The sequence below is a fragment of the Stenotrophomonas sp. CFBP 13718 genome, from assembly GCF_014842145.1.
Taxonomy (GTDB): domain Bacteria; phylum Pseudomonadota; class Gammaproteobacteria; order Xanthomonadales; family Xanthomonadaceae; genus Stenotrophomonas.
This window is the reverse complement of record NZ_JACYVC010000009.1, coordinates 1-57,671: the sequence shown is the minus strand read 5'-3', so window position 1 is coordinate 57,671 and position 57,671 is coordinate 1. Positions and strand designations below refer to the sequence as shown.

47 protein-coding genes (1 of these 47 running past the window's edge) are annotated in these 57,671 nt (G+C 65.8%); 7 read left to right on the top strand and 40 right to left on the bottom strand.

Features of this window, described 5'->3' with window-relative positions; all coding sequences use genetic code 11:
* Both IFT58_RS14200 and IFT58_RS14195 read left to right on the top strand, forming a co-directional pair.
* A protein-coding gene (locus tag IFT58_RS14200) for a response regulator transcription factor (RefSeq protein ID WP_188325461.1) crosses the window boundary here: on the top strand, positions 1-665 show its 3' portion. It extends 1 nt beyond the left edge of the window; 665 of the gene's 666 nt are visible here — the last part of the coding sequence; the start codon is cut by the window's left edge — 2 of its three bases fall inside, at positions 1-2; it ends in the stop codon at positions 663-665.
* A gap of 337 nt (positions 666-1,002) precedes the next feature.
* Complete coding sequence (locus tag IFT58_RS14195; protein WP_192082755.1) at positions 1,003-1,578, top strand: manganese efflux pump MntP family protein; 576 nt, start codon at positions 1,003-1,005, stop codon at positions 1,576-1,578.
* 24 nt (positions 1,579-1,602) lie between these two features.
* Here IFT58_RS14195 and IFT58_RS14190 read toward each other — a convergent pair whose 3' ends face one another.
* The 36 genes from IFT58_RS14190 to glyQ form a co-directional block, all read right to left on the bottom strand.
* Complete coding sequence (locus tag IFT58_RS14190; protein WP_192082756.1) at positions 1,603-2,466, bottom strand: hypothetical protein; 864 nt, start codon at positions 2,464-2,466, stop codon at positions 1,603-1,605.
* 94 nt (positions 2,467-2,560) lie between these two features.
* On the bottom strand, positions 2,561-6,007 hold the full coding sequence (locus tag IFT58_RS14185; RefSeq protein WP_192082791.1) for a PAS domain-containing hybrid sensor histidine kinase/response regulator: 3,447 nt from the start codon (positions 6,005-6,007) through the stop codon (positions 2,561-2,563).
* A 118-nt stretch (positions 6,008-6,125) separates the two neighbouring features.
* On the bottom strand, positions 6,126-8,276 hold the full coding sequence (locus IFT58_RS14180) for a S46 family peptidase (protein WP_192095644.1): 2,151 nt from the start codon (positions 8,274-8,276) through the stop codon (positions 6,126-6,128).
* A 64-nt stretch (positions 8,277-8,340) separates the two neighbouring features.
* Positions 8,341-8,724, bottom strand: coding sequence for a hypothetical protein (locus IFT58_RS14175; RefSeq protein WP_192095642.1), 384 nt, complete (start codon positions 8,722-8,724; stop codon positions 8,341-8,343).
* A gap of 87 nt (positions 8,725-8,811) precedes the next feature.
* A complete protein-coding gene (locus IFT58_RS14170) occupies positions 8,812-15,879 on the bottom strand; it encodes a hypothetical protein (protein WP_192095640.1) in 7,068 nt (2,355 codons plus the stop codon).
* Between the two features lie 265 nt (positions 15,880-16,144).
* Positions 16,145-19,987 carry a translocation/assembly module TamB domain-containing protein gene (locus tag IFT58_RS14165; RefSeq protein ID WP_192095638.1) on the bottom strand — a complete coding sequence of 1,281 codons (3,843 nt, stop codon included), beginning with the start codon at positions 19,985-19,987 and terminating at the stop codon, positions 16,145-16,147.
* Positions 19,984-21,768, bottom strand: a complete 1,785-nt coding sequence (locus tag IFT58_RS14160) for an autotransporter assembly complex family protein (RefSeq protein WP_192095636.1) — start codon at positions 21,766-21,768, stop codon at positions 19,984-19,986. The genes IFT58_RS14165 and IFT58_RS14160 overlap by 4 nt, the downstream gene beginning before the upstream one ends.
* Positions 21,769-21,849: 81 nt before the next feature.
* On the bottom strand, positions 21,850-22,140 hold the full coding sequence (locus IFT58_RS14155; protein WP_192095634.1) for a hypothetical protein: 291 nt from the start codon (positions 22,138-22,140) through the stop codon (positions 21,850-21,852).
* Positions 22,137-22,835 carry a hypothetical protein gene (locus IFT58_RS14150; protein WP_192095632.1) on the bottom strand — a complete coding sequence of 233 codons (699 nt, stop codon included), beginning with the start codon at positions 22,833-22,835 and terminating at the stop codon, positions 22,137-22,139. The genes IFT58_RS14155 and IFT58_RS14150 overlap by 4 nt, the downstream gene beginning before the upstream one ends.
* Positions 22,816-23,370: a hypothetical protein gene (locus IFT58_RS14145; RefSeq protein WP_192095630.1), complete on the bottom strand. Its 555-nt coding sequence runs from the start codon at positions 23,368-23,370 to the stop codon at positions 22,816-22,818. The genes IFT58_RS14150 and IFT58_RS14145 overlap by 20 nt, the downstream gene beginning before the upstream one ends.
* The gene (gene sctJ, locus IFT58_RS14140) at positions 23,354-24,142 is read right to left on the bottom strand and encodes a type III secretion inner membrane ring lipoprotein SctJ (RefSeq protein WP_192095628.1); all 789 of its coding nucleotides are present in this window, start codon (positions 24,140-24,142) and stop codon (positions 23,354-23,356) included. The genes IFT58_RS14145 and sctJ overlap by 17 nt, the downstream gene beginning before the upstream one ends.
* Positions 24,143-24,145: 3 nt before the next feature.
* Entirely contained in the window at positions 24,146-24,424 is a 279-nt protein-coding gene (locus tag IFT58_RS14135) for a hypothetical protein (protein ID WP_192095626.1), read from the bottom strand.
* Positions 24,425-24,476: 52 nt separating this feature from the next.
* Entirely contained in the window at positions 24,477-24,791 is a 315-nt protein-coding gene (locus IFT58_RS14130; protein WP_192095624.1) for an EscF/YscF/HrpA family type III secretion system needle major subunit, read from the bottom strand.
* A gap of 28 nt (positions 24,792-24,819) precedes the next feature.
* The gene (locus IFT58_RS14125; RefSeq protein ID WP_192095622.1) at positions 24,820-26,007 is read right to left on the bottom strand and encodes a PrgH/EprH family type III secretion apparatus protein; all 1,188 of its coding nucleotides are present in this window, start codon (positions 26,005-26,007) and stop codon (positions 24,820-24,822) included.
* 112 nt (positions 26,008-26,119) lie between these two features.
* Entirely contained in the window at positions 26,120-26,590 is a 471-nt protein-coding gene (locus IFT58_RS14120) for a lytic transglycosylase domain-containing protein (RefSeq protein WP_342029566.1), read from the bottom strand.
* A 101-nt stretch (positions 26,591-26,691) separates the two neighbouring features.
* Complete coding sequence (locus IFT58_RS14115; RefSeq protein ID WP_192082770.1) at positions 26,692-26,949, bottom strand: acyl carrier protein; 258 nt, start codon at positions 26,947-26,949, stop codon at positions 26,692-26,694.
* Entirely contained in the window at positions 26,936-28,687 is a 1,752-nt protein-coding gene (locus tag IFT58_RS14110) for a hypothetical protein (protein ID WP_192095618.1), read from the bottom strand. Before IFT58_RS14110 ends, IFT58_RS14115 begins: the two co-directional genes overlap by 14 nt.
* A 13-nt stretch (positions 28,688-28,700) precedes the next feature.
* The gene (locus IFT58_RS14105) at positions 28,701-29,708 is read right to left on the bottom strand and encodes an IpaD/SipD/SspD family type III secretion system needle tip protein (RefSeq protein ID WP_192095616.1); all 1,008 of its coding nucleotides are present in this window, start codon (positions 29,706-29,708) and stop codon (positions 28,701-28,703) included.
* Between the two features lie 67 nt (positions 29,709-29,775).
* Positions 29,776-31,026 carry a hypothetical protein gene (locus tag IFT58_RS14100; RefSeq protein ID WP_192095613.1) on the bottom strand — a complete coding sequence of 417 codons (1,251 nt, stop codon included), beginning with the start codon at positions 31,024-31,026 and terminating at the stop codon, positions 29,776-29,778.
* 39 nt (positions 31,027-31,065) lie between these two features.
* Complete coding sequence (gene sctE / locus IFT58_RS14095; RefSeq protein WP_192095611.1) at positions 31,066-32,781, bottom strand: type III secretion system translocon subunit SctE; 1,716 nt, start codon at positions 32,779-32,781, stop codon at positions 31,066-31,068.
* A 130-nt stretch (positions 32,782-32,911) separates the two neighbouring features.
* Entirely contained in the window at positions 32,912-33,445 is a 534-nt protein-coding gene (locus tag IFT58_RS14090; protein ID WP_249405713.1) for a SycD/LcrH family type III secretion system chaperone, read from the bottom strand.
* Positions 33,446-33,475: 30 nt separating this feature from the next.
* A complete protein-coding gene (locus IFT58_RS14085) occupies positions 33,476-34,558 on the bottom strand; it encodes an EscU/YscU/HrcU family type III secretion system export apparatus switch protein (protein WP_192095609.1) in 1,083 nt (360 codons plus the stop codon).
* The gene (gene sctT / locus IFT58_RS14080; protein ID WP_188325481.1) at positions 34,555-35,349 is read right to left on the bottom strand and encodes a type III secretion system export apparatus subunit SctT; all 795 of its coding nucleotides are present in this window, start codon (positions 35,347-35,349) and stop codon (positions 34,555-34,557) included. The genes IFT58_RS14085 and sctT overlap by 4 nt, the downstream gene beginning before the upstream one ends.
* Positions 35,350-35,354: 5 nt before the next feature.
* A complete protein-coding gene (sctS, locus tag IFT58_RS14075) occupies positions 35,355-35,612 on the bottom strand; it encodes a type III secretion system export apparatus subunit SctS (RefSeq protein WP_188325482.1) in 258 nt (85 codons plus the stop codon).
* A gap of 43 nt (positions 35,613-35,655) precedes the next feature.
* Complete coding sequence (locus tag IFT58_RS14070; RefSeq protein ID WP_274603068.1) at positions 35,656-36,330, bottom strand: EscR/YscR/HrcR family type III secretion system export apparatus protein; 675 nt, start codon at positions 36,328-36,330, stop codon at positions 35,656-35,658.
* A complete protein-coding gene (locus tag IFT58_RS14065; RefSeq protein WP_192095607.1) occupies positions 36,327-37,259 on the bottom strand; it encodes a FliM/FliN family flagellar motor switch protein in 933 nt (310 codons plus the stop codon). Before IFT58_RS14065 ends, IFT58_RS14070 begins: the two co-directional genes overlap by 4 nt.
* Positions 37,256-37,708: a hypothetical protein gene (locus tag IFT58_RS14060; protein ID WP_192082777.1), complete on the bottom strand. Its 453-nt coding sequence runs from the start codon at positions 37,706-37,708 to the stop codon at positions 37,256-37,258. Before IFT58_RS14060 ends, IFT58_RS14065 begins: the two co-directional genes overlap by 4 nt.
* Before the next feature lie 662 nt (positions 37,709-38,370).
* Entirely contained in the window at positions 38,371-38,838 is a 468-nt protein-coding gene (locus tag IFT58_RS14055; RefSeq protein WP_192095603.1) for a hypothetical protein, read from the bottom strand.
* Positions 38,822-40,114: a FliI/YscN family ATPase gene (locus IFT58_RS14050; RefSeq protein WP_192095601.1), complete on the bottom strand. Its 1,293-nt coding sequence runs from the start codon at positions 40,112-40,114 to the stop codon at positions 38,822-38,824. Before IFT58_RS14050 ends, IFT58_RS14055 begins: the two co-directional genes overlap by 17 nt.
* Positions 40,111-40,494, bottom strand: a complete 384-nt coding sequence (locus IFT58_RS14045) for a hypothetical protein (RefSeq protein ID WP_192082780.1) — start codon at positions 40,492-40,494, stop codon at positions 40,111-40,113. Before IFT58_RS14045 ends, IFT58_RS14050 begins: the two co-directional genes overlap by 4 nt.
* Entirely contained in the window at positions 40,491-42,575 is a 2,085-nt protein-coding gene (locus IFT58_RS14040; protein ID WP_192095599.1) for an EscV/YscV/HrcV family type III secretion system export apparatus protein, read from the bottom strand. The genes IFT58_RS14045 and IFT58_RS14040 overlap by 4 nt, the downstream gene beginning before the upstream one ends.
* Positions 42,575-43,708, bottom strand: a complete 1,134-nt coding sequence (gene sctW / locus IFT58_RS14035; RefSeq protein WP_192095597.1) for a type III secretion system gatekeeper subunit SctW — start codon at positions 43,706-43,708, stop codon at positions 42,575-42,577. The genes IFT58_RS14040 and sctW overlap by 1 nt, the downstream gene beginning before the upstream one ends.
* On the bottom strand, positions 43,695-45,413 hold the full coding sequence (gene sctC, locus IFT58_RS18830; protein ID WP_192095595.1) for a type III secretion system outer membrane ring subunit SctC: 1,719 nt from the start codon (positions 45,411-45,413) through the stop codon (positions 43,695-43,697). The genes sctW and sctC overlap by 14 nt, the downstream gene beginning before the upstream one ends.
* Positions 45,410-46,168: a helix-turn-helix domain-containing protein gene (locus IFT58_RS14025; protein ID WP_192082784.1), complete on the bottom strand. Its 759-nt coding sequence runs from the start codon at positions 46,166-46,168 to the stop codon at positions 45,410-45,412. The genes sctC and IFT58_RS14025 overlap by 4 nt, the downstream gene beginning before the upstream one ends.
* Before the next feature lie 139 nt (positions 46,169-46,307).
* Positions 46,308-48,377, bottom strand: coding sequence for a glycine--tRNA ligase subunit beta (gene glyS / locus IFT58_RS14020; RefSeq protein WP_192082785.1), 2,070 nt, complete (start codon positions 48,375-48,377; stop codon positions 46,308-46,310).
* A gap of 69 nt (positions 48,378-48,446) precedes the next feature.
* Positions 48,447-49,361, bottom strand: a complete 915-nt coding sequence (gene glyQ, locus IFT58_RS14015) for a glycine--tRNA ligase subunit alpha (protein WP_188325493.1) — start codon at positions 49,359-49,361, stop codon at positions 48,447-48,449.
* 130 nt (positions 49,362-49,491) lie between these two features.
* On the opposite strand from glyQ, the gene IFT58_RS14010 reads away from it, so the two are divergent.
* Genes IFT58_RS14010 through IFT58_RS14000 form a run of 3 tightly spaced genes read left to right on the top strand, consistent with a single transcriptional unit; the run spans position 49,492 to position 52,990 of the window.
* The gene (locus IFT58_RS14010) at positions 49,492-51,321 is read left to right on the top strand and encodes a GspE/PulE family protein (RefSeq protein WP_192082786.1); all 1,830 of its coding nucleotides are present in this window, start codon (positions 49,492-49,494) and stop codon (positions 51,319-51,321) included.
* Positions 51,293-52,039, top strand: a complete 747-nt coding sequence (locus IFT58_RS14005) for a glutamine amidotransferase (protein ID WP_192095593.1) — start codon at positions 51,293-51,295, stop codon at positions 52,037-52,039. The genes IFT58_RS14010 and IFT58_RS14005 overlap by 29 nt, the downstream gene beginning before the upstream one ends.
* A 51-nt stretch (positions 52,040-52,090) precedes the next feature.
* Complete coding sequence (locus IFT58_RS14000) at positions 52,091-52,990, top strand: BPSS1780 family membrane protein (RefSeq protein WP_192095591.1); 900 nt, start codon at positions 52,091-52,093, stop codon at positions 52,988-52,990.
* A 99-nt stretch (positions 52,991-53,089) separates the two neighbouring features.
* On the opposite strand, the gene tatC is transcribed toward IFT58_RS14000, so the two are convergent.
* The 4 genes from tatC to IFT58_RS13980 all read right to left on the bottom strand — a co-directional run bounded on the left by tatC (position 53,090) and on the right by IFT58_RS13980 (position 55,549).
* A complete protein-coding gene (tatC, locus tag IFT58_RS13995) occupies positions 53,090-53,836 on the bottom strand; it encodes a twin-arginine translocase subunit TatC (protein ID WP_188325497.1) in 747 nt (248 codons plus the stop codon).
* Positions 53,833-54,330 carry a Sec-independent protein translocase protein TatB gene (gene tatB, locus IFT58_RS18825; protein WP_342029565.1) on the bottom strand — a complete coding sequence of 166 codons (498 nt, stop codon included), beginning with the start codon at positions 54,328-54,330 and terminating at the stop codon, positions 53,833-53,835. Before tatB ends, tatC begins: the two co-directional genes overlap by 4 nt.
* A 15-nt stretch (positions 54,331-54,345) precedes the next feature.
* Entirely contained in the window at positions 54,346-54,576 is a 231-nt protein-coding gene (gene tatA / locus IFT58_RS13985) for a Sec-independent protein translocase subunit TatA (RefSeq protein ID WP_188325498.1), read from the bottom strand.
* Positions 54,577-54,655: 79 nt separating this feature from the next.
* A complete protein-coding gene (locus tag IFT58_RS13980; protein ID WP_192082788.1) occupies positions 54,656-55,549 on the bottom strand; it encodes a YSC84-related protein in 894 nt (297 codons plus the stop codon).
* 163 nt (positions 55,550-55,712) lie between these two features.
* Between IFT58_RS13980 and hemH the strand changes: the two genes are divergently transcribed.
* Complete coding sequence (gene hemH / locus IFT58_RS13975) at positions 55,713-56,675, top strand: ferrochelatase (protein WP_192082789.1); 963 nt, start codon at positions 55,713-55,715, stop codon at positions 56,673-56,675.
* A 47-nt stretch (positions 56,676-56,722) separates the two neighbouring features.
* A complete protein-coding gene (locus tag IFT58_RS13970) occupies positions 56,723-57,511 on the top strand; it encodes an alpha/beta hydrolase (protein ID WP_197974638.1) in 789 nt (262 codons plus the stop codon).
* Positions 57,512-57,671 lie beyond the last annotated feature (160 nt).

The window sequence follows — 57,671 nt, the reverse complement described above, 5'->3', positions numbered from 1 at the left end:
TGACCACCCTTTTGATTGCCGATGACCATCCGCTGTTCCGCGAAGCACTGCGCGGCGCCGTGCAGCGTGTCATTCCCGGCGTACAACTGTTCGAGGCCGACAGCGTGGAAGCACTGTATGCCTTGGCCGACCAGCACAACGATGCCGACCTGGTCCTGATGGATCTCAACATGCCCGGCGCTCAGGGTTTCAATGCGCTGGTGCATATGCGGTCGCTGCACCCGCACCTGCCCGTGGTGGTGGTGTCGGCACGCGAGGAACCGACCGTGATGCGGCGCGCACTGGACCACGGCGCATTTGGTTTCATTCCAAAATCCGCAGATTCGGACACCATCGGCCATGCGCTGGGGATGATCCTGGACGGCGAGACCTGGGCGCCGCCGGAAGCGCATAACGTGCCGCCCACCGGACGCGAAGAGCGCGAAGTCGGCCAGCGCCTGCGCGAGCTGACCCCGCAGCAGTTCCGCGTGCTGCAGATGTTGGGTGCCGGACGGCTGAACAAGCAGATCGCGTATGACCTCACGGTCTCCGAAGCCACGATCAAGGCCCACGTCACCGCCATCCTGCGCAAGCTGGGCGTCACCAACCGGACCCAAGCGGTGTTGATGGCAGGCAAGCTGGCCATCGATGACCAGCAGATCGTGTTGCCGCCGGAAGAAGAGTGAGCGGTTGAGGAGCGGCCGCTGCGCTCGCCGAGCATGGCTCGGCGCTACCGTGATGCCGCGTCCCGCTGCGCAATATAGCCGCAGCTATGAAACCCAGCTTTACCTGCGCAATCACGCGCTGACGCCTCCTGCTGCAGCGCCGGTGCTAAGCTTCGCGTCCCCTTGGGGAGTAGCCGGTTTCCTGCTGCAGGAAACGCCCGTATCAACATGCTCGGCCAATGCGCCGTGGTGCGGGCAACCATCATGGTTGGCGAGACCAGCGGTCCGCGTGCGCAACGACAGGTTGGGCGCGAGCGCGGGCCGTGCGTCCGTCTTCGCCTGACCTGTCGTGAACCTCATGTCCCCTCTTTCGATCCTCCTGATCGGCTTCGCCATGTCCACCGATGCCTTCGCTGCCGCCATCGGCAAGGGCGCCGCCATGCGCAAACCGGTGTTCCGCGATGCACTGCGTGCGGGCCTGATCTTTGGCGTCATCGAAGCCATCACCCCGGTGATCGGCTGGCTGATCGGCCGCGTCGCGCTGGACTACGTGGAGGCCTATGACCACTGGATCGCGTTCGGCCTGCTGTCTGCGCTCGGTCTGCACATGGTCGTGGCCGGCCTGCGGCCCGAAGACGAGTCCGAAGACGAAGATCCCTCGCGCCACCAAGGGTTCTGGCATCTGGCCGTGACCGGTTTTGCCACCAGCATCGACGCGATGGCGGTCGGCATCGGGCTTGCCTTCATGGATGTGCATATCGGTGTCATGGCGCTGGTCATCGGCCTGTGCACGCTGACCATGGTCACTGCGGGCATCATGCTCGGCCGGGTGCTGGGCAGCCTGATCGGCAAGCGTGCGGAAATCATCGGCGGCGTGATCCTGATGATCATCGGCAGCACGATTCTGTACGAGCACCTGAGCGGGGCGGCATGAAGCAGCCGTCGGTACGGCGTCGCCTCACTCCCACCATCCCCGGGGTCGGTCGCGGTTGGTGCAGCGCCGGCGGACAGTGACCGGCGGCTCGGCGGAGGGCTGGTAACAGTCGGCCAGGGTCCGGTGGTGCGGGGTGTCAGCTGCTTCAACGCCGCCCGATCCGACAGCGTGCGGATCCAGGTCGGCCGGCACGGCCGCGCCTGCTCCACGCAACGTGCCACTGAGGTACACACAGCGGTCGTCTTTGAACAACGGCACCGGCGATACGTGATGCTCCAGGAAGGCCTTCATCGTGTCATATGAGATACGGTCGACCGCCGCAATGTAGTACCGGCCGTGCTCCGGCTGCAGCACCAGCAGCGGTCCGTGTCCGATGCACTCGGCACGACAGAAGTCGGCGATGCGTTCAAGCGCCTCGTCATCACAGTGCAGAGCGCGCTCGGCGCAGTAGGCGCGGAAGTGAGCCGTCATCTGCGCTGCCAGGACCTCAATGCACGTGTAGACATGCCGCAACCGCTTGTCGTCGGAGGCGGTGATGCGCTCGCGCTGCAACCATGCGCGCATCTTCGGGTAGCGGTTCAGCGTCTGCCACTGATGCTGCTGGCTGGCCTCGATGGTCGCCTGGTCCAGTGAGAACTGATGGGATATCACGCCCATCGCCGCCCCCACCACGGCATCGCCCAACAACTGGGCGCTGCCTTGGCACATCCATGACATGCCGGCACCCAGCGCACCCCCGACGGCGGCCGCCAGCACCGGCGCTGCAGGTGATTGGACCGGCAGGTTGAGCACCACGTGCAGTGCGCTCCCCAGCGCGCAACCGGCGTCGCGGACGCGCACCAGCGCGACAGACGGGACAGCGTGGGAAACAGGAGGAACAGTCAGCATGAAGCATCACCTGCGGGGAGGGGATGCTCTGGATACCGTGCCGGCACAGCGCCCGCCACCAGCCAGCGCGCATCGCGTCGAACGGCAGGGGACGTCAGTCGCGCGGCGTCGCGTAGGCGGCCAGGAAGGCGCGCAGCGACGCAGGTTTGATCGGCTTGGTCAGCAGGCGATAACCCCGATCACGCGCCATCCGCTTCAGCTCATCGCGTCCATCGGCCGTCAGCAGCGCACCAGGCAGGTCACTGCCGGCGGCCTCGCGCAGTGCCACCAGCGTATCCAGCCCGTCCAAGCGGTCATGCAGGTGGTAATCCACCAGCATCACGTCCGGACGCTCGGCCACCTTCTGCAGCGCCTGGTCCACCGTGCTCGCCGTGATCACCTGCACCTGCCACCGTCCCAGCAGCGCGCGCATGCCGTCGAGGATCTCTTCGTCGTTGTCCACGCACAGCACGCGCATGCCCGCCAGCGAGTCGGCACGCACGGCCGGGATCGCCGCGGCCGCAGCGTCCAGCTCGCCCATCCCGTGCGTCGCGGCCACACGGGGCAGGGTGATGGAGAACATCGAGCCGCTGCCCACGCGGCTGCGCGCATTCAAGCGATGGTCCAGCAGGCGGGAGATGCGCTGGCAGATCGACAGCCCCAGCCCAAGCCCCTGTTCACCCCAGTCGAACGGCTGCTGGTAGCGATGGAACTCATCGAAGATCTGCTGCATGTGATGTTCAGGGATGCCTGGGCCTGTATCCCACACCTGCAGCTCGATCTCGTCGCCGCGGTGGCGCACCGCCAACACGATCCTGCCCTTGCGGGTGTAGCGCAGCGCGTTGGCGAGGAAGTTCTGCATGACCCGGCGCAGCAGGCGACGATCACTGCGCACCCAGGCCGGCCGCGCGAACAGGTCCAGGCGCAGGCCCCTCCCTGCAGCGACCGGAGAATACTGGGCAGCCAACTCACGCATCAAGGCACTGGCGTCGAAGTCGCTGATCACCGGATGCAGCCCACCGGCATCCAGCCGCGACACATCCAGCAGCCCGTCCAGCAGTTCCTCCGCCGCGCGCAGCGATGCATCCACGCGCTCGGCCAGATGACGCTGTTCTTCGTTGTTGTGGTGGCTCTCGCGCAGCGCCGACGCAAACAGCCGGGCCGCATTCAGCGGCTGCAACACGTCGTGGCTGATCGCTGCCAGGAAGCGCGTCTTCGACTGCTGCGCTGCTTCTGCGGCGTTGGATCGCTCCGCGACACGCTGCTCCAGCGTCTCGTTGGCCTCCAACAGCGCTTTTTCCGCGTGCTTGTAATCGGTGATGTCGTTGTAGCTGGTGACATAGCCGCCGCCGGGCAAGGCCTGGCCCCGCATCTCGATCACCTTGCCGTCGCTGCGGGTACGTTCGAACACGTGAGGTGAACCGGCCCGCATGTAGCGGATGCGGCGACTGATCTGCTGCTCGATATCGCCCTCGCCCAGCTCTCCACGTTCGGCGTTGTACCGGATCAGGTCAGCGACCGGACGACCCACATACAGCATGCCATCGGGGTAGCCGAACATATCCTGATAACGCCGGTTCCACGCGGTCAGGCGCATGTCCGGGTCGACCACGCTGACCCCGGCGCTGATGTTCTCCAGCGTGGTGGACAGGATCTCCCGATTGAAGCGGAGCTCCTGGCCGGCTTCATCCAGCACCGCCACGACTTCGCCCAGGTCCATGCCGGAGCCACGCAGCAGGCTGGTCAGCAACAGGCGTGCGGAGGCCGCGCCGATGGAGGCGGCCAGCAGGCGTTCGGTAAACTGCACCCACGGTCGATCGGCAGGCACCTGGGTCTGCAGCTCGCGGCCCAGCGACTGCGCCTGCTCGAAGAAGGATCGCCGCGCATGGCGCTCGCCCACCACGCGCGATGCCAGCGCCAGCAGATCGCCCACATGTACGTGACCCGGCCATCCGCTGGCCACCGAGGGGCGCTGCGCGTAAGGATCCAGAAAGGGCGCCGCACGCAGGCGCTCATCCACGCTCGGCCGCCAACGCGCCGATACCAGCATCATCGTGCCCGCGTTGACCAGCAGCGACCAGAACGTGCCGTGGGTCAGGGGATCCCACCCGTTCATGCCGAACAACTGCTGCGGACGCAGCCACGCCACCCCGAAAGGACCTTCCGCCAGCCAGCCGGTATCCAGCCATCCCGCTTGGGTCAGTGCAGGCAGCAGCAGGGTGTAGACCCATGTGGCGAAGCCGAGCACGATGCCGGTCTCGACGCCCCGGCGGCTGGCGCCGCGCCAGTACAAGCCACCGATCAGCCCCGGCGCGAACTGGGCGACAGCGGCGAACGCCATCAGACCGTAGGAGGCCAGGGAATTGTCGTTACCGCTGCTGCGGTAGTAGCTGTACGCGATCAGCGCCAGCAGCAGGATGGCGAGGCGGCGTATCCACAGGACCCGCGAGGCGACGTCGGCCGCTTCACCGGTATCGCCACTGCGCCGCAGTAGTACCGGCATCACCAGATCGTTGCTGATCATCGTCGCCAGCGCGATCGAGGACACGATGACCATGCCGGTGGCCGCCGAAAAGCCGCCGATGTACGCGATCAACGCCAGGACGTTGCGCCCTTCGTGCAGCGGTAGTGCCAGCACCATCGCATCGTCGGCTACCGAGCCGCCGGTGCCGAACAGGGTCACGCCCGCAGTGGCGATGGGAATCACCATGGCCGAGATCACCACCAGGTAGCCACCGAACATCCAGCGCGCGCGACGCACGTCGCGTACATCGCCGCACTCCACCACGGCCACGTGGAACTGGCGTGGCAGACAGACGATGGCCAGGAAACTGAGCAGGGTCTGCGAGATGAAGCCAACCGGCGGCAGCGAGGTGAACAGGGTGTGCGCCGACTCGACCACCGCGTTGGTGCGTTCGCTCAGCCATACATAGGCGAAGATGCCGAGCGCCACCATCGCCAGCAGCTTGATCACCGATTCCAGCGCGATGGCCAGCATCATGCCGTGGTGATGTTCGGTGGCGTCCACCTGGCGCGTGCCGAACAGGGTGGCGAACAGGGCCATCAACAGGGCCACGTAAAGCGCGGGGTCACTGAAGTAGCCCGTCGGCCCGCTGTCGCCGGTAAGCACCTGCAGGCTCATCGCCACGGCTTTGTACTGCAGCGCCAGGTAAGGGACCACGCCGATCAGCGCGATGATCGCGACCAAGGCGGCCAGACGGCGCGAGCGACCGAACCGCGACGAGATGAAGTCGGCGATGGAGACGACGTTCTGGCTGCGCGCCACCAGCGCCAGGCGCTCGATGATGCGCCAGCCGAACAGCATCATCAGCAACGGACCGATGTAGATCGACAGATAGCCAAAGCCGCTTCGGACCGCGGTCCCTACCGCGCCATAGAAGGTCCACGACGAGCAGTACACCGCCAGCGCCAGGCTGTACACCACCGGCCGCAGCCACGGGCGGTCCGGGTACAGCGGGCGTCGGTCACCCCACCACGCCACGCCGAACAGCAGCGCAGCATAGGCAACCGAGACCAGCAGCAGGATCCAGCTCGACACCAGGGGCTCGTCGTCCAGCGGAGAAGTGCCGCCCAGTGTAGAGCGTTACGCGGCCATCGTCCGATGGACAGCGGCGCGCTCGAGGATCGCCGTGGTACAGGGCATCACGGCCATCACCCGCTCACCCCTCGGCCGGCACGCCCATTTCCTGCAGCAGCGCCGGTGCCGGGTAGACCTTGGCCAGCAGCCAGCGCAGGTAGCGCATGTCCACGTGCACGGCGCGCTTGTAGCGCGGGTCGAACCACCAGCTGGCGCTGACCGACTCCCAGTTGCTGTCGAAGTTGAGCCCGATCAGCTCACCCTTGGCATTGAGCACCGGTGAGCCGGAATTGCCGCCGGTGGTATCCAGGTTGGTCAGGAAGTTGACCGTCTGCGTGCCCAGCGCCGGATCGGCAGTGCCAGCGAAATCTCCCTTGGCGATGGCGGCCAGCAGCGGCTTGGGTGCATCGAACGGATACGTATTGGTGTTCTTTTCCACGATCCCGGCCACGGTGGTCACCGGATCGAAATGCACACCGTCGCGGGGGCTCAGCGATTCCACCTTGCCATAGCTGATGCGCAGCGTGCGGTTGGCATCGGGATACACCGCCCTGCCCTGTTTCGCCCGCCATGCGAACAAGGCCTGCATGTAGGCCGGGCGCAGGCGCAACTGCTCACCTTCGCGCGCCTTGTTCTGGTCTTCCAGCCGCAGCTGCGCGGTCACCAGCGGTACGGCCAGCGCGAGCAGCGGATCTGCCGCCAGTGGCTTGCCCTCGCGCGCGGCGGCAAAGCGCGACAAACGCTCGCCCTCCTCACCCAGTGCCGTGCGCGCGTATACCGCTTCAAGCGCCTTGGCCAATGCCTCTGGCGTGCGCCCGAAGGCAGCGTCGAATTCCGGTACGCGCTGTGCATCGGGCATCTGCTGGTAGCGACCCAGCAGATGCGCCAGCAGCGCCTTTTCCACGCCCGGCACGTAGCGGCGCTGGACCTGCTTGAGCACCCCTTCGATCAACGCCTGGTCGCGCTGTTGGTAGCCGGTCTCGCGCAGTGCGTCGGGCTTGGCCGATTCGATCCGCAGACGTTCCAGCAGCAACGCCGAGCGCAACAGTTGACTCTGCGCGGTCAGTTGATCGAGCAGCAGGTTGCGCTCACCGACCGCCGCGCCCTGCGACAGCGTGGTCAGCAGGGCGCGGATGTCGGTGTTGTACTTCGTATCGGTACTGGCCAGCATCGCCTGCTCATCGGCAGCACGCTGCGCCTTGGCATCGCTGCGCAGCAGGCCTTCCAGTTCACCCGCTGCCCGCTTGCGGTTGTTCTTCAGCGACTGCAACTGTGCCGCATAGCGCGTACGCGCCTGAGCATCGTCCGCGGTGGCCGCCTCGATGGTGTCGATCATCTGCTGGAACAGCGCGACGCGGCGCGGCAGCACGCTGTCGATCTGGCTGGCGAACTCCGCCGCCGTGCGGTGCCGGTAGGTGATGCCCGGATAACCGGCCAGCATGGCGAAATCACCGGCCTTGGGGCCATCTACCGACATCGTCAGATGAGCCGGGGGCTGATAGGGCACGTTGTCCGGGCTGTAAGGCGCCGGCTTGCCGTCCTTGCCGACATAGGCGCGCAGCAGCGTGAAATCACCCGTATGCCGCGGCCACATGAAGTTGTCGATTTCATCGCCGTAGTTGCCGATGGCGCGCGGCGGCGCGTAGACCAGGCGCACGTCGCTGAGTTCCAGCTGCGAGATCCGGTAGAAATCAGTGCCGTAGTACATGTCCGCCACCGAGCAGCGCACGCTGCCCGCGCGCTCGCAGTCGGCCACGATCTGCTTGCTCGCTGCATCCACCGCATCGAAGTAGGCACGGCCGGTCTTGCCCTTCGCCTGGGCCAGCACCTGGTCGGTGACCTTGTCGAAGCCCACGGTGACCAGCACCCGGAAATCCGGGTTCGACGGCCGTTCGTCCGTACGTCCCTTGGCAATGAACCCTTCGCCGATCAGGTCGTGGTCCGGTGTGCTGTTGTACTGGATCACGCCCATCGCCACGTGGTGGTTGGTCAGCAGCAGGCCGTCGGGGGATACGAAGGAACCGGTGCCGCCACCTGCACGCACCACCGCGCTGAGCGGTGGTGCGGTGACGTTGGCCAGGTCCTGCGGGTCACCCTTGAACCCTGCCGCTTTCAGTGGCTTGGACAGCGTCGGCAGCTGCGTCGGCATCCACATTCCTTCGTCGGCGTGGGCTGCCGCGGCCAGGCTCAGGCCAAGCGCCAGAGAGGCAGGGAGGGATTTCCGAATGGGCATGGCAACGTCCGGTGATGCGGGTCAGCGCACGACCTTAGCGTGCGCGGCTTAACCGGGCAACGTCTCACGGGTCATGCGGTGGGTCCTCGTCCTGCACACCGCCGATGATCACCGTACGTGTTCCCTCTATCTCTTCCACCCGGATGCAGAAGTAATCTCCCTGCCAGTGCACCACGCTCGCCAGCTCGTAGTCGAGGGTGCCATCCTGATACTCACGCAGGCGGACGGTCTGGGCTGCCGGTGCAAGCGTCCAGCGGTCTCCCCCCTGCTCGACCAGCAGCGGCGTCCCGTCGGTGACGCCTGGTAGCTGCTCCATGCCGTCCGGCCGCAACTCGATCACATCGAACATCGCTGCGGTAAGCTTCGTACGGTTGTCCTCCCATTTCGATGCGGCATCCGCATCGAGGTCGGCCGGCACGTCGATTTCATGGAGAGAATGTGGCGTCATGGCAACGGCCTGATCAGAAGGGGCACGCGGTCGCGTGGTGTGCACAATCGGTTCTATGTTCATGGAAAGTCCTTTGATTGGATAGGGTCACGCTGCGTGGAACCAGGTCGGCGGGCGTGTGTGTTCAGGTATTTCGCCGTTAGTGGTGCGATCACCTGAAGCGACTTTGATATCGACGTTGGGAAGCATGCGCGCGGCCTCGCGCAGCAGCCGCTGGCAGTTGCGGTCACACGGCGGCATATCGCTGAATGCGATGATGCTGCCGCGCACGGTGGTATCAAGTCCGCCATTGCGCATGGCATTGATCATCTGCGCCAACTCCTGCAATGCCTGCACTTCGGTACAGCGCGTCGCACGGGTGCGGTAGTAGGCGTCGCCAAGCTTCAGCGTGTTCACCGTCGCCGGATCGAAGCCCTCTTTGATCAGTTGCCGGCGCAGCTGCGCCAGGCTCTCTGCCTGGGCGACGGCCGACATCGGCGCGGCGCGGCCGAGGATCGGATCCTCCCCAAAACGATGCAGCGTTACACCGTTCCTGTCATACCGCTGGCCGGTGGTCGGTTTGACGTAGTCCCGCCCGAAGGGAAACTCATCCCTGCGCACGCCATCGAATGCCGCGTCGCGCGCCATGTAGTCGCTGTCTCGCGGCAGGCCCTGCCGGGGTTCCGGACCGACGCCGCGATACGTGGCGGGCACCACCACCTTCAGCGCCTTGACCTCAGTGGCGGCGAAGCCGAAAACACCGGACAGGGTTCCGTGGGAGACGTAGGCCTTCTCATAGGCGATGGGCTTCCCACCGACCCGGATGTCCACCTTGAAGGTCATGATGTTGGAGCGCTTCAGCGCGGCCTCCCGTGCCTCGGCCAGACCGAGATCGCCGAGCTTGCCCGACCCGGCGATCACCGTGCTCACTTCTCGCTTGGCGGCACTACGTAGGGCCGTCGCACGGTCACGCAGCGTATCCCACTGCGCGCTTATCGCTTTATTCGGCTTGCTCGCGCTCACCACACAGGGGCTGCGCTTGCTGATCCGCCCCGAACCACAGGCATCGGCGCCTCCCGCTACCGGACTGTGAGATCGCCCGGAGGGCGCGTGCTGCAACGGGGTGCGCGCCAGCTCGGCAATGACCGTGTCACGCAGCGTTTCGGCGGTATGCAGCCGGCTTCGCCGGTCGGCACCGCTGAGCGCGTGGATCGCATCCTGCCAGGTCAGCCAGCTGCGCCCGTCGCCGCCGTCCAGGGTCACGCCATCCACATCGAAGGTCAGCGCGCGCTGCAGGAACGGGGTCTCGATATGCAGCTGTGGGCGCGCATCCGCCGTCGCGCCGGCACGCAGCACATGCCCTCTGAACGCTGCGGCCAGGCTCGGCAACAGCGCCTGCAGGCCCTCGCTGGTCACGATGCGTCCCCTTACGACCTCACGGCGCGCGTCACGTTGCCGGGTCTCCGCGCGCACGTCGTCGGCCCGATCCTGCAGCGCATCGACAGCCGGTCGCGACGGCATCTCGTCGCCATAAACCGGATACCGCTGCAGCAGCACCCGGGCCTCCAGGTCGTCCATGCCGGTCTGCTGGGTCAGCTGGGAGACCGCCTGCGGGGTCGGTTCGTACTGGCGCAGTGCGCGCTCCCACTGCGCACCGACGGCGTCGCGCTGCGCCGCCACCGTCGCCGCCAGACGCTGGCGCAATGCCCGCTGCAGCTGTGCCGGTGTGGCCTGTGCATCCAGTCCCAGTACAGGCCGCAGATTCTGCGGTCCAGCCGCTTCGATCAACGCCGCCAACGAAGGCAGTTCGTCATCGACATCGACATCGAAGGCCATCATCGCATCGGCGCCACGGCCGACCCGGATCACGTCCTGGCCACGATTCCGCACGTTCAGATCGATACGATGGCCCCCGCTCAACTGCGCGTCGGCAACGAAGGCGCACAGCAGCGCCAGGCGGCCATGCGTTGCATCGTCGATCGCCACCTCACCCCTGGCCACCCTGTCCAGAAATGCCTGGCGCGCGGCGACGCGCAGATCGTGTCGCAGCGCCGGGTCCAGCCCGCTGCCCCGGTAAGCACCGTGCACGGCAGCCAGGTCATCGAGCTGCCTGTCAGGGATCCAGCGGCCGCCCGGCGCGTCATCGCGCAGGTCCGCGCGGGGTCCCACCGCGGAACGCCGGCCGCCTGCGGCCAAGCCACCTGCAGGTCGATGCACGATCACCCAGCGCCCTGCCTGGCGGGCCAGCGGCAGCTGCGGCTGGATCTGGCCATCAGGTGCCTTGATATAGCGTCCACCATCCAGCTCGGGTCGCGTTTCCGATTCGTACCAGCGGCCGCCTATGCGTACGAACTGCCGCTGGTCGACGTCGTACACGCCGGTTCCCTGCGTGGACATGCGCTCCAGCTGCGCGTCGGTGAGGTCGCTGGAAAAGAACGTCACGGATGTGTCGTCCAGCACCCTGCCGACTTCGATCCTCCAGCGCTGCGTGGCGGGAACCCACACCACGCGACCGCCGGAAGGCTCACCCAGGATCGGGTCGACAATCGCCACCGGAGCGTGCTCGATGTCCGCTGTCGACGGCGCCACCCGCACCCTGCCGCCGTCAGTGTCCCGGAAGGATGCCGATCCTGCAGCGGCTCGCAGGAGGCTGCCGCGTGTGCCATGCGGCAGCCGCGGATCATGCAGCACCCTGCCGGGACGCGCTGGACCCGGCGGCCCGTGACCCGCGACATCGATGATGTCCATCAGCGCAGCGGCCCACGCACCCGTGCGCTGTGCCGAGGTCATGGCAGGGTTGTTGACCACGCGTCCGGCGCTGATGCCGGCCCGCACCATCGCACTGAGCAGCTGCAGGCGCGCTGGCAGAAAATTCTCGGCCACCTCGAAGGCCGCCATGGCACACGTCCAGGCATCCTTCAACCGCTGTTCGCCGGTGGAGGTACTGAGGGCATCGGCTTCCACCTGCAGGTGTTTCCATGCACGGGTGTAGTGCGCTTGGACCGGATCGTCCCCTTCGTCCTTGGATACGCGGCCCTCCACGCGCGACAGGTGTCCGCTTTCAAGCGCGCCACGCAGCACCGGGCTCCGCAGTCGTCCGCGCAGCAGCGTGTTGACGCCCGGGTCCGCCAGCCACGTCCGCAGCGCCCGTTGATCGGTGAACACCAGAAACGGATCCGGCAGCAGGCCCGGCACATAGATCTCGGCGGTACGGTCCGCCGATAACGCAAGCGTGCCGGCGACAACCTCCTGCTCGCCCGGCAGCGCGACCGAGTCAGCGAAGGACCCGTAGCTGGCGCCCAGGCCTGATGCGGCCCGGCGAAGCTGCAGGCCGCCCACCGACAACGGTGAGCTGCGTCCGTCGTGGTCGACAACGCGTCGGTCCGGATCAGCCAGCCATTGCGCGAACAGCCGCGGCGGCGCACCACGGCCTGAAACACGCTGCAGCGCCAGATCAAGCCGCAGCCGCGCCGGCAGGGCGTGGCGGAACGCCTGCAGCCGCGCACGCCCGGTGCCGCCCGGATGCGCGGGATCGAACTGCTCCTGCAGATGGGCCTGATAGGCGCTGGCCACGTCGACGCGCCGGACCAGCGTACGCACCGTCGTTGCATCCAGGCCGGGGATCGCCGTACCGTCGCTGCGACTCACCCGTGCGGCGGCACGGTAATCGATGTCGAACAACGCGACGTTGCGGATGGACAGTTCGGTAAGGCTGAGATCCATCTCACTGACGGTGGCCAGGCCGGCCCCTTCGCGCCGTATGAACGCCGCGTCGATCTCGGCGTCGGGCAGTTGGCCGTTGTCCGGGGACAACGTGGATACGGTCCAGCGCACGCGGATGTCATCGGGATCCAGATCGATGCCCTGCTGCTGCAGTGCATCGCGCAGCACGCTGTTGGCATGCAGGGCGAGCTGTTGGCTGGTGCGGTATTCCAGCGGAGGCACGGCCCCGCCCAGCGCCACCTCCTGCTGCAGCGCCTGCAGGTAGCGTGGCCATGCCCGCACCACCTCCATCACCAGGCCGGGGCGCTGCAGCGGCGTCTGCAACAGGCCCAGCGTGGCCAGCTGGCTGATGATCCGGTCGGTGGGTGCCGGTCCGGCCAACGCGACGTCGAGCGTTTCACTGATCGCGGGCTGCGGCTGCATTCGATCCCGCTGATAGCGGCAGATCTGGCGATGGCCTTCAATAAGCTCGTCCACCACGGCCACAGCCAGCCCGCCCGGCTTGCGGGCAGGAAAGCCGAAGGCAACGGCCATGTCGCCACCGTCTGTGGGCTGCAGGTGGTCCAGCGGCATCTGCGCGAACAGCGTTTTCAGCCCATGCCCGCTGAGGTGCTGCAGGATCTGCGGCAGATGTGCGGGCTCGCATTCGATGATGCCCTCGGTGGGCAACATCAACAGGACCGGCTGGCCGCTCTGCAGCGGTGATGCGTCAGCGTCGCTGGCACTCACCACGACGGCGCCGGGAATCTGCCGGGGCGCCTGTCCGCCGATCTGCAGGGTCACCGCGAAGCGCCCCACCGCTGGCAAGGCCGCTGCCCGAACCCTGCCGCCGTCATCAAGCGCACGAATCAGCAGGTCCGCTGCTTCTTTGCTGAGCGTCTGCTGTGCCTGCCTGAGATCGTGCGTCGCGGCCATGCGGCGGGTCCACTGTGCCACCAGCCAGTCGCGTGCGCTGAGGCCACGCGCATCGAACCCGCGGTCCAACGGCTGGCGCAGCGCGTGTTCGAACGTGTTGTCTGCGCCAGCAGGAAGGGAAGCAAGCACCTGCTGCATATCGCTACGCAGCACGTGTTCGTGCAGACGCATTGCGTCAAGCGCCGCGGGTGATGCGTCCTTTGCCTGCACAGGGGCCGGCGGATACAGCGCCAGCAGGTCGCCCAGGCCCTGTTGAGGAGTGAGGCAGACGTCGCCCGCGTCCTGTGCGGCGTGGCACGCCTGGACATAGGCCGCCACGGTGGCATCGACCACCTGCGCGGACAGGCGACAGGGCGGCAGGAGGCTGTAGGTAAAGCGGGGCATGTGCGCCGCCCCGTCGCTGGCGGACGTGGCGCCGGGATGGGCTGACCAGCGCTGCAACTGCGCCTGCACGGCTGCGCTGTCGGCACACTCGGTGATCGGCTGGCCGGGCACCAGCAGCAGTGGCCCAGCCGCCTCCGACACGGTGCCCGCGGTGCCGCGCACCACCACGCGTGCACCGGGCAGCACCTGCAGATCGTCGCCTTCGTTCGCCTGCGCGATGGCGTACTGTTCCACGCCCGCGCTGGTGGCCCACGCCCTGCCCTCGTCGGGCATGGTTTCCATCAGCAGCAGGTCTTCGACGAGCCGCTCGGCCTCTCGGCTGAGGTGCTTGTCGGCGAACATCAGGCCGCGCTGGTGGTAGAGCTGGGCGCGCCACAGGTCGGCCAGCAGCTGGCCGACCGTGCGCTCATTCGCATCGAACTGCGGCGACAGCCGCATCCCGAGCTGGCGATGGTAGTGCGCCTGTTCGCGCCCTGCATCGGCATCCTGCAGGCCGGCCAGAACGGCATGGATACGGTCGCTGGCCTCACGCGCGCCCGCTTCGTGGTGGGCGCGCACCAGGCCACTCGGCGCGCGCAGCGGAGCCGCCCACGCCGCGCCGGCGAAGCCATCGCCGCCAGTGCCCTCGCCAACCGGTGCCGGCAGGGTCAGCGCCCCGGAGCGCAGCACGGGCGCGGTGCCGATCGCTTCCTCGTGCAGGCCGAAGAAACCGGCGGGCAGCGGGTGCGGGTCGGCGGCAGTGTCGGCTGTCGGCTCCCATGCCCCAACTGGCAAAACCTGCAGTTGCCGCATCGTATCGTTCTGCGGCGGGGGTGAACGCTCTGCAGGTGCGAAGACGTTGCCAATGCGCCGGATGGCAGAGGCGACCACGGACATGAGGGGCCACGGCGCGACGCGGGCGTCATGCGCTGCTGCGCTGGCCGTGCCGGGCGCCGGCACAGTGAACAAGAGCTCCGCCACACGGGGATCGACATCCGGGACGATGGGCGGCGCGGTGGCGGCGGCTTGCGGAGGTGCCGATGCCAGGAAGCGCACATGCTCGCCCAGCCACTCGGACAACTGCGTGCACAGGCCCTGCGGTGCGTCGGGCGAGCCAACCCAGGTGCCGATGACATGACGCATCGCCTGCAACGGGCGTTCGTTGGCGTGCTCCGGCTCCAGCAGGCGACGCTGATCCAGCTGACGTTGCTGGGTGTCCATCACGGTGCGAAGCACCGTGTCATCGTCGAGGCCACGGGCCAGCGCCTCGTCCAGCTGCTGCTTGATCGCCGAGTAGCCCACGATATCCTGCCGCCGTGCGTCCGACGCGCGCGGAGCAGCACCCTCACCCACAAACAGCGCGGCAAGCCGACGATGCCACTGCGCTGCCGTGCGCGCATGCTGTGCAAGTCCGAGCACGTTGCGCGCATCGCCGCCCTGCACGGCAGGTACCGGCGAGGCGCGTTCATACAGCGTCCACAGCACGGCGGCCAGCGACACCAGTGCCAGCGTTGTCGGCCGCGCAGGCGACAGCGTATCGCTTACCTCCTGCACGCTTTCATGCAGGTGCCACAGCTCGTCCGCCACGCAGTGTGGCAATGCGCGGATGATGGCATCGATCTGCTCGATTCCGCGCAGCGAAGGCAGCAGCGTATCCAGCGGCAACAGCTGCAATGCGCTGACGGCAGCGCGCCAGGAGCCCTCGGATAGGCGCGGCAGTACCGTCGTGGCCAATTGCGCCGCTACCATGGCCAAGCGCGCTTGGGATCCGTACAGCGTGCTGGCCGCAGCGCTCAATGCAGTCCACGGCACACCGCCCAGCATCGCACCGGCGACATGATGAGCAAGCGGTGGATCGAAGCCACCGTTGTCGGCGCGCTCGCGCAGCGCAGCGCGCAGGCGCTCGCGCAGAGCCGGCAGCGCGTCGGGTTGCGCGTCCTGGCAGGCACGCCGTACCACCTCGAGAAAATCCGGGTACGGAAAGCCATCGGCATTGACCGACCGCTCGTACAGCAGCGGGATGAGGTCGGCTTCAGGCGTGCCCCGCAACAGGTGTTCAAGCCACAGCAGGCCGTCGTACGGGTTCGCTGTGGCGGGGCGTACGCGAGCGGCGGGCGCCTGCTCACTGCGCGCGTTGCCGACAGCGCAGGGCAGCGCGGCATCGGCAGCAGACATCTGAAAGGGACGCGCAGGAACCGCAGCGCCTGCAGCTGACACGCGTGCAGGCAAGGAACAATCAAGGGACATCGGGTGGACCAGGGGAGGGAAGGGGGCGGATAGTCCGCGCCGCCGATCTTCACCCGGGCCGTTGCTCTAGCTGTTTCACGAATGATGCATTTCCGACTCGCGTGCGGCCGCCGGAAAGCTGCAGTTCACACTGTTCCGCCAGCCCACACAGGGGTGCGCTGGCGGGTTCGGTGACGCCCGTGATGTCAGGGCGTCACTTTTCCTTGCGCCAGTTCAGCGACCCGCGGTTCTCCACGGTGCTCGACTCGACTTCCACATCGAAACCGCGGCTGAGCAGGTATTTCAGCGTCAGCACCGAACCGCTGCCGACCAGCGAAACGCCGTAGCCGACATACAGTTTGGGCGAAATGAACTTGCCCACGCCAATCACCGATCCGCCCAGTGCACGCGACTGGCTGACACCGGCGTCGTCCAGTCCCAACTTGGCACCGAGCTGCGAAGCCAGCAGGCCACTGCCGGCCGACAGCGCCGCCGAGGCCGCGTTGACCTGCTGGGTCTGGTCACTGGTCGCGCCGGTCAGGCTGCGGCCCAGCACCAGGTAACCCAGTGCTTCGGACTGCGACATGGCCGGGCTGGACCACACATCGGCGCGCGGCTGCATCGCCCGTCCGGTGACATCGATACCGGCCGTGACGTCACCGATCCGGCGTTCGGCACGCAGGTTGATGCGCGGGTCCGAAACCGGGTTGTAGTTCCAGGTCAACTGACCGCGGGTGATGGTCAGGTCCTGGCCGTAGGCCTTGTAACGCCCACTCACTTCCAGGCCGCCGTTGGCGGTCATTTCGCGACCCGGCTTGGCCCATACCTGCATCTTGCCGGCCAGCGCGCCCTTCAGGCCGAAGCCCGCCATCTTGACGTTGTCGCCAAGGCTGACGGTGAGGTCCATGTCCAGCGGCGAGGTCGCCGTTTCTTCCGGATCCACCGGGTCCAGCACCACCACGTCACTGGATACCGACGTGCCGCGATCAAGGCGCTCCAGGTCGATGTCCGCTTCCGGCACCAGCACTTCGCCCTTGAGCTGCATCGTCGTGCCGGCCAAGGTGAAATCAAGGTTCGGGTTGGCCACCACGCGCAGTTCGCTGGTGTTGGACAGCAACACGTTCTCACCGTGGATATGCAACTGCAGCGGCTGCGCGTCGCCGAACCACGACAGACCGCCGTCGACGTACAGCGTGCCCTTCCCTGAGTTCGCCTGCGCGGTGATCTTCGCCGAGCCATCCGGCTGTGCGCTGAAGCTGCCCTTGCCCTGCTCGAAGGTCAGGCCCAGTGCCGGGAACTCGCCCTTGAAATCGCTGAGCGTGGCTTCGCCACCGAGTGCCGGCTGGCTGCGCGTACCGCGCAGGCTGACGTGGCCTTCGATCAGACCGGTCGGTCGCACGATGTCCGGCGAGAACAGCTCCAACCAGTACAACCGTGCCATGTTGAGGTACAGCTCGCCATTCAAGGGTGCGGCCGCATCCCAGCCGGTCTGCACTTTGGCGTTGACGAAGCCGTTGCCCTGGAAGCCCATGCCCAGGAAGCCGTCGATGCCGGCCGGAGTCATGTCCAGCTTCACCGAAAACTGGTCGTACTTCACCAGCTCGCCGCGCGCGTTGTCGCCCAGGCGCACGCCACCTTCGGGCGAGCGCACGTCCACCTTGCCTTCCCACGCGTTGCCACGCGGGCGGATCTGCGCATCCATCGTCACTTCGCCACGCAGATAGATGCGACGGCCCGACGTCGGCGGCAACCACGGTTGCACCAGGGTCAGCGGCAATGCGTCGCCGCGCAGCACCAGGCCTTCGCGGGGCCAGTTGGCGCGGGCGCACAGGCCACCGCCTGCAGCGGCGCTCAGGCAGGCCTCGCTCAGGGTGAAATCCGCCCCCTTCACGCTGAAGTCCGCCGGACCCCGCAGCGCCCACGGGTCGCCCTTGACCGGCGCAATGCGCAGGGTGGCCAGCTGGCCACGCCATTGCTCACCCTGCTGGCGCACGCTGCCCTGCAGGTCCATCGCGCCCATGTCGTTGCGCGCCTGCGCCGCCACGCGCAGGTTGCTGACGCTGCCCTGCGCATCCACGTTGAGGCTGTCCAGCAGCATCCCGACGTTGACGTTGCGGCCTTGCAACGCAAGTGTTCCGTTATCGCCACTCCACGGCAGGCGGCCCTTCAGGCTGATCGATTCGGCGGCATATCCGTCCCAGTGCAGGTTGCTTCCCACCAGGTCGGCCGTGATATCCGGCGCATCGCGGCGCCCGCTCACCTGCACCTGTCCACGGAGGCCCCCATCGGCACCCGGCAGCAGATCGCTCAACTGCAGCGGTTCGAAGCGCGCGTCGATGTCCAGTCGATCGCCGACCTTCCCCGACGCGGTGACCCGGCTTGCCCCGAGCGCCAGTTTCAGCTGGCCTTCGCCCTGTGCGCCCTGCATGGCGAACTTGCCTTGGGCATCCAGCGCGCGTTTGCGCAGCGTGCCCTTCAACGACGGCAGGTCCACCGTCGCCTCGATCACCCCGGCCGTGTCCGGCGGCGCATTGGCCGGCACCGCCTGCTGGCGGCCGGTGCTGGCCAGGTTGCCTGACAGGCGGCCATCCCAGCCCGGTGCGAAGTAGCCCGGGTCGAAGTCCTTCAGCGTTGCCTTGGCATCCCACTGCAACTGCGGTGCCCAGGCGACGTTGCCTGCCACGTCCAGCGTGCCGCCCGGCGTGCGCGCCTGCAGCTGCTCGATGCGCGCCGCATTTTCATTGCCTCGTACATCGAACTGGAGCGCGGCCTTCTGACCGTCACGCTCGACATCGGCACGACCTATCGCCGCCCACGCCTGCAACGTGCCGGCCAGACCCAGCCGCGCTTCTTTCAGGGTCACCGGCACCGCCGGGCTGTCGGCCGTGTTGGGGTCTGCCGCGGGCGTATAGGTGAGGTCCTGCGCCACGACGGAGAAGTTGATTTTCTCGTTGCCCTGCTCGCGGAAGTCCGCGCTGCCGGTCAGGCGCGCTTCGCCACCGAACGCCTTCACCACCAACGGTGCGACGTTCAGTACCTGGTCTTCCAGCTGCACCTTCGACGGCGCCAGCTCGACCACCTGATCCCCCATCCGCGCCGTACCCTGCAGGTCGGCGTTGCCGCCCTTGCCCGTGGCTTTCACGTCCAGGGTCAGCGGTTCAATGGTAGAAGCCGCCAATGCCGGACCCAGCAGACGCAGATCCAGTTCGTCGGTGCGGGCCGTGGCGCTCCACGTGGGGTCGGTGCGACCGTCGAAGACCAGCATCGCCCGCAAGGGCTTGGGAGCCCGTCCGGCGATGGCGACTTCCATGTGACCCAGGTCGCCGCGCGCCACCAGCCCGAGACTGGCCGGCGTGCGACCGCGGGGGGCCGGCAGGATCGCCGTGGCACTCAGGTCGGTGTCGTAGTCCTTGGCCGGATGGTAGTAACCATTGATGCGGAAATTGCCCATGTCGCTGTCGACCAGCAACTGGTTTGCCTTGAACTCGCCGTTGGCGATCTCGATGCCGCCACCGATGCGGCTGATGTCGATGGTCGGCTCACCGCCGGTCGTGACGCGCAGTCCGTTCACTTGGATGACATCGGCCTGGATGGCCAGTGGCATCTCGATCTGCGGCAGCGACCCCGGCCAGGACGGCAGCTCGAACGGTTCGTCGCTCTTGGCCAGATTCAGCGTCGCGTTGTCCAGCTCCAACCGGTCCAGCAGCAGCTTGCGTCCCAGCAGCGGACGCAGGTCCGGTTCAAGGCGTGCGCGATCGGCATGGAAGTGGATGTCGTTGTAGCGAAAATCCACGTTGTGCAGGGTCAGCGGCCCGGCCAGCGGGCCCTCGGCCTTGTCCCAGGTGAAACTGGACCCGGCAGGCAAGCGCGCGATCACCTGCGCCAACAGTACATCGCGGCCGGCCACGGTCTGCAGCAGCCAATACACGGCCAGCAGGGCGACCAGCACCAGTCCCAGCACGCCCACGCCGGACCATGCCCAGAAGCGGCGACGGCGATAGAAACGCCGATGTACGGGGCGTTGCGGGCTGGCAGGAGTCGGGGTTGGCGTGCTCACAGATCCGCTCCGATGTTCAGGTAGATCTGGAAGTTCGAATCCGGATCATTCAGGCCATGGGCGATGTCCACCCGTACCGGTCCGACCGGCGACTTCCAGCGCACGCCGAAGCCCACGCCGGTATGCAGATCGATGGTGTTGTCGAACGCGCTGCCGGTGTCGACGAACACCGCGCCGCCCCACGGGCCATCGTTGAAATAATGCTCGTACTCGGCCGAACCGACCACCAGGTTCTTCGCACCCAGCGCAAAGCGGTCCGGGCGCGGTGTGCGCGGACCGACTTCCCGGTAGGCATAACCGCGGATGCTGCGGTCGCCACCGGCGAAATAGCGCAGGCTGGGCGGCATCGCGACCAGATCGCTGGTCCACGTCGTGCCGCCTTCACCGCGCAGGATCAGCCGGTTGGTCTCACCCAACGGTACGTACCAGCGCAGCACCATGTTCGCCTGCACGAAGCTGGTATCCGATCCGGCGCCTTCCACGCCGCCACGCACGGTGGCACTGCCGCTGATGCCGCTTCGCGGGAACAGGCGGTCATCGACGTTTACATAGTCGGCGGCGATCTGCGGATACACCAGCGTCGAATACTGGTACACCGCATTGGTGAACTCGGTGCCCGAGGCATAGCCCCAGCGTTCGCGCAGTGCGTTGATCGACGCGGTCGCCGTCCAGAACTCGTTGATCTGGCCACTGCGGCTGCCGATCAGCTTGAGGTTGCGCAGGTCGATGTAATCGGTCTGCTCGTCATACGCGCTGGCGGCGAAGGTGTACCAGCCATCCAGCCAGCGGAACGCAGGGATGCGGTAGCTGGTGGTCAGGCTCTTGCGCTTCTGGGCATAGTCCAGCTGCGTGTTCATCTTGTGCCCGCGGCTGTTGAGCCACCGACGCTCCAGACCGCCGCGCACACCGGCGCCGCTCTCGCTGCCATAGCTCAGACCGGTGGTATAGATGCTGCGCTTGGCCCGGGTCAGGTTGACGTCCACGGGCACATTGCCGTTCTCGTCTGCTTCTTCCGGCTTGGGCTGGATATCGATGGTGCTGAAGTAATCCAGCTTGGTCAGCGACTCGCGCAGCCGATCCAGCTTGCCTTCGTGGAAATAGCTGCCTTCTTCCCAGTACACCAGCGGATCGAACAGCTTGTCGACGAAGTAGTTCTGGTTGAAGGTGATCGGCCCCATGTTGTAGCGGCGCCCACTGTCCCAGGCCAGATCGATGTCGGCCGCATCTTCGGCACGGGTCACCTGCACCTGATGCTGGGTGTAGTCGGCGTCGAAGTAACCGCGCTCGGCCAGTCGCCGGGTCACCTTGATCTTGCTGGCTTCGTACAGCGTGTGTTCGAACGCGTCGCCCTTCCGCGGCTTGAATGCGTCAAGGTCGTCCTGCAGGTAACGGTCATACATCGCCGGACCCGTGATCTCGATGTGCTCCTTGCGTACCCGTACCGGTTCGCCCTTGGTCACGTTGATCACCACGCGCAGGGTTTCACCCTCACGTGGTGCTTCCACCGTGATCGTCGGGTTGTAGAACCCGAACGGCTCGAGGGCTTCGCGGGTCTGCCGTTCCGCCTGGGACAACAAGTACTCCAGGCGTGACTCGCCCTGGACTTTGCCGATCGTGTCGTAAAGCGACAGCGAGACCTCGATGTTCTCGATGATCTCGGCGTCGTCGCCCTTGTCCAGGCCGCGGATGTCTACCTTTTCGATGGTGCCCCGCGCATGCGCCAACGGGCTGGCCAGCAAGGCGAGGCAGAACAGAGGAAGGGCGATTTTCGATGGCTGCATCGCCACAGCATAGCGGGGGTCGATGAGATCGGGAATGAAGGCTGCGCGATGTCCCCCGCGCCGGTGTTGCCGCGAGGACGGTCAGATATCGATGCTGAGCGGTGGGATACCGGTTTCCTCCTCGTCGCCGTACATCATCGTTTCGACGAACATCCGCTTGGCCCAGGCGCGCACCAGCTCCGGCATGGGGTCTGCTATGGGCTCGGGCAGTGGAATGAGGGCGTCTTCTGCGGCCGTATCCAGCTCCGGTTCGGATGTCGCGGGGGTCCGCGCCCCCGTCTGGAGTCGTAGGCGTTCGGTCAGGGGCATGGGTATGCCCGATTCCCGCAGCTTGGCCGAAGCGGGCGCCATTGCAGTGCTGATGGTGTTCATTGCGTCTCCTTGATACGGGCCAGGCCCTGTGTCTGTGCGGCGATGTCCAGCGTGTCCAGCAGGCGGGCGCTGTAGTGGGCCGCCGACGCGTTCAGCCGGTCCTGCACGCCGGGCAGGGCACGGCTGAGCGCAAGCTCGACGTCCTCCAGCAGGCTGCCCTGCAGGTCCAGTTCCCATGCCAGCGCGCCCAGTTCCAGCAGGGGCAATTGGCGATCTGCCGGGCGGATATCGAGCGCGTGCAGCCGCGGGTCTGCACGCAGCGCCGCCATCAGGGCATCGTGGTGCTGCGGAACATGCAGCACCGGTCGCAGGCCGGCGCCTACTTGGGTCATCCGGTGCAGGAAGGCGCTGCATATCGGCTCCATCACCGCATCCGGCGCCGCATTCATGGCCTGCAGACTGGTGTGGACATGGTCACGGACGGCGTTCGCCAGCGTCACGTGGGCCTGTTGCATGCCCTCGATCACGCCCTGCACCGCGCCCAGCGCATGCAGCACACCGTCGCGGTAGCCTTCAAAGGCCGCCGCCGCACGCAGTTCGGCCACCTCCAGCCGTGCCTGTTCGCGCTCACGGGTGATCTGCCTGCGCGCGAAGGCCTGCACCCGGGCAAGTTCGCTCGCCTGCTGCAGGCTGGAGGCCTGGATGACGCCGTCCACGGCGCGGTCCAGCAAGGTTTCAGGATAGGTCGGCAGCATGGGTCCAGGCACTCAGGAAGCAGGTCATGTCGAAGGAAACGGGGTGCGCGGTGACCGCCGCCGGAAGCGCCGGCAGCCCGGCGAACCACAACGCCATCCGCGCGTGCAGCCACGCGGGCAGCGGATCGTGCAGTCCCTCCTGCAGCTGTCTGCCGCCCCAGGCGAGCAACTGCTCCGGTGTCGGCGGCTGCGGCCAAGGTGTAGCGGCGTCGGCGAATCCGAGACGCAGAAACGCATGCAGCGGCGGTGGCTGGCTGGGCAGCCACCGCGCTCCCAGCACATGTCGGCGATGCCGGGCACAGGCCAGCAGCCACGCTGTCGCGGGCAGCCGTTGCCAGCCCCGGATCAGCCGCGACGCCAACGCTGACGGCGCGTCCGCATCCGGCGGTGCGTCGGGCAGTTGCCGGGTCTGGCAGATCCACGCGTTCGCTGCGCTGCGTTGCACCGGGTTCAACGTGCCCTGCCACGTGGCCCAGGGTCGAAAGTAGGACACTGGATCGTGCAGGATCTGCAACCGCTCAGGCTGGGTCTGCATTGACCTGCGCCCCCCGTCGGCGGCGGAGGTGGTCGCGCATGCGTGTGGCACGCGGATCGCCGCGCCGCAGCAGCCACCAGCCTCCACCCGCCAGCACCGCAAGCAAGGCCAACGGCACCAGCAGCAGCGTCCAGACCGACGTGGATTCATCCGCCGGCGTCACCGCCAGGCTGCGTGGCTCGGCGGCTGGGGTCAGCACCACCGATACGTCGTCGTACGCCACATCGACGAAGGCATTGCGCAGAAATCGTTTGGCGGTGGCCAGCAGGACCTGCTGATCCATGTCGCGCGAGTGCGCCAGCACGGCCGCGACATGCATGGCCGGCGGCCGGCGCTGCTGCAGGCTGCCCTCGGTGGGCCCGGCGTCATAGCTCACGTGCACGCGCGCGCTTTTCACCCCAAGCAGGGTGGTCAGTGATTCCTCCAGCCGCTGCTCGATGGCCGACAACAGCCGCGCCCGCTCGGCCAGCGGCGTGCTGACCATCGCATCGGCAGGAAACAGCGATGCGATCTGCATACGCGGCGCAGAAGGCAGGCCTTTCAGCTGCACCAGATCGATGGCTTCGGCAAGGTCCGCCGCCCCTACCCGCACGGTGAAGCCGGCCTTGCCCTGCAGGCGCTTCTCCGCCGGAATGTTGTGGTGAAGCAGCGCGGCCACTACCTCGTTGGCCTGACGTTCGTCCAGGGCCTGCAGCAGTTCGGAACGTGCACAGCCAGCAAGCAGCAGGCATAGCAGCACGATCACCACCCTGCGCGTCGGGTAACGGGTCATGAATCAGCTCTTCACCAACGTTTCGATGCCCTTGGTCGCATGGCTGACAAGCGCCGAGCTGAGCGCCAGCTGCTTGATGTAGTCCTCTTGGCGCACCTGATGTGCATAAAGGAGCGCCGGGTCACTTGCCACTGCCGGATTATTGGCTGAAGCAAGAAGGGCGTCGCGTTCCTTGCCGGCCCACACATAAGCCTGACTGAAGCGACTGGAAAGCGGAACGGCCGAGCCGTCCACTGCAGCGCCGCCGGACACAGCGGCGGATAGGGGGAAAATATTGAACATGGTGGATTCCTTGTGAGAGAGAACGGCCCGCGCCACACGCGGGCCATGACACTCAGGCCAGGTTGCGGATGACCGATTTGCTCTGGTCACTCAGGCTCTTGGTCGAATTCGACTGCAGCATCCGGTACATGTTGTATTCCGACAGCGCAGCCTGATAACTGGCCAGCATTGCCGGGTCGCTGGCATTGCCCTCCTTCCCCAGCTCTTCCAATATTTTTGACATCTTGGCTTTCAGGTCTTTCACGCCGTCGTCGTACATCGCGGAATGATTCGACATCCAGCCTTTCCAGTCTGCTGCGTTGCCGCCATCGCCAGGATCTTCCCAACCGGAGCTCGGTCTGATGGGCGTAAGGGTGGCATCGGTCATGGTGTTCTCCAATCTGGGTGTGGGGCAGTCAAGGTGCAGCCTGCGATCCGGCGGCACGGCTGTAATCCCAGCGACCGCTGCCTACGGACAACAGCTGATCCCGGGAATAACGGTAGGAACGCCCTTGAAGCAGGTCGTCCCATAATCTGGGTGACAGGCTGATGCGACGCTTGCCCCAGCGCTGGTGAAAGCTGCGCGCCGCGCCGCCCATCGCGTTCAGGCCGGCGTCGTCGAGAAACACGTCATTGACGATGCTGACGCGCTGCCCGCGCGGTTCGGCGCGGCTACTGATCCCCAGCACCCGCAGCTGCTGTTGCGCCAACGCGACCAGTTGCTGGTCACTGATTGCAGATACCCGTGCCAGTTTGACGTAGGGCGCCTGCGCTGCCAGCAACGAATTGACCTGCGCGGTGCGCGCAGCGGTCAATGGCCCGCTCAGTACAACCTCCGGCCGCACCGGATCGTCCAGACGGACCACCACCAGATCCATTCCAGCGCTGATCAGCGCATCTTCCAGGCGTATTGCCTCTACGCGTCGCAGCAGGTGCACATCGTTGTGTCGCTGCGCCCGGCGGCTCGCACGTTCCCCCCAGGTACGTGCCGAGGCCGTTTCGCTGAAGGCGTAAAGATGACCGTCATTTCCGGCCGCGACCGCATAATCAGCCGGCGCGTTGGACAGAACACTGGCCAGCCCACGCGCACGAATCTCAGGCTGGTGCAGCCAATGGAACCACGCCGCCAGCATGCCGGCGACCAGCAGAACGCCGATACCGAACAGGACGACAGGCGCGCGCCGACGCCTGGCTGACGACGCAGGCGGCGTCGCAGCAACCGTGCACTCAACCAGAAATGCCGGAGGCACGAAGGCGAGCACTGCTTCGGACCACGCGGCATGCTGCGTGCGTACGGCGAAATGGATGCCAGCCGCCTGCAGCGGTTGCTGCAGCGGTAACGTGCGCCATGTCCATGCAGCCGACTCATCAACCCGCTCGCCCAGCTGCAACGCCTCTTCGCTGGATGGCGCCACTACCGCGAACGCTGCCGTCGGCAGGTCGGCGGGAATGAAATAGGCCCTTTCATCCGCCCCCAGCAACTGTGCGGCTCGACCGTTGGCGAGGTCTTCCTGGCGCCCTACGTGGAACAGGGTTTCGCCGTCGGACACATTATATTCGACGCCGCTCAATGCGCCCGCAAGAATTCTCAGAACATACGACATGGGATATACAACAGACCGATGATGTGCCGTGGTTGGCGCGGATCATTCTGTCGGCCAGTGTGCGGTCTCGATATCAGCAGAGTTGTAAAGCGTTGATCCTCGGCGCATCGATTCAGTAAGCGTAGCGCTGTCGGACAGCGTGTACGTAAGCCCGTGTTTCGGCAAATGGCGGGACCCTGTTTCCATGGCGGCGCACGCTGCCTTCGCCCGCATTGTAGGCAGCCAATGCGAGATCGAGATCCTGGTTGAAATGATCCAGAAGCCAGACAAGATAACGCGCACCACCGCGCAGGTTCTGCGCCGGATCAAAGCGGTCGCGCACGCCAAAACGACGGGCCGTGCCGGGCATGAGCTGCATCAACCCGACCGCGCCGGCAGGCGAGACCGCTCTGGGATTGAAAGACGATTCCTGGCTGACCACCGCCTGCAACAGCGCGACGTCGATACCGACTTCATCCGCGACCTGCTGGATCAGCGGACGCCAGCGTGTGGCGGCTGACGCCGGTGCGTGAGGCAGGTTCGCTGCGCGGCGCGGGGCCGAGGCATCAAAGAAGCGCAGCCCCAGTGCGGGCTGCTCGGCCACCACCAGCCGACCATCGGCCGATAGGCCGGCGTAGATGGACGCGGCCTGCACTGATGAGGCACTGGCACCGAGCGCAATGCTTGATGCCAGCGCCGCCTGGATCACGCTGCGGTGCATTGCAGCCGGCGCACGGCGGACTCCAGTTCGGCCACTGTACGGGCCCCCGCCAACGCCTCGGCGGTGATCACCACGCCGGTGCGCTCTTCAATCGCTACGAGAAGATCCGCGATTTCCAGCGAATCCATGCCCAGATCTTCGACCAGCCGGTCGCCGGGGCGGATGTCCGCCACCGCGACTGACCCGGTGACGACGGCGATCAACGGCCGCAGTCCCGTGACCGGTGTGTCAGGTCCCCGCATCTCGTTTCTCGTTACGCAGATCGGAGGCATGCTGGCCGAGCGGGATCGGCCCCGCCAGACGCGTGAGCGGCGAAGTGCGTTCACGCTGACCGGTGCTGCCGACGGGTCTGGTGCTTCTATTTTTTTCCTCATCGGTTTCATTCTGAACTTCCGAGATCACTTGCGGCGAAGGCGGCTGGACAGTGACCACCTGCTGCGCAGCCATATACCGTGGATTCCGCTTCAAGTCTTCCATCAAGTTCCCGTGCAGGGGATGTACAGAAGCACCATGTAGCCCGGAGCTGTGCGGCGGCGGTGGCGGCGGCGGTGGGTTGTCTTCGCGGAGCTGCGCGTCATCCTCGATGTCCACAGCCTGGCCAACCGGCGCATCGCTGCTGGCTACGATGTTTTCGTCCACCTCGACATTCTGCTCCAGCGGTTGCGGCTCCAGCGCATCAACCTCAGGGCATGCCGGGGTCGGTGGAGACACCAGTTCTACCGCCTTGTTGGGCCGCGGGTCTTTGATCCCTTGGAAGTACCAGCCGTCCTGATTAACGATATTTCTCGCGCTGTTGTCGTTATGAATAGTCGGCATCGGTATCGCAGTCAGCACATCCCTCAGGTGCTTGACAAAGTCTTTGACCGGCTCGGCGGCCTTTTCTGCCGGCGGCCGCTTCGGGTTGTCAGCGGCCTGCGCCAGCTGCGGCAACAACGCGGTGTCCTGCAACAGTCCGCTTGCATCCGCGCCTTCAAGCCGTTTGGTCAATGCCGAGAATCCTTGGGCATTGATCAGATCCGCCAGGCTCCGGCGCAGCACCTCGGGAGGCAAACCGGGATTCTTCTTCGCTACCGCCGCCTGAAGCGCGGGAGTCTCATCAGCCAACAGGCGATCCTGGACGGTCGCACGTCCTATCGTATCGAACGTCTTCTTAATGGTGGATTTCAGCTCGCTGAGCTGACTGAATGCATCGCAGGCGAAGGCTCGACTGACACCGGAGTAATCACCTTTCGCCGCGTCCAGGTAGTTGTCCAGCTTCTTTTCCAGACCTCTACAAGCCAGTCGATCAGCTTTCACTTCCGGCATGGCGAGCAGACGGCAGGCGTCGATGACAGCGGTGCCTCCCAGGCTGGACGCCTGCCGTACCAGCAGCTCATTGATGCGGCTACATGGCACGCCCAGATCTTTGAGGATATCTCGCGCACACTGCTCGCGCGTCACAAGCGAGGGTGGCGTCTGGGCCTCGCTGGGCAGCGTATCTGACGTCAGCGCGGCCGTCTTATCCAACGGCTCATTCATTGCGGGCTGTTCGGTGTCCCAGCGCTGCAGCACCGGAGCGAGTACTTTCTCGATGTCCTCCCCGTGCTGCAGCTGGTACAGGCCTGACTGCGCCCCTCGATCAAGCGGATGCGCGCGCTTCAGCTGTTCCAGATAATCGGCGCGACCCACGCCACTGTTGTCTGTGCCCGGGTGCTCACCCATGCCATGGCTGAAACCATCAGGCGCGTTCACATCAAGATCAAGCCCGCTGTCCACGCTCTCGGTCGACCCGCCACCCTGGAAGGTGCCAGACATGTTTCCTTGGGGCGACCTCGGCACGCTTTTATCAGGGGCTCGCAGATCGCTCATGGACGCACTGCGTTGCAAAGGCGACGCGTTCCCCACAGTGACCTTGCGGAAACTGCCCTTGCCCTGCTGCTCCGGCCAAGCCTGGTGAAATTTCGCATTGAACGCAAGTGGATTTGCTGTAGTAACAGTCATTTCTATTCTCCTGTCAGCCGGCCATTGCCCGAATGAACGCTTGATCCGCATCGGTGACCGCAGTGATGGTGCTGCTGAGGATTTTCACCAACGAATCCCACATCTGCAGCTGCCGCTGGTACTTTTCCGGAAGCGCGCGGTTGATGAAATTGAAACGTTCCATCATCACTTCTTTCTGCGCCATCATTTCATTCAGCGCACTCGCGCTGATGGGACCTATTTTCTTGGGAAACACGTGTGTGAGTGAATCGATAAGCTTCGTATCGATACTGATCTGCCAGCCACCGCCAGGCTTGACCTTAACGACGGTCAGGCCCTCGATACCCAGGTCAGCGAGGAACTGCTTCGCTGCCGCCTCCGTGCCGAATACTTCGCCGAACCCCTTGTTTTTCCAGTCGGCCTTCAGCTTGTCCAACCTCGCGCGCAAAGCGGTGAAGTTGACGTTGACGTTACCGTCCTTGTCCGGTGTCCCAAGATTGGCCTTGAGATCGGCCAGGATATCGGTCAGCTCTTTGTAGAACCCGACGTATCCTGCAAGTAGACTGCTGTATTTACGGATCCACTCACTATCAAGCCGGCCTATCAGGTCGGCGATTTCCTTGAAGAAATCACTGTGTGAGCCCCCTGCTCGCTGCTCGGCAACTTCGATTTCATCGACCGACAGCAGCCCGGCCAGGATTTCCCGAGCCTGCTGCATGACGTTCTGTGCCTGCGCGTCGCCGGAATCTGCGTCAGCCATGGAGGGCCACGGCGAATGGCGCAGGGCGTCGAAGGTCGCTTCGCGTTGCTTGTCCAGGGACAGTACTGCCTGATGGATCGACAGCTGAAGCATCGACGCCACGTCGTCAGAAGGCGGGCTGCTGTGGGTGAGCGTACCGAAATAGGTCTGCAGGGGGCACGGGCGAACCTGGTTGGAAGAGGGAATGCACGTGCTGGTAGCGTCCATGGACGCGTCGCGTCCTTGGCGGAACGTGATCGGCATCGCAACAGCGGCACGGGGAGGACTTGATTCGATTTTCATGGGAAGCTCAATAAGGTGAAAGGTGTAGCGCGGCAGCGCGGCTTGGCCCGGATGAAGACACGCGTGATCACCGACCCATGTTGCCGATGACGTGCTTTACGGCGTCATGGTTGTCCTGCTCCAGGTTGACCAGGTTGTTGAACGTCGCCTGCTGGCTTTCATTGCTCTTGTTCGCGTCCTGGTTGATCTTGCTGCCGAGTTCGACCTCGATGTCCTTGTTGATGCGGTCACGTTCGGAATCCACCGTATGTGCGGTGGCCTGCAGATCAAACGGCGATCCGGCGACGGCGCCCACGCTCATGCTGGTCTGGGTGACTGCCTGGCCGGCGTTGGCCACCACGCCGATCTGGGTGTTGTTGACGGCAAATTCGGTCTCGTGCACTGCGGCGGTTTCCTGCAAAGTCTGCGGACGCTGCCGCAACGCCTCCACGTGGGGCGGACGCGCGCTGGGACCGGCCGGTGCGTTGTTCATGCCCACAGCCGTCTGGCTGTTGGCACGGTTGGCGCTGGCCGTGGCAGCATCAGCCGTCGCCTTGTTGGTGCGCAGGTTCTGCACGCCCTTGTAAGCGGCAGCCCCACCCAGGGCGACGCCGCCGCCGGCCATCAACCCGCCAACCACAGCGGCAACTATCTTGGTGGACTGCGTTGCTTTCGCCGATGCCACCATGCTGCCGGTCATCGCGCTCACCGACTGCTCGGCCAACTTCACCATGGCCACCGCCTGCTCGCGCTGACTGGCCCCCATCTGCATCAACAACGCCACCAGCAGCAGGATGTAATCGGTGCGGGTGCTGCTGCCCAGACCCGACGTCAGCTTCTCATCCGGCAGTTGATCCAGTTCGTCCAGCAGCGCACGTGCCTCCGGCACATCGCGGCGCAGCGCATGCAGGTCCTCACGGGTAGGCAGAGCAAGCTGACCATCGGACGTCGCCAATCCGATCAACCGCCGGGACTGATCGACCACCTGCACGGGGTGCATACCATCTGCGGCAGTGTCGGCCGCCGAGACTGCTGCAGTCCGGTGCAGCACGGCAAACGCCTCGGCGGTCGCACCCGGCACCATCGCCGGATGCTGGCCAGCGATCAGCGGCAGCAACGCGCCCAGCCCAGCGAAACCGGCCACGGACGCGACCGGCTCGGCAAGCTCCGGCGCGGAACGGCGCGGAGGATCCTGCCGCGACCCTTCGATCTGCCGGGTCGCCATATCGGCGGCACGTTCGGCCTGCGCCTCGTCCTGCGCTGACGGTTTCGTAGCGGTATTCGGTGCGAGGGCGAAGCGCTGCAGCGCGGGCTGCAGGATGGAAGTTATCTGTGCCATTGAAAGTGTTCCTTGGGGAATTGAATGAAGTGACCGCGCTCAGGCGCGGTGGCGCACATGGCCGATGACGTGGGCTGCTGTCTCTGCGCGGTCCTTCTGGACCTCGCTCATCTGCGCCACCAGTTCAAACGCCAGACGATGCGTACGGCTGCCTGCTTCAGCAATCATCCGCATCATGTCCTGCAGCACCTGATCGCCGAACAGGCTTTCCTGGATCAACTTCAACAGCTTCTTGACCTCGATCATGATGCCGGCCACAACCACCTGGCCGACGCTGTGCACGGTCTGGCCGACAGCACCCGCCAGCTGGGCCAGAAACTGCATGACTTTGGTCGCCTGTTCGATCATCCGCGCCGTTGACGCCACCGTGCTGGCGGCCGTCCTGCCTGCGGCCGCCACATTGCCGGTAACCACCATCGCTGCAATGATCGCCACCATGACCACTACCGTGGCGGCGATGGATCCGATCTGCTTGGCCAGTGCCTCAGGAACGCCGAATGCGACCAGCGCGGCAGCGATGCCCTTGCTCACCTGCTCGACTGCCATGCCGACAGCGCTCACACCCGTGGTCATGCCGACAATGCTGTCAATGGTGAGCATCATGCCCATCACCCCGCCGGCGATCAGTGCGATATTGCCGTGCAACGCGCCCACGACGATGGCCCCGATGCTCGCGATGGCGCCGACCGCCGCGCCAATCCAACCGAATATCTTGCCGGCACACCCGGTTTTCTTCTCTGCATCGCGCGCGCGCTGCAGCTCTTCTTCGTGCTGGCGAATGCGTTCCTGTTCTTTCGCCTGCCGCGCCTTGATGGTCTGGATCGTGAACTCGCTCATGCTTTTCAGGGTGCTGTCGGCGTGCTTGCCCATCAGCTGACTGATGACTGCCATCAGCATCGTGAGCGTATCGCTGGAGTTCAGTTTCCGCTCTGCATCACCCGTAACCGTTGGCTGCCCCTTATTGAAGCCGCGCAGCCTTTCTTCCTGCTCATCCAGGTACCCAAGCCGGACATCAAGCAACGCGACCGCTTCGTCCAGTGCGCTCGACGCGGCGTCGAAGCGACCCTGCGCCTCTTGCAGTATCTGGCGCGCTGAAGCGAGCTCGGCCTGCTTCTCTGCATGTGCCGGATCGGCAGGGTCCAGTGCATCCAGCTCGCCCTGCAACCGCTGGACGTGTTCACGCGCCGCTTCCAGCGCGCCTTCCTGGGCGCCTGCTTCGGTTGCCGCTGCGCCCGCGGCCTCCTGCGCCGCCGTCGCAGCATCCAGGGCTGCTTGCATCGCCGCTGACAGGTCTCCAGCGTGCTGTGCACGCCCCTGCAGCTGAGCGCGGTAAGCCTGCAGCCTCTGATCCATCCGGCTGGATCGCTGGTCGGAAAGAAGTTCCTGCAGATTGCCCAGCAACAGAGTGAGCAGGCTCTCAGGGGACATACGCCTGCCCTCGTCCCCCGCCGCACGGTAAAGTCGGGCGAGGTCTGGCGCACGCAGGGTAGCGGCGTCCTTTTGCGCCTGGGTCGCCCCTTCGGCACGGGGCGCACTGGCTGCGAAGGTAGCGAACAGTTCGGCACTTACCCGATCAACCTGCGCGGGGGAAACTCCGGCGCCAAAGCCCTTCGCTGCCTGGATGGCGGACTCGTGGCCGCTACGGCGGAACACCAGGGGGAGCGGCGCTGGCGCGGGTGAAAGGGGCATGCTCATGGGAAATCCTCTTGCTGTGGCGCTCGGCTGGCGCAGGACCGGTAAGCCGGTCCGCTGCATCGCGGGGCTGTCAGGGCGACGGTTGGTTCAGATGGCCCAGTATCCCGATGGCAGACCGACACGGCTTTCAGTTTCCATCCTTGAATGCCGGCTCTTCAGGCGGTGGCGTACGGATGACAAGGCGTGGAGTTCACCCCTCGCCACTGGAGCCGGTGGAATCTTCTGAACCAGGTGTACGGTCGCCCTTGACCGCCTGCAGATAGGCCTCGGCACGGGTGCCCAACTCGCTCCCCGCCGCCCGTCCGGCGACGGCTTCGAAGCACTCGCGGGCCTTGCGCAGCCGACCGAGCGCCAAGTGGCACTGGCCCACATGGAACATCGGGCGATCGTCGGTCAGATCCAGGGCCTGCGCGACCGCGTACATGCCGATGGCTTTCTCGTATTCGCGCTTGAGATGCAACACGGCACCCATGCCCAGCGCGTAGTCGGCGTTGTAGAAGTCATACAGGCACAGGAACCGGAAGAACGCTTCCGCCTCGTCCAGCTGTCCGTTCTGGTAGAAGCGGTGGGCAATGGCATACACGCCTTCGAGGGTGTCACGGGTTACCCCCTTCAGGTCCGCAACGGTCGCTCCCTCGCGCAGGCCCTCCATGATCATCCGGGTCATCTCGCTTTCGTCGGCTGCCGCTGTCGGGGCGCGGGTGGGATCGTGGTCAATGGTCATGTAGTGCTCCAGTTGGTGGGCGGTGGATACTCAGTGGGACAGAGGCGGCGGCGGCGGGTCGTCGTCCGCGTCGGGTTGCCCGGCACGCTCCACGTCGCGCAGCCAGCGCACGATCTGCATCACCGGCTCGATGCTGCGGTCATGCACGAAGCGGTAGCGTCGCGTGCTGAAGTAGATGGCGCGCGCCAGCCTCACATCGCGCACGACCGGTACACCGTTGGCTTCGGCCAGCGCGATCACCTTGCGCGCGCGGGCGCCTCGCTCGCGCACGGCCACAAAGGGCATCGGCATGTCGTCATCCATCAGGAAGATGCCGATGGCGATGTGGGTCGGGTTGGCCAGCACGACCGTGGAGCCGCGGGTATCGGCCTGCACCTGTGCGGACAGTTCGTCGTTGACTTCCTGCCGCCGCTGTTTGAGCTCGGGTTTGATGTCGTTTTCCTTGTTCTCCCGCTTGACCTCGTGCTTCTCCATCTTCATTTCCCGGATGAACAGGAAATGGTCCAGCCAGCCGGCAAGCAGATACACGGGTGCCAGGGCGAGCAGCAGGCCCAGCCCGAACATCATCGCGACATGTCGCCACAGCGCGGCCAGCTGGGTGTCGCTGGCATGGATCTGGCTGAGGACATCGGGACCCCACAGCGCCAAGGCCCGCCAGGCGAACAACCCGCAGCACACCAGGTAGAGGACGCTGCGCAGCAGATCCTTCAGTACGCGGAACGAAAACAGATTCTTGAAGCCGTTGACTGGATTGAGCTTGTTGAGGTCGAAACGAATGGCCTCGGAGGCGATCCTCCCCTTGCTCATCCACAGCGAGCACAGCACCACCGCCACCGCGGCGGCCATCAGCGTGGGCGCCAGCGCCAACAGGAATGCCCGCAATGCCGCCAGGACGGCCGCCGTTGGTGTGATCGCGAAACCACCGCGCACGATGTCCACGTACAGCGTTGCCAATGGCAGCAACGAGCTCAGCAGTCCGATCGCCGGCAGCCCTGCCCACAACACACTGGCGGCCACCAGGTCACGGCTGTTGAAGGACTTTCCCTTTTTCGATTCCTTCTTGAGTCGCTGAAGCGTCGGCTTCTCGGTTTTCTCGCTTGCACCGGAGCTCACGGCACATCGCCCGGAACGAGAGCACGCAGTACCGGATACTGCCGCCACAGGGCCGGCACCTGCTCGGTCATCGTCAGCATCAGGTACAACAGCATCGCGGCGAACGCGATGACCGACTTCACTGTCAGCGAAACCGAGAATGCATTGAGCTGCTGTGCGAACCGCGAGATGACGCCCAGCAGTATCTCCACCAGCAACAACAGCAGCAGTACCGGGGCCGCCATGCGGATCGCGGCGGACAGCACGATATCCATGAAACCATGGATGCTCGGCAGGTCGGGCAGGAAGCCGCCGCCCATGGGCACCAGCACATAGCTGCCCTGGACCGCTTCAAGCAGCGGCACCAGCCCACCGGCCACCAGGAAGACGACCGCACTCATCATCTGCAGCAGGTTCGCCATCTCCGTCGCTTCCACGCCGGTAAGCGGGTCGAGCATCGCGCCGACGCCGGCACCGCGCTGGGTGTCGATCACCGAGCCGATGGCATGGAAGACGTGATACGGCAGCGCCAGCATCACGCCCAGCACCGTACCGATCAGGGCCTCGCGCATCGCCGCCAGTCCGAGGGAGGGCATGTCCAGCGGTCGCTGTATGGTCTCTGTCACCGGCCACAGGCCGATCAGTACCGCCAAGGCCAGGACGACTCGCAGCATGCGCGAGGGCATGGCCCCGCTGGATAGATAGGGCAGCCAGGCGAAGCAGGCCAGCAGCCGTGCCAGACCGAGCGTGGCTGGCACGGCGTGGTCGCCTATTGCCTGCATGAACGCAGTGTCCAGCGGGGTCAGGCCCATCAGCGCTACACCCCCAGCGCGCGGCCGAACACCAGGCTGCCGAAGTCGATCAGCGTGCGCGACATCCAGCCCATCATGACCAGCACGGTCAGCACCACCGCCAGCATCTTCGCGCCGAACGGCAGCGTCTGCTCCTGCAACTGGGTCACCGTCTGGAACAAACCGATGAGCAGGCCCACCAGCGTCGCCACGATGACCGGGCCGGCTGACAGCAACAGCACCAGCATCAGCGTTTTGTTGCCGATGTTGATCAGTTCGTTCATTGCAGCGCTCCGTTGCCGCGGGCGCTCACCGATAGTGTGCGCGTCATGCCGGCACATCCAGATATTGCAGCACCAGTCCCTGCGACAGCAGGCTCCAGCCATCCAGCACCACGAACAGGATGAGCTTGATCGGCGCGGAGATCGTCACCGGGCTCATCATCATCATGCCCAGTGCGAGCAGGATGCTGGAGACGATCAGGTCCACCACGATGAAGGGCAGATACAGGTAGAAGCCCATCAGGAAGGCATCCTTCAGCTCACTCAGTGCGTAGGCAGGCAGCAGCGCGAACAGCGAGCGGTCTTCGGCTGCCGTGTCCGCAGCAGGCACGTCTGCGCCATCGGTTACCTGGGCGCGCTCGAAGAATCGCAGCAGTTCAGGATCGGCGTGACGTGCCAGGTAGGCGCGATACTCTCCCAGGCTGCTGTCGAGGAAATCGGCGGTCTCCTGCACCGTATTCAAGGGCTGTTCGAGCTCCTGATACGCGGACTGCACTGAACTGACAATCGGGTGCATGACATAGAACGCCAGGATCAACGACAACGCGTTGATCACCATGTTGGAAGGCACCTGCTGCAGACCCAGCGCATTGCGGATCAGCGTGAACACCACGCTGAACTTGATGTAGCACGTTCCCACCGCGACCACGAAGGGCAGCACCGCGGCGGCGGCCAGTATCGCGATCAACGACACATCGTTGTTGATGTGCATGACGCTCATGTCAGTCTCGGAACCTGCGCAAGCTGTACGCCCAGCTGATCACCCACCTGCACCAGCGCACCGGTGGCGATGCGGTGCCCGTTGTGCACCAGCGCGACCTGCTGGCTTGCCTGCTGAGGCAAGGGCACCACGCTCCCCTCGCGAAGGCCGGCCAGCTCACCCAGGGGCAGGGTGAGGCGGCATAGCTGGACATGCAGCTCCAGCGGCAGGTCATTCAGACCCTTCATATCCAGCAGCGGATCGTCAGCGTGCAGGCCCGGGTCGGGCACGTCGAGGTCAGGGTCGAAGGGAGAGTGGACGATGGTCACGGTGAAAGCATCCGTATCAAGGGTGAAGTCGAACAGCGGGCAGGTGCCGCGCCATGCGCGAAGGACCGGCGCGGGAATCAGCACGATGTCGCCGGACCGCAATCGACGCAGTCGGCGCGGGGTGATGCTGAGTTCGCCGAGCTGCAGGCGGATGGGCACCTTCAGACCGACCGGGAGGGGTAACGGCTGACGCGCGGCGGGAAGTGGACCGGTCAGCGATTCAATCCAGACATCCCCTTCGGCAGCCAACACGCGGGGCAACGGTCCCGATGCCAGGCCCTGGTTGTCCGGAGGCAGCGGACGCGCGGTGGCGTAGTCGAGAACGGCATCGACGAACTCCAACGGGCGGGCCACCGCGGTCAGTCCGGCCAGAACCTGCGGCGCCATGGCAGACCAGTCGAAACCACCAAGGCCAGGAAGGTGCACGGCCGCCCACGCGTTTGCTTCGACACGGCACGTCATGCGCAGCGCACCGGAGGTCAGCTGGAATCGCAGGCAGGGCGTCGCCGGCGGCTGGCTGGCGACGCTGTGTACGCCACTGAGATGCAGTGACTGCAGCAGGGTCTGGACGTGCAGCGCCTGTGGATCGACCACGGCCAGCGAAGGAAACCGCTGGCTCATTCCTCATCCTCCGGCAGGCGAGGCACGTTGCCACGCTTTTCCCGATCATCGTGGGCGTCATCCGCGCGATGGATCTCTACCGTGCCTGGCACGCCGCCATCGCGGGCAGTCAGCGCGCCGTCTACTGCGCGCTGGGCGGCGTCACTGCTGCTGCGCAGCGTGATGGCCGCCGGTGCGGTGCCCGGCACTGCCGTCGGCATCCACGTTGCGGTGACCTGGTGACCTGGCCCCCAGCTGCTGAAAGGTACGGTGACGCTGACCGGACGGTGCAGGGTGGGCAGCTCCTTCAGCTCAGCTATCGATCTGAACGCGGTGCCAGGGGTCCGCGTGCGGGGGGCTGCGTGCGCTGACACGGTGGATTCCCGCGCAGTGGACAACGTGTCTACCAACGACGTGAGCGGCAATGCCGGGCTGCGTGCATCGGCTGGCTCGCGCAGGCGGTGGTCCACCGTTGGGGGCGCACCCGTCTCAGCCACGTCCGGTGACAGTGCTGCAGGTGCGGGGACGGGTGCTGCGACGATGCGTTGTGCGGAGGGTTCCCCGATGACAGGCGGGGCATCTGGCAAACGCTGCGGGCGTGCCGATCCGTCGGACGGTCGCGTCGGCGCGTCGGCAACCGGAGAGGGCAACGGGGATGGAGATGGAGACGGCGTATCAGGGAGGCCGGACGTGACGACACCCACCGGCTGGGCTGTGTCAGCACGCCTGCCCCGCATGGTGTCGTCCCGCACCGGGCCGGCTGCTGTGCCCTTGGGCATGCGCAGGGGAAGTTCGCCGCGCTGTTTTTCCCCCTGCTGCGGGGGTATGGAAGAGAGCATCCCTTCGAGCGTGGTGGACACCACCGTTCCGACAGTGCAGGGGGCGGATCGTGGACTCAAGCCATCCGGCAGTCGTCTTGCCTGCGTGCTGGCCAGGAAGAGATTGCCGTCTGCTGTGATGGAATCAGCGGGCGTATCTTCGGCTACCGGCTCCATGCCGTCGTCGTCACGACTCGTGCGTTCCTCATCGTCAGGCCCGGAGACGACGGTTTGCTCGCGGATACGACGCAGCAGCGGCACGACGGAGGTATCCGGTGCGGAGCGGTCAAGGTGATCAGGAGCGCGCGGAGAATTCAGCGCGGGGAGCGGCGTCGACATGCGATTTCATCCAGTGTCTGAGTGTGAAGACGGCTCTCGCGGAGCCGGTTGGTCGCTCGGCGCTGCTGCGCATGCCAGTGCTCCAGCTTTTTCTGCTTCCGGTGCTGCAGCGCAGCCCGTTCGCGCTGCACGCGCTCTGCGGCGTCGCAGCGCGTGGCGTCGGCCTCCATGTCGCCGGCGGCGTGGCCTGTCTCCAGTGCATGGGCCCTCGCTACCGCGAGCACCCGCAGGCGATCAAACAACAGGCTGCGGGTCAGACCGTCTTCCGGCTGCAGGGTCGCCAGATGCAGGGTCTGCTCGGCGGATGCACGGAGCGCGGCGGCTTCTTCGCGACGTTGTGCCGCCGCTCGCTGCTGCGCCTGCGCCGACAACAATGCGAGCTGGCGCTGCGCCTGCTTGAGCTTGGTCAACCGCAAGCCACGCGCGTCAGCGGGCGAGTTCATGCAGGGCTCCCAGCGTGTGCGGCAGTGCGCTTCGTTCATGCTGACCCTGGCGCAGGAAGGCATGCAGTGCGGCTTCGCTGGCGACCGCCCTGTCATACACGGCGCTGACACCCGGCGTGTACTCGCCCAGGTCGCGCATCAGCTGCAGGTCGTCCAGCGTCCCCAGCAGGCCGCGTACACGCCCGGCCGCCTGCTGGTGCGCAGGGTCGGCCAACGTGCCGAACAGGCGGCTGCCACTGCGCAGCACATCCAGTGCAGGCAGGTGACCCCGTCCGGCCAGCTGACTGCTGAGATACAGGTGTCCGTCCAGCAGCGATTTGACCTCTTCACCAATCGGGTCGGCGTCCTGCTCGTCTTCCAGCAGCACCGTATAGAACGCCGTGATGCTTCCCTGCTCGGTGCGCCCGCTGCGTTCCAGCAGGCGCGGCAACGCCTCGAAGACCGAGGCCGGGAAGCCACGGCGTGCCGGCGGCTCGCCTGCACCCAGCGCAAGTTCCCGCAATGCGCGTGCGTAGCGGGTCACCGAGTCCATCACCAGCAGCACGCGGGCGCCCTGTTCGCGGAAGTGCTCGGCGATGGTGGTGGCAATCAGCGGTGCCTGGCTGCGAAGCGCCGGCGCGGTGTCTGATGTCGCCTGCACGACCACGGTACGTGCGGCCTGCGGGGAACGACGCAGCCGCTCCACCAGCGTCGCCACTTCGCGGCCGCGTTCGCCGACCAGTGCGATGACACTGATATCGACGTCGGCATTGTCCAGCAGCATCTCGGCCAGCGTGGTCTTGCCTGCCCCTGCGCCAGCGAAGATGCCGACGCGCTGCCCCTCGCCACAGGTCAGCAGGCCGTCGATCGCCCGAACGCCGGTGCACAGGGGAGTGTCGATCGACCGGCGTTGGCGGTAGTCGACCGCAGCTCGGTTGATCCGGCGTGTCATCGCATGCGACAGCACCGGCGCCGAGAAGCGTTCGACCTCGTTGCCCTCGCCGTCGAGGACGCTGCCCAGCACGTGATCGGACAAGGTCAGCATCGGGCCACGCCCCGTCGGCATCACCAGGCACTGCGCGGACAATCCCGCGCTGTCGCGCAGCAGGCCGATGGAGGCCATCCCATGCTCGACGGCCACGACGGTGCCCAGGCCGGCGCAGGAATCATCCTGCGCACTGCTCTGCAGTCGGCAGAGCTCACCGATCGCCACCTGCGGCAACGGCGCGCGCAGCATGGACCCGATGATCGCCGCAGGATGTGCGGCGGGGCGCCAGGGTGACCGGAGCAGCGTCATCGGATGGCCTGCATCCGCGCCAGGCATTCGTGGAAGTCCTGCAACGCCTCGGCCAACCGCGACGGCTCGATCACGTACTCGGGGTGCAGCATGCCACCTACCCGCCCATCTGCGCGGAGCACCATCGCACCGGCGTCCCAATGCCCTACCGGGCGGATCACCTCGGCCAACAGCGGCTCGGCCAGTACGCTGCGTGCCTGTTCACTGACCTCCTCGATCATGCCCCATAACCAGACCTGCTCGCCGTCACGGGGGTCGAGGTAGATATCGCCGACGTCATCGAAAGACATGACGATGGTGGAGTGATCGTCGAACTGATAGTCGCCGGAGTTGGCGCCAAGCTGGTCAAGTGCCTGGCAGAGGGTTTCTTTGAGGGTCATAGTGATCTCACGACATCAAGGGAGACGGCATCGGATACTTCCGAGAACGACAGGACCGAGAGACCCGGTAGCCGGTTCTCGACGAAACGCTTCACGAAACGGCGCACGTCGGGTGCCACCAGCAGCACCGCCTCGGGGCGGTTGGCCAGCAGGGGCTCGAAGACGATCGCGATGCGATCCAGCAGCTGTTCGGACTGTGCGGGGTCCAGATTGAGGAATGCGGCGCCCTGGCTCTGGCGGATGCCTGCACGCACCAGCTGTTCGGTGTCCGGTGCCAGCAGTACGGCCGCGATGCGGTCGTCGCGCGCGTGCTGCGATGAGATGTAGCGCGCCAGTCCGCCGCGCACATGCTCGACCAGCAGGATCACATCCTTCTCGCGCTGGCCCCACTGCGCGAGGGTCTCCAGGATGATCTTCATGTTGCGGATCGACACCCCTTCGCGCTGAAGGCGTTGCAGCACCTCCGACACGCGCTGGACTGGGATGTGGCGGTGCACTTCCTTCAACAGCTCGGGGAAGCGTTGCTCGGTTTCGTCCAGCAGATGCTTGGTCTCCTGGATGCCAAACAGTTCGCCGATGTTGCGCATAAGGGCGTCATGCACCAGCAGCTGCAGCTCTTCCTGATCGGTACGCGTGCCCATGCCCATGCTCTGCAGGTGTCCCTGCATGCTGGCGGGCATCCAGCACTGTGGCGGGCCACCTCCAAGCGCAGGCAGTGCGATGCCGTTGTCCAGCATCGTCAGTTCGTCGCTGTCGGCGAGCACGCGGACATGGTCGAGCACGATGTCGGCGCTCGCTGCCGTGATCTCGTTGATCATGACGACGACACGGTGCGCGCCGCCGTCGTGCTCACGCATCAACATGTAAGGCAGCTGCATGCCGGCACGCAGATGCAGGCGGTCACGCAGCGTGGCCTCCACGCCTGCCTTGCTCCACGTGGCGTAATGGGCGGGAGGCAACAACAGCAGCAGCGGCACGGTCTCGTTGACCTGCTTGCCGTCGTGACCCAGCTGCTTCTGTGCGCCCGGGGCGGCCGGCCGGCCGTCCTGGCCGATCGCGCGCCCGGCGGCATCGACCTCGCCGGTGCCTGCGGCCGCTTCCTCCCGTGTGCGCCACGCTGCCAGCGCGAACAGGCCTGCCGCCAGGGTCAGGAAGATGATCAGCGGGAACCCGGGCAGCAAGCCGAGCAGCAGCAGCAGGGTGCCGGCGATGACCAGCACCTTCTGGCTGCTGAAGAGTTCCTTGATGATGCTGGCACCGAGGTTGCCCTCGTCGCCGCCGACGCGGGTCACCACGAAGCCGGCACTGATGCAGATCAGCAGGGCTGGGATCTGTGCGACCAGGCCATCACCGATGGTCAGCAGGGTGAACACCTTCAGCGCTTCCTGGAAGCCCATCCCGTGCTGCAGCATGCCGACGGCAATGCCACCGAACAGGTTCACGAAGACGATGACGATGCCGGCGATGGCGTCGCCCTTCACGAACTTCATCGCGCCATCATAGGAACCGTAGAGCTGGCTTTCCTTTTCGACTTCGCGGCGGCGCAGCTTTGCGCCAGCCGCATCGATGGACTCGGCGCGCAGATCGGCGTCGATGCCCATCTGCTTGCCGGGCATGCCGTCGAGCGAGAACCGTGCCACCACTTCACCAATGCGCTCGGAGCCTTTGGTGATGACGATGAACTGCACGATGGTGACGATGGCGAAGATGACGAAACCGACCACCAGATTGTCGGCCACCACGAACTCACCGAAGGCCGACACGATATGACCGGCATCGGCGTCCACCAGGATCAAGCGGCTGGTGCTGACCGACAAGGCAAGCCGCATCAGCGTCGTGAACAGCAGTACCGACGGGAACGTGGAGAAATTGAGGATGCGCTCGACGTAGAACGAGCTGAGGAAGATCACGATCGCGATCAGCAGGTTGACGCCGATCAGAAGGTCCACGAGGAACGTGGGCAACGGAACGATCAACATGCCGATGATCACCGCCATCAGCACGACCAGCGCCAGCTCGGGTCGCAGCAGGGTCCGTGCCACCTGGCGCAGGCCGTTGGCCGGATGTTGCAGCGCGGCCATCAGACGGCCACCCAGTGGCGGCTGCCGTTACGCTGCTGTTCCCGCTTCAGCGCGGCCGACAGCAGATCCTCCACCTCATCCAGTGCTCGCACCTGCTGTTCAGGGGCATACCAGAGGCCATGCGGCACGGATTTCAGAAAGCGCCGCAGCCCCTGCGCGAGGCGCACCTTTTCTTCGCTATCCAGCACCCCGGCCACCTGCACGAAGACGGCATCGAACATCGGCTGCAGCCCGCCGCCGTTGCGGATCATGCCGAACAGGGCGATCAGCAGGTCGGGCTGGGTCACCCCTATCCGCGGCATCATGGCGGCGTCCCAACAACAGGCCAGCAGCAGGTGATCAGCCGAACGCAGGGTGGTGATCTGCCGCACGCGTTGCAGCAGCTGGCCGAACTCCACCCGCGAGCAGGACGGATCCAGCGCATACATGTCCGCCGCCATGGCATGTTCGATGAAGTCCACCACGCGGCTGCGGCGTTCAAACCCGTACAGCGCGATCCATTCCTCGTAGCTGTCCAGCGGCTCGCCGTATGCCAGGAACTCCCGGTAGGTCTGCCGAAGCTGCACAGGCGTGGCCGCCAAGGGTCTCGCATGCAGACGCGCCTTCAGCGCGACGTTCAGGCCGGCACGGACCGCACGCCCCTGTGCGTCCCGTCCTCCCAACAGTTCCTGCTCCAGCTCGGCCAGTACCTGCGCGAGGTCTTCCAGCTCCTGGCTGGAGCGCAGCGTGCGCAGGGCCGCCACCGCATCGCTCGGATCGGCGAACAGCTTCATCAGCAGGGCGCGCAGTGCGGCCACGTCCACCGAAGCGAGCTGGCGCACCTGCAGGCGCAGCGCGGCCAGCTTCTCGGGGCCTTCCGGATCCAGCACATGGTCCAGCCATGCCTGCGCGTGCGCCGATGCCTCTTCGGCATCACGGGTGCGGTTCCGTCGCATGCTGGACACCAGACCGGCCAGATCATCGTTCATCGCCAGCGCCTGATGCAGCGCACTCGCCTGCCGCAGATCGCTGCGGCGTGCGGCCGTCGTCGATGAAGCAGGCTCCTCCTCGATCATCGGCGCTGCCACAGGCAACTGCCGAGCACGCGGCGGCAAGGCAGGGGCGCGCACGGCGCCCACGTCAATCTGTGCCATGCAGAGCCTCCCGCACGCTGCCGCGGACACGCTCGAGATGCGCCGGCAGGGGCAGTGCAAGATCATCAAGGGCGTTGAATCCGGCGCCAGGCAGCAGATCATCCGGTGTCCGCACCCGAGGCTGGATCAGAAACACTCTGACCAACTCCTGATGGCGATCACTGCGGTGTCGGAACGCATTACCCAGGAACGGAATACGGCCCAGACCGGGTATCGCCGTACGATCCCGCGCCTGCTCGTGGCGTGTGTAGCCGCCCACCAGCAGGCTGAGGTGGTGCGGAACCCGGGCCACCGTATCGATCGTGGTGCGATTGATCACCGGCAGTCCTTCAACCTCCTTGCCACTGGAGGTGCCGTCTTCGATCTTCAGCTGCATTTCCACTTCGTCGTCCGCGGACACGCGTGGCAGCACGCTGATCAACGTGCCGTAGGTCACGGCTTCCAGCGAGGCGGCGCGCTCGGACTGCAGGCGCGCATAGAAGGTGCTGTTGCTGTCGAAATGGGCGAGCACGTTCTCCTGGGTCAGCAGCACGGGGCGTGACACCACGCTGGCGTGCCCGCGCTCGGACAAGGCAGTCACCGAGGCAAGGAAGCGCTCGCCATCGAGGGTGGACGTGGCGCCGTTGAAGCCCAGGCCCAGACGACCGCCCAGACCCACCTGGCCGCTCCACTTCACGCCCAGCGCGTCCAGCTGTTTCTTCTGGACGTCGATGATCCACAGCGAAAGCTCTACCTGCTTGCGCGGCAGATCCAGCTCGGCAACCAGCTGCTTCACCTTCTGGATGCCGGACAGTGTGCCGCGCACGATCAGACTGTTGGTTTCCGGGTAGGCGACCACGATGGTCGGCGGCGACGCGCCGCCGGCAGACGCGCGCGTTGCGCTGCGCCGTGCGTCACCTTCCACGGCCACGCCCTGTCGCGTGGCCACGGCGGCGTCGCTGCTCGGATCCTCGACCAGCGCGTCGGGCTCGGGTCGTCGCACGATGATGTTGCTGACACCGGAGTCGGTCAGCACGCTGGCCAGCACTTCGGCCATGCCGGGCAGCGTGGTATCCCAGCTGCGCATGCCATACCGCCGTCCCTGCGCGAAGCTGTTGCGCAGCGTGATCACTTCCACATGTTCAGCACGTGCATCGGCCCCCCGATACAGCTCGTCGAGGTAGCGTGCTGCATTGAGGACGATCTCCACATACACCGGCGAGCCGGATACGTAGAACGTCCCGTCGCCCGCTGCACCACGCAGTGCATGCCGGGTGTCGGCGAGACGGGTACGACGCAGGAAATCTTCCAGCACCGCCAGCGACGCATGTTGCATGTGCCCCACGGCGTTGCGGGTTTCGCTGGCGTCGTGCACGTACAGGGTCTGGCCGTCGCTGTACCAGATCAGCCCGACGTCGCGTGCGATCTGGTCGAGCAGTGCACGCGGCTCGGTCAGGTTGAAGCTGCCTTGGATACGCTTTTTCTGTGCCCTGGAACTGACGATCACCGGCACCTTCATCTGCGCGGCCACCGACTGCAGCAACAGGCTGACGCCGTCGCCACGCGACACGAAGGTGGTGTCCGCGGAGAGCTCGCCGCGATGGCGGATAGGGGTGTTTTCCAATGGAATGTCCGCGGTTGTCTGCGACTGGGCAGACAGCGGCGTCAGCAGCGTGCTGGTCACCAACAGGGCGAACAGGGACAGGGTGCGGCAGGTAGGGTTCACAGGGAATGGACTGACTGGTAGATGGAGCGCGGCGACCTGCCGAGCAGGGATTTGATCTCGCTGCAGAAGTGCGAAGGCGAGGAAAAGCCGAAGTCGGAAGAGAGCCGGGTGAAGGTCTGCCCGGTATCGGCATAGCGATACAGCACACGTCCCGCGCGTAGCAGGCGCAGCTGTTCTTTCAGTGAGCGGTCGAACGCTTTTCGACCGATGCGGCGGAACTGCGCCACCGACAATCCATAACGGTCTGCCAGCTGCTGTACGCCAAGATCCGGGTGCTCCAGTACGAAGCGCACCAGCTGGTACGGTTCGCATACGGCCCATGCCGAAGCGACCTGGGCGACGTTCTGGTCACCGCTCAGCAGGTGTTCCATCAGCCAGTCGCGGGCGACGGCCGCATCGCGCAGGTCACGCGCGGTCGACAGCAGGGCCGGCTGACGCCTGTCCTGCGGCAGCGGACGCTGCACGTCCATGCCGTGGTCATGGAACGCCAACAGGCGGCTGAGGCCACTGCACACGGGATGCGGTTTCCACCCCGTGCCCCCCAAGGTCAGGGGCCGATTACCCGCACACACCAGCAGCGTGTTGCCGGCGGGCAGCAGGTGTAGCTGGCGGGCGGCCGCGGAGCTGGCTCCGATACGGACGTGGGCCGGCTCGTTGCCGGCGACGAGCAGCACGGACTCGTGGCGCGGCAGCAGCTGCAGGAAGGCCGATGAAGGGCTGCGAGATGCTTGGGGAGGGGAGGCAGTAAGCGGCATGACGCTGATGGTGTTGCGTCAGCGCGTGTCGGGCTATGAGCCGAATTGCGATTTTTCTTACAGATTGCAGCGAGGCGTGACAGGCATCTCCTGTCACGCCCCCTGATAGTGCGCTGCGCCCAACAGTGGTGGCGCGTGTTTACAGCTGTGCGAGCGATGCCACCGCATCGAACCGGTCGGCAAGCCGCTTCAGCAGGGCCAGGCGGTTGCCGCGTACCGCCAGATCATCGGCATTGACCATTACCTGGTCGAAGAACGCATCCACCTGCGGCCGCAGGCGCGCCAGGCGCTCCAGCACGCGGATGTAGTCCTTCTGCTGCAGGCTCGCACCGGTATCGTCGATGGCGGCGGCGACGGCTTCGGCCAGCGCGCGTTCGGCATCCTCCTGCAACAGCGCGGGATCGATCTGGCCGGGAATGTCGATGTCGGCCTTGCGCAGGATGTTGCCGATGCGCTTGTTGGCTGCAGCGAGCGCCGGGGCTTCCGGCAGCGACGCAAACGTGCCGATCGCGTCGATGCGACGATCAAAGTCGTACAGCGATGCCGGCTTCAGCTCGGCCACGGCATTGAAGTGCGCAGCGGGCACGCCCTTGTCCGCGTAGTAGCCACGCAGGCGTTCGAGGATGAAGTCGTACAGTTCACCGATATCGGCCTGCACGTTGCGCGGGGCCAGGGCGGCGTTGGCCTGCGTCAGCAGCGCGCGCAGGTCCAGCTCGAACCCGCTTTCGATGATGGTACGGGCCATGCCGAGCGCGTTGCGGCGCAGGGCGAAGGGGTCCTTGTTGCCGGTCGGCTTCAGGCCCGCGGCAAAGCCACCGGCCAGGGTATCCAGCCGCTCCGCGATGGCCAGTACCTTGCCCAGTGCGGACAACGCGATGTCGTCGCCACCGAACCGCGGCTGGTAGGCCTCGTCGATGGCCAACGCGACGTCGGGCGACTCGCCGCCCGTCACCGCATAATGCCGGCCTGCGATGCCCTGCAGCTCCGGGAACTCATTGACCATGCGCGACTGCAGATCGTTCTTGGCCAGCTGCGCCGCACGCTTTGCCAGCACCGGGTCGGCACCGACCTGCGGCGCGATGGCTTCGGCGAGCGCGACGACGCGTGTGACCTTGTCCGCCACGCTGCCAAGCTTGGCCTGGTAGGTCACGGTCTTCAGGCCGTCACCCATGGATTCCAGCCCCTGCTTCAGGTCTTCGTCGAAGAAGAACTTGGCATCGGCGAAACGCGGACGGATCACCCGCTCATAGCCCTTGGCGACTTCGGCCACGTCCTTGGACTCGATGTTGGCGATGCCGATGAACTTCTCGGTCAACTTGCCGCCATCGTCCAGCACGGGGAAGAACTTCTGGTTGATCTCCATCGTCTCGATCAGCGCTTCCTGCGGTACCGCCAGGAACGCGCGTTCGAAGCTGCACAGCACGGCCGACGGCCACTCCACCAGGTTGACCACCTGGCCGAGGTTGTCATCGGTGATGCGGGCGCTGCCACCCGCTTCGGCGGCTGCCGCCTGCACCTGGGCGACGATGCGCTCGCGACGCTCCTGCGGGTCCACGAGCACGAAGGCCGAACGCAGCGATTCCACGTAATCCTGCGGCTGCGTCAGCCACACGGTCTTGTCGTGGTGGAAACGGTGGCCGCGGCTCATGCGGTCTGCCTTCAGGCCGAACAGCTCGGCGTCGACGATGTCCGCACCGTGCAACAGCACCAGCCAGTGCACGGGGCGGGCGAAGCCCCATGCATGGTCGCCCCAGCGCATCGGCTTGGGGATGGGCATGGCCGCTATGGCCTCGCGCAGCACCTCCGGCAACAGCTCGGCGGTACGCGCGCCCGGCTTCACCGCGCGGTGGACGAAGCGCTCACCCTTGGCATCGCTGGTCTTTTCCAGCGCGGTCCAATCGATGCCCGCCTTGGCGGCAAATCCCTGCAGGGCCTTGGTCGGCTGGCCGTCTGCGTCCAGTGCGATGTTCAGGTACGGGCCCAGCACCTCGCTGCGCTGTTCGGGCTGCTCGGTGCCCACGCCCGGCAACAGCACGGCCAGCCGGCGCGGGGTCGACAGGGGGCGCGCATCGCCGAGGTCGAGCTCGACGCCGCGCTTGCGCAGGCCGTCGACGATGCCGTCGAAGAAGGCCTGCGCCAGGCCCGGCAGGGCCTTGACCGGCAGTTCTTCGGTGCCCAGTTCGATCAGCAGGGGAGACAGATGGCTCATCGGTTCAATCCAGTTGGGGGCGCAGCGCGCGACGCGGCCGGCGCCCGGGTGTTCGGGAAGATACGGGGCTCAGGCCTGCGCTTTCGCGCCGGGGAAGCCCAGCTTTTCGCGCTGCTCGTAATAGGCCTGGGCCACGCCCTGGGCCAGCGCGCGCACCCGCAGGATGTAGCGCTGGCGCTCGGTCACGCTGATCGCTCGGCGTGCATCGAGCAGGTTGAAGGCGTGGCTGGCCTTGGTCACCTGTTCATAGGCAGGCAGCGGCAGGCCCAGTTCGACCAGCTTCTTCGCCTCGCGCTCGCAGGCATCGAAGCGGTGGAACATTTCTTCCACGTCGGCGTGTTCGAAGTTGTACGTGCTCTGTTCCACTTCGTTCTGGTGGTAGACATCGCCGTAGGTCACCGGCGTGCCGTCCGGACCGTAGGTCCACACCAGGTCGTAGACGTTGTCGCAGTTCTGCAGGTACATGCACAGGCGCTCGAGACCGTAGGTGATCTCGCCCAGCACCGGCCGGCACTCCAGTCCACCGGCCTGCTGGAAATAGGTGAACTGGGTCACCTCCATGCCGTTGAGCCACACTTCCCAGCCCAGGCCCCAGGCGCCGAGGGTCGGCGATTCCCAGTTGTCCTCGACGAAGCGCAGGTCATGCACCAGCGGGTCGATGCCCAGCGCCTTCAACGAATCCAGATACAGCTGCTGGATGTTGTCCGGTGCCGGCTTCATCGCCACCTGGTACTGGTAATAGCGCTGCAGACGATTGGGGTTCTCGCCGTAACGGCCGTCGGTCGGACGGCGCGACGGCTGCACGTACGCGGCATTCCAGGTTTCCGGACCGATCGCACGCAGGAAGGTCGCCGGGTGGAACGTACCGGCGCCCACTTCCAGGTCGAGCGGCTGGATCAGCACGCAGCCCTGCTGCGCCCAGAACTGGTTGAGGGTCTGGATCAGACCCTGGAAGGTGATCGGAACGGTCGTGGTCGCGGACATGCGGACGATTCTTGGCCTGCGAAAGGGGTGCGCTAGTATAACGAGCGACCACCGCCGGGCGCTGGACGCCGTCAGGCCCCTGGCGGCGGCGGTTTTCAACGCAACAGGCGGTCCACAAGGAACCTGGTCGATGGAGCAGCACCCGAACATGTCCTCCCCCGGCAGTGCCATGCCATTGCCGCAGGGCCGTCTGGTGTTCGAGCAGGTGGCCGCGGCACTGGTTGCCGATGGCCTGATCGCGCCACAGGACCTGGATCGTGTCCGCTTCTCCGCACAGGGCGCCAAGAACGCCAGCGACGTGCATCCGCTGGTGCTGCTGGCCAACCTGAAGCTGTCGGCCACGGGCGGCGGCGAGCTGGGACTGGAGCGGCTCACCGATTGGCTGGCCAAGCGCACTGGTACCCGTTACCTGCGCATCGATCCGACGCGGGTGGATGTGGCCAGCGTGACCTCGCTGGTATCGCATGCGTATGCACGCCGACACCGCTTCCTGCCGCTGGCGGTGGACAGCGAGCGGGTACTGGTGGGCACCAGCGAGCCGCTGGCGCAGGAATGGCGCCGCGACCTGCAGCATCTCAGCCGTCGCACGATCGAACTGGCCGTAGTCAATCCGCTGGACCTGCATCGCTACACGATGGAGTTCTATGGCGTGACCCGCTCGGTGCGGGGTGCGCGCGGCGACGTCCGTTCGGAAACCAGCAGCACCCTGCCCAGCTTCGAGCAGCTGGTGGAACTGGGGCGTGCCGGCGACGTCAATGCCGACGACCAGCACATCGTGCACATCGTCGATTGGCTGCTGCAGTACGCCTACGAGCAGCGCGCATCGGACATCCACCTGGAGCCACGCCGGGACATGGGGCGCATGCGCTTCCGGATCGACGGCGTGCTGCACAAAGTGTTCGAGGTCCCACCCGCGGTGATGACCGCTGTGGTCAGCCGGATCAAGGTGCTGGGCCGGATGGACCTGGGCGAGCGCAGGCGGCCGCAGGATGGCCGCATCAAGACCCGCTCCCCCGGCGGGCGTGAGGTGGAAATGCGTATTTCCACCATGCCCACGGCGTTCGGCGAAAAGTGCGTGATGCGCATCTTCGACCCGGATGCGGCGTTCAAGAGCATCGACCAGCTGGGCTTCAGTCCGCAGGAAGCCGCCGGCTGGAACACGCTGGTCGAGCAGCCACACGGCATCGTGCTGGTGACTGGCCCTACCGGCTCCGGCAAGACGACCACGCTGTATTCCACGCTGAAGCGCCTGGCTACGCCGGACGTCAACGTGTGCACCGTGGAGGACCCGATCGAGATGATCGCCCCCGAGTTCAACCAGATGCAGGTGCAGACCAACATCGACCTGGATTTCGCCAGCGGCGTGCGCACCCTGCTGCGGCAGGACCCGGACATCATCATGATCGGCGAAATCCGCGATCTGGAAACCGCGCAGATGGCCGTGCAGGCCTCGCTCACCGGCCACCTGGTGCTGTCCACGCTGCATACCAACGACGCGCCCTCGGCGATCACCCGCCTGCTCGACCTGGGGGTGCCGCATTACCTGCTGGCCTCCACCCTCAACGGCATCCTCGCCCAGCGCCTGGTGCGGACGCTGTGCCCCCACTGCAAGGTGCCGCAGGTGCTGGAAGCCGCCGATTGGGCGGTGCTGGCTGATGGCCAGATGGCATATCCAGATGCCGCAACGCCGTACCGTCCGGTCGGTTGCCTGGAGTGCCGGCGCACCGGTTTCCTCGGCCGCATCGGGCTGTATGAGTTGCTGCCATTGGGTTCGCGGCTGCGTGGACGGATCCGCGCCGACATGGATCTGGCCGCTTTTTCGCGTGAAGCGCGCGGTGCCGGACTACGCACCTTGCGTCAGGCAGGCCTTGAAAAGGTGGCCCTGGGGCTGACTACAATCGAGGAAGTCCTGTCTGTCGTCCCTGCCGCCGATGAATCCACTGCCCTTCCTGATCATTGAGACCGGCCGCCCCCTGGCGGCGCTGCGTCGCTATGGGCGCTTTCCGCACTGGATCCGCGTCGCCGCAGGTCTGGAAGAGCGCGAGACGCGGGTAGTCGACGCCGAGCACGGTGATGCGCTGCCGGATGTGCGCGACTACGCCGGTGTGCTGGTGACCGGGTCGGCCGCCTACGTCACCGACCGCGCCGAATGGAGCGAGCGCAGCGCGACGTGGCTGCGCCATGCCGTCCACGGCGGGACCCCGGTGTTCGGCATCTGCTATGGGCACCAGTTGCTGGCGCATGCGCTCGGGGGCGAAGTGGACTACAACCCGGCCGGCCGCGAATCCGGCACCATCGAACTGTCCCTGGATCCGGCCGCCGGCGACGATCCGCTGTTTTCCGGGCTGCCTGCGTGCTTCCCGGCGCACGCCACGCACATGCAGACGGTGCTGCGCGCCCCCGATGGGGCCGCCGTGCTGGCCCGCTCCAAGCTGGATGCCTGCCATGCCTTCCGCTGGGGCGACAGCGCGTGGGGCGTGCAGTTCCATCCCGAGTTTGCCACCCACCACATGCGCGGCTACGTCCGCGCCCGCGCGCAATGCATCACCCAGCACGGTGGCTGCGCGCGCAGCATCGAGCGCGCGGTCAGTGCCGCACCGCTGGCGCGCCAGCTGTTGCGCCGTTTCGTGCGCCAGGCCCGCCACGCTTCAGGTCACGCCGTCATAAAACAGGGATAATCGGCTGACGCAGGGCGATGCCCTGCACCTCCCCCTGTATTTCGGATTCGTATGAGCGAGATTCGCAAGCTTCCGGCATCCGCCGGTGCGGAATGGCTGATGTCCGGCTTCACCCTGCTGCGCAAGGCGCCGGTGGGCTTGGGCACGCTGGGCGTGATCTGGGCGCTGGCCGCCCTGTTGGTGACGGCGCTGGCGACGATGGTGCCGGTGCTCGCACTGCCGGCGCAGCTGGTGATGGCGCTGGCTGGCCCGTTGATTTTCGGTGGCCTGGTCTGGGCGGTACGCGAGGTCGACCAGGGACGGCCGGCGCTGCCCGCGCACCTGCTGCAGGGCCTGCACGAGGGTCGCGCGCCGCAGCTGCTGGTGTCGCTGCTGCCCCAGCTGGTGGCCGGGCTGGTGCTCGGCATCCTGCTGCTGCTGCTCATCGGCAGCTCGGGGCTGGGCCAGCTGAGCGAGGTGATGACCAAACTCAACGAGCTCAGCCAATCCGGCGGCCAGCCCAGTCCGGCGGAAATGGAGGCTTTGGCTGCCAGCCTGCCGGCGGGGAGGATCCTGCTGTGGCTGCTGTGCGTGCTGGTGGTGTTCATCGGCGTCGCATTGGCACTGTTCACGCTGTCGCCGCAGGTGATGTTCGAGCACCGCAACGGTCTGCAGGCACTGCGCCTGAGCCTGCGCGCCTGCGCGCACAACCTGCTGCCGATGCTGGTGTTCTTCCTGCTCGCCTTCGTGGCGGTGTTCGCCGTGTACTTTCTGGTGATGATCGTGGCGATGATCGCCCAGTTGGTCGGCGGCGCGATGCTGGCGCTGTTCGCGGCCCAACTGCTGCTGATGGGCGTGGTGATGCCGGTGTTCGCCGGTGCCGTCTACAGCGCGTGGAAGCAGATGTCCGGGACGGAAGGCGAGCCGCCGGCGTTGCCCGACAGCGGCCCCACCAACGTATTCCACGCCTGATATCCCATTACTGGATTTGATGGGCCGTGTGCTCGCCGAGCGTGGCTCGGCGCTACACCAGCCCGCTAGCGCCACGCCACGTCCGGCGGGCGCAGCGGATCAGTTGCTGGTCTGCTTGGTGCTGGACGGTACCAGCCATCGCGACGCATGGATGCCCAGCTCGTAGAGCAGGCACATCGGAATCGCCAGCATCAGCTGCGACACCACGTCGGGGGGAGTCAGGATGGCGGCCAGGACGAAGATGCCGACTACTGCATAGCCGCGGCCTTCCTTGAACTGCGCCGGGCTCACCCATCCCAGCAACACCAGGATCACCATCGCCACCGGCAGTTCGAAGCTGCCACCGAAGGCGAAGAAGATGGCCAGCACGAAATCCAGGTAGGCGTTCGCGTCCGGCGTAATGGCGATCACGTCCGGTCGGAATGTGGTGAGGAAGTGGAACACCGCCGGCAGCACGAGGAAGTAGGCGAACGCGCAACCGATGTAGAACAGCAGCACCGACGAGGCGAGGATGGGGACGGCCAGTCGTTTTTCGCGTGCGTACAGACCGGGAGCAACGAACGCCCACAGCTGATACAGCAGCCACGGCATCGCCACGAACAGGGCGACAAAGAAGGTCAGTTTCAACGGGGCGAAGAAGGCACCGGCCGGGTTGATGGCGATCATCGACTGCCCGTTGGGCAGCTGGGAGATCAGCGGCTCAGCGACGTAGGTGTAGAGCGTGCGCGAGAACGGCAACAGGCCCAGCAGCACCACACCCAGTCCCAGCAGCGCCCGTACCAGACGCGCACGCAACTCCACCAGGTGTTCCACCAGCGAACTCTCGCCGAACTCATGCTCGCTCATGGCGTGCTCTCCGGACGTCGTGCATCACCGGTAACGTCGTTGGGATCGGGGCGGGCAGGCGAGGCGACGGCGGGCACATCGGTCACCCGGGCCGGATCAGGATTGATCGCAGCGTCCGCCTCCGGCATCGCCGGAGGTACGGATTGCGCAGCCGTACTCAAGGTTTCACTCAACTTTTCGGTGCTGTGGATCTCGTCGGCGAGCGTGCGGCCCTGCGCATCCACGTCCTGCACGTGTCGGCGTGCAGCTTCGCCGCTGGCACGCAGCTCGCTCTCGGTATCCTGCATCGACTGACGCACATCCTGCATCTGCCGTTTGATGTCTTCTGCCTGCAGCTCGCGCTCGAGCTCCTGCTTCACCGAATCCCACTGATTGCGCGCACGGCGCACCCACAGCCCGGCAAAACGTGCCGCTTTCGGCAACCGCTCGGGGCCAAGCACCACCAATGCCACGATCGCAATGACCAGCAGCTCGCTGAAACCGATATCAAACACCGCTCCGCCTCCGGATCAACGCGGGTCGCGGTCGCGCTCGTCCTGCACCGTGCTGCTGCGCGAGGCATCCTGACGCGACTCATCACCCAGCTGCGCGCCGGGCTTGTCTTCGTCGCGCATGCCCTTCTTGAATTCCTTGACCGCCGAGCCGAGGTCCTTGGCGCCGCTGGTCAGCCGTTTGGTGCCAAACACCAACAGGACCACGGCCAGCACGATCAACCAGTGCCAAATGCTGAAACTGCCCATGACATGCTCGCAATTGTTTTTCAGTAATCAGGACCCCGAGCATAGCGCACCGACCGGGGGCCGGTGCGCATGCTGGAAGTCAGTTGCCGTCGAGCGACTCGGTACGGATCTCGCCTTCGGTCACCGGCTGGAAGCCCTGCTGCGGCGGCGGCGCGGCCGGAACGTTCTGCATCGGCACGGTTGTCGCTTCCGCCGCTGGCGGTGGCGTTACCTGGGGTGCGGTCTGCACCGCCGGTGCGGCGCTGCGCGGTGCGGGCGCAGTCGCACTGGTGCCGCGGTTGTTGCGTGCTGAATAGGTCGCTTCTTCGAGGCGATCCCTGAATGCCACCACGTCCATCGAAGGCGCGCCGGCGGCACGCCCTTCGAAGATCATCCGCGGCGTCGTGCCACTGCCGTAGGCGTCAAGGTTGGCAGCATCGTCGATCTGCAGCACCGCACCGTCCAATGCGACGCCGGCGAACAGACCGCGCGCACGCGACCACGACCAGATCTCTGCCTTCAGCTGACCATCGGTCGCGGCGGCCGCATTGCGGCCCACCGGACCGGCCGCGATTCCGGCGTCGGCACCGAGGGTAAACTTGCCATTGACCAGATTCTCCAGGCTGCGGTCGTTGCGGAACACAAGCACCACGTCAGACGACTGCACACCCGCCTGGAAGCCGATGCTGCCGCCGGTCAGTTTGATGAAGACCGGATTGGACCAGCTGCCATCCGGCGATTTGACCGACATCAGGCCATGGCCGCGACGACCACCGATCACCAGACCCGCCTTGATGGTGTCAGGAATGACGATGACCGCGCGGCCCTCATCCAGGAGCTTGTCCGGGATGCCCTGCTCGGGCATGCCCTGGATCTCGGCCAGCACGCGCACCGCGTTGCGGGCACGCTGGTCTTCCTGGGGTCCGGCCAGCGCAGCCTGGCTGGTCAACAGCAGGCCGGCGGTCACCAGCAGAGTAAGGCGAAAACGAGGCATGTCGGACTCCGTATCAGTTCACGAAGAAGATATAGCAAGTTGTTGAAACTAGGCGCCCGGAAATGAATCTGTTCTGAGCAGGGTCGGTCTCCGATTCAGCTCGTTGATTGCAGTCCGAGAGCAGTCTCATCCCTCCCGCAGACCGTATAGGCGACAATAGCTGATGCTCGACGCTCCCGATTCCGCCGTGCTTGCGGTCAACCTAGGCACCCCCGAAGCGCCCACCGCGCCTGCGGTCCGGCGTTACCTCGCCGAATTCCTGTCAGACCGACGCGTGGTCGCGATCCCGGGCATTTTCTGGAAGCCCTTGCTGTACGGGGTGATCCTTCCCTTGCGCGGCCCCCGTTCGGCGGAAAAGTATGCGCAGGTCTGGCTGAAAGACGGCTCCCCGCTGATGGTGCACACGCGGAACCTCGCGCTCGCCATGCAGCAGCTGATGCCGGGGCGCCGCGTTCGGCATGCGATGCGCTATGGGTCCCCTGCGCTGGGTGCTGAACTGGACGCCGCCAAGGCAGCCGGTATCCGCCGTGTGACCGTCCTTCCGTTGTACCCACAGTATTCGACCACCACCACGGCCTCGGTCGAGGACCTGGTGGACACATGGCGCCGCCGCAATCCGGACGTGCAGGTCACGCTGATCAAGGAGTATCCGGTCCACCCCGCGTGGGTGGCTGCGGTAGCCGGGTCCATCCGCCAGTGGTGGCAGCAGAACGGGCGTGGGCAGATGCTGATGTTCTCGTTCCATGGCATCCCGCAACGCGTCGCCAATGCGGGGGATCCGTATCCCCGTCAATGCGAGGCAAGCGCGGCCGCCATCGCCGAGGCGCTGGGCTTGTCTGCAGACGAATGGCAGATGGGCTATCAGTCGCGGTTCGGCAGCGAAAAATGGCTGCAGCCGTATGCCGAGCCGAGCCTGTGGGCGCTCGCCGAACGAGGCGTGAAACAGATCGACGTCGTCTGCCCGGGTTTCGCCACCGATTGCCTGGAGACGCTGGAGGAAGTGGCGCTCGGATTCGGCCGTACCTTGGCCGAACGTGGCGCCGAGATGCGCTACATTCCCTGCCTCAACGATGACCCCGCGCACGCTGCGGCCTTGGCAGAGCTGGCGGAGGACACCTTGCGGTGAGCGTGGAGCCGTTTACCCTCGACCTTGGCGGTCAGACGGCGAGCGGACTGCGTCGAGCGGGCGAGGGGACGCGCGTGCTGGCGCTGCATGGCTGGCTGGACAATGCGGCCAGCTTCGTCCCGCTGCTTGCTCATCTGCCAGGACGGGACATTGCCCTGCTGGACCTGCCCGGACACGGGCACAGCAGCCACCTGCCCCAGGGGGCCAGCTACACCACGCCGGCGGCGATCTGCCACGTGCTGGATGTGGCCGATGCGTTGGGCTGGGACACGTTTACGCTGCTCGGTCATTCCATGGGAGCCGGGATCGCGAGCTTGACGGCAGCCGTTTCCGAGCGCGTCGAGCGGCTGATTGCGATCGAGGCGCTGGGTGGCCTGCGCGGACCGGAGGAAGAAACCGCCCAACGGCTGCGCGATCACGTCCAGGCCAGTCGCCATGGCAGCGGCCGCCCACTCCGCGTGTTTCCCACGATGGCGGCCCCCATCCGCGCCCGGATGATGGCCAACCAGCTGAGCGAAGCCAACGCCCGCCTTCTGGTGGAACGGGGCGTGCGTGAGGTGCCGGGGGGGTATAGCTGGCGCAGTGATCAGCGCTTGATGCTGCCCACCGCGCTACGACTTACCGAAGGCCAGATCGACAACCTGCTGCAGGCGATCGCCTGCCCCGTGCAGGTGATCTATGCCACGCCGGCGCAATCCTATTATCCAGAGCCTCTGCGCAGTGAGCGACTGAAGCACCTGCGGCAAGGCCAACTGGCCCTGCTGCCCGGAACGCATCACGTGCACATGGAGCGGCCTGCGGATGTCGCCGCTATTATCTCTGCCTTCATGGGATGAAACCGCGTTTGCGGTAGCGCCGAGCCACGCTCGGCGAGCGCAGCGGCAGGACGTCGACGGCTGGCGGCCGTTACCCCCCATTTCGAGCATAAAAAAAACCCCGTTGCGTGAGCAACGGGGTTTTCGGGGTATAAACCCTGGCGATGACCTACTCTCGCAT

Coding starts and splice junctions, on each gene's coding strand:
- IFT58_RS14195 (WP_192082755.1), top strand. CDS start 1,003: ATGTCCCCTCTTTCGATCCTCCTGATCGGCTTCGCCATGTCCACCGAT.
- IFT58_RS14190 (WP_192082756.1), bottom strand. CDS start 2,466: ATGCTGACTGTTCCTCCTGTTTCCCACGCTGTCCCGTCTGTCGCGCTG.
- IFT58_RS14180 (WP_192095644.1), bottom strand. CDS start 8,276: ATGCCCATTCGGAAATCCCTCCCTGCCTCTCTGGCGCTTGGCCTGAGC.
- IFT58_RS14175 (WP_192095642.1), bottom strand. CDS start 8,724: ATGACGCCACATTCTCTCCATGAAATCGACGTGCCGGCCGACCTCGAT.
- IFT58_RS14170 (WP_192095640.1), bottom strand. CDS start 15,879: ATGTCTGCTGCCGATGCCGCGCTGCCCTGCGCTGTCGGCAACGCGCGC.
- IFT58_RS14160 (WP_192095636.1), bottom strand. CDS start 21,768: ATGCAGCCATCGAAAATCGCCCTTCCTCTGTTCTGCCTCGCCTTGCTG.
- IFT58_RS14155 (WP_192095634.1), bottom strand. CDS start 22,140: ATGAACACCATCAGCACTGCAATGGCGCCCGCTTCGGCCAAGCTGCGG.
- IFT58_RS14150 (WP_192095632.1), bottom strand. CDS start 22,835: ATGCTGCCGACCTATCCTGAAACCTTGCTGGACCGCGCCGTGGACGGC.
- IFT58_RS14145 (WP_192095630.1), bottom strand. CDS start 23,370: ATGCAGACCCAGCCTGAGCGGTTGCAGATCCTGCACGATCCAGTGTCC.
- sctJ (WP_192095628.1), bottom strand. CDS start 24,142: ATGACCCGTTACCCGACGCGCAGGGTGGTGATCGTGCTGCTATGCCTG.
- IFT58_RS14135 (WP_192095626.1), bottom strand. CDS start 24,424: ATGTTCAATATTTTCCCCCTATCCGCCGCTGTGTCCGGCGGCGCTGCA.
- IFT58_RS14130 (WP_192095624.1), bottom strand. CDS start 24,791: ATGACCGATGCCACCCTTACGCCCATCAGACCGAGCTCCGGTTGGGAA.
- IFT58_RS14125 (WP_192095622.1), bottom strand. CDS start 26,007: ATGTCGTATGTTCTGAGAATTCTTGCGGGCGCATTGAGCGGCGTCGAA.
- IFT58_RS14115 (WP_192082770.1), bottom strand. CDS start 26,949: ATGCGGGGACCTGACACACCGGTCACGGGACTGCGGCCGTTGATCGCC.
- IFT58_RS14110 (WP_192095618.1), bottom strand. CDS start 28,687: ATGACTGTTACTACAGCAAATCCACTTGCGTTCAATGCGAAATTTCAC.
- IFT58_RS14105 (WP_192095616.1), bottom strand. CDS start 29,708: ATGAAAATCGAATCAAGTCCTCCCCGTGCCGCTGTTGCGATGCCGATC.
- IFT58_RS14100 (WP_192095613.1), bottom strand. CDS start 31,026: ATGGCACAGATAACTTCCATCCTGCAGCCCGCGCTGCAGCGCTTCGCC.
- sctE (WP_192095611.1), bottom strand. CDS start 32,781: ATGCAGCGGACCGGCTTACCGGTCCTGCGCCAGCCGAGCGCCACAGCA.
- IFT58_RS14090 (WP_249405713.1), bottom strand. CDS start 33,445: ATGACCATTGACCACGATCCCACCCGCGCCCCGACAGCGGCAGCCGAC.
- sctT (WP_188325481.1), bottom strand. CDS start 35,349: ATGGGCCTGACCCCGCTGGACACTGCGTTCATGCAGGCAATAGGCGAC.
- sctS (WP_188325482.1), bottom strand. CDS start 35,612: ATGAACGAACTGATCAACATCGGCAACAAAACGCTGATGCTGGTGCTG.
- IFT58_RS14070 (WP_274603068.1), bottom strand. CDS start 36,330: ATGAGCGTCATGCACATCAACAACGATGTGTCGTTGATCGCGATACTG.
- IFT58_RS14065 (WP_192095607.1), bottom strand. CDS start 37,259: ATGAGCCAGCGGTTTCCTTCGCTGGCCGTGGTCGATCCACAGGCGCTG.
- IFT58_RS14055 (WP_192095603.1), bottom strand. CDS start 38,838: ATGAACTCGCCCGCTGACGCGCGTGGCTTGCGGTTGACCAAGCTCAAG.
- IFT58_RS14050 (WP_192095601.1), bottom strand. CDS start 40,114: ATGACGCTGCTCCGGTCACCCTGGCGCCCCGCCGCACATCCTGCGGCG.
- IFT58_RS14045 (WP_192082780.1), bottom strand. CDS start 40,494: ATGACCCTCAAAGAAACCCTCTGCCAGGCACTTGACCAGCTTGGCGCC.
- IFT58_RS14040 (WP_192095599.1), bottom strand. CDS start 42,575: ATGGCCGCGCTGCAACATCCGGCCAACGGCCTGCGCCAGGTGGCACGG.
- sctW (WP_192095597.1), bottom strand. CDS start 43,708: ATGGCACAGATTGACGTGGGCGCCGTGCGCGCCCCTGCCTTGCCGCCG.
- IFT58_RS14025 (WP_192082784.1), bottom strand. CDS start 46,168: ATGCCGCTTACTGCCTCCCCTCCCCAAGCATCTCGCAGCCCTTCATCG.
- glyS (WP_192082785.1), bottom strand. CDS start 48,377: ATGAGCCATCTGTCTCCCCTGCTGATCGAACTGGGCACCGAAGAACTG.
- glyQ (WP_188325493.1), bottom strand. CDS start 49,361: ATGTCCGCGACCACGACCGTTCCGATCACCTTCCAGGGTCTGATCCAG.
- IFT58_RS14010 (WP_192082786.1), top strand. CDS start 49,492: ATGGAGCAGCACCCGAACATGTCCTCCCCCGGCAGTGCCATGCCATTG.
- IFT58_RS14005 (WP_192095593.1), top strand. CDS start 51,293: ATGAATCCACTGCCCTTCCTGATCATTGAGACCGGCCGCCCCCTGGCG.
- IFT58_RS14000 (WP_192095591.1), top strand. CDS start 52,091: ATGAGCGAGATTCGCAAGCTTCCGGCATCCGCCGGTGCGGAATGGCTG.
- tatC (WP_188325497.1), bottom strand. CDS start 53,836: ATGAGCGAGCATGAGTTCGGCGAGAGTTCGCTGGTGGAACACCTGGTG.
- tatA (WP_188325498.1), bottom strand. CDS start 54,576: ATGGGCAGTTTCAGCATTTGGCACTGGTTGATCGTGCTGGCCGTGGTC.
- IFT58_RS13980 (WP_192082788.1), bottom strand. CDS start 55,549: ATGCCTCGTTTTCGCCTTACTCTGCTGGTGACCGCCGGCCTGCTGTTG.
- hemH (WP_192082789.1), top strand. CDS start 55,713: ATGCTCGACGCTCCCGATTCCGCCGTGCTTGCGGTCAACCTAGGCACC.